Below are 57,671 nucleotides of genomic sequence, written 5' to 3'. Positions count from 1 at the left end.
TTGCGAGGAGAAATTAGCGAAATATAAAGTGCCGAAAAAAGCATGTTTCTTAGAGGAATTACCACGAAACGCTTCGAAAAAATTGTTAAGACGAGAGTTAAGACAATTAGTGGAGGAGATGTAGGTGGAAATAAAAAAAGCGACGCTACATATAACGGAAATGCCACTCGTAATCCCGTTTGCTGCAAGCTACGGGACGTATGAAAAGCGTGAAAGTATCGTCATTGAATTAGAAGATACGGACGGATACATTGGATTTGGCGAAGTCGTTGCGTTTTCTGAACCGTGGTACACGGAAGAAACAGTGAAGACAGCGCTACATGTACTTCAAGATTTTTTATTACCGGATTTATTAAAGGCGGAGATTTCTCATCCGAATGAAGTACCTGGTTTGTTCCAACATATAAAGAGAAACCGAATGGCAAAGGCCGGAATAGAGGGGGCTGTTTGGGATTTATATGCGAAGCGCCAAAAGAAATCGCTAGCGACAGTACTTGGCGGAACTAGTCATGAAATTGAAGTCGGCGTTGTAATTGGCCTTAATACGATTCCAGTTATGTTAAAACAAATCGAGAAGTATGCAGAAGAAGGATACGAGCGTTTTAAAGTGAAAATAAAGCCAGAGCATGATTACGAATTATTGAAAGAGATTCGAAAAGAGTTTCCGCATATCCCGCTAATGGCAGATGCAAATTCAGCATATACATTAGGGGATACGGAGAGGCTGAAACGACTAGATGAATTCCAATTAATGATGATTGAACAACCGTTAGCCGATTATGATTTTCTTGATCACGCGGAGTTGCAAAAGAAAATTGAAACGCCCATTTGTTTAGATGAAAGTATTCATAGTTTAGAAGATGCACGCGTTGCGATTACCCTTGGTAGCTGCCAAATTGTGAACATTAAACCAGGGCGAGTGGGCGGATTAACAGAATCGGTTCAAATCCATAATTATTGCATGGAGCATAACATATCAGTTTGGTGCGGCGGTATGGTAGAGATGGGGATTTCACGAGCGCAAAATGTTGCCCTTGCTTCACTGCCGAACTTTACGATTCCAGGTGATATATCTGCTTCTAGTAGGCACTGGGAGAGGGATATTATTTCGCCGGAAGTGATGCTTGAGAGCGGGAAAGTGATGGTGCCGCAAAGTGTTGAAGCTGAGTATGAAGTAGATCGCGGAAGGCTGGCGGAGATTACGAAGCAGCGGCTTGCTTTGGAGCGGTAAATTGAGTCTTTAAAATAGCGGGCGAATTTCGTCGTTAATTGTCGGTAAGTCGATATATTTCAATAATCGCTAATATAATTTGAGTTACGGTCGATATAATTTTATTTACTAAGGTTACTCCCGTGAGTAGCCTTTTCTTATTGTACAAATTGGATAGACTAGTTTACAATCGAGCGTATAAAGTGAAACTTTAATCAGTGGGGCATCCCCACTGATTATTAGTTGAACCAATCGGGCTTTTATGGGCAGTTGATCTTCCACCTAACTTCTTTGATTCACCCGAATTTTGAGGTGGGAGTCTTACTGCCCGCAAATAGCGGGGTAAAGGGGGAGTAAAATGAAGCGCATTTCAATTTTAATAGCGGATGATGAGGCAGAAATTGCTGATTTAATTGAGATACATTTAGAAAAAGAAGGGTACCACGTCGTGAAAGCAGCTGATGGAGAAGAGGCAATTCATGTTATTGAAACGCAGCCAATCGACTTAGTGGTTTTAGATATTATGATGCCGAAAATGGATGGGTATGAAGTGACGCGCCAAATTCGTGCGAAGCATCATATGCCAATCATTTTCTTAAGTGCGAAAACGTCTGATTTTGATAAGGTGACAGGTTTAGTATTAGGCGCAGATGATTATATGACGAAGCCTTTTACACCGATTGAATTAGTTGCACGTGTAAATGCACAATTACGCCGATTTCTTACGTTAAATCAGCCGAAAGTAGCGGAGAATAAATCAGCTTTAGAGGTAGGCGGAGTCGTTATTGATCCGGAGCGAAGAACGGTAAATGTGTACGGAGAACAAGTTGAATTAACACCGAAAGAGTTTGATATTTTATATTTATTAGCGAGCCATCCGAAGAAAGTGTACAATGTGGAAAATATTTTTCAGCAAGTATGGGCGGATGATTATTATGAAGGCGGAAATACAGTTATGGTACATATTCGTACATTGAGGAAAAAACTTGGAGAAGATAAAAGAAAGGACAAGTTAATAAAAACAGTGTGGGGAGTAGGGTATACTTTCAATGGCTAAAAAGATGAGAAGTTTTCGTTCGAAGATGGTTATGCTATTTGCGTTAAGTATGATATTTGCTGGTGGCGTAACGTATATCATTTATCAAGGGTTACGGATTTATTACAAATTAGTCGTTCGTTATGAGGATCCGTTAGCGCAAGTGCGGTTCATGATAAAACAAATTGGGGATGTTAATTTCTTTTTAATTCTTTTCATCCCGCTATCCATTATGTTTTTCTTCTTCCTTACTAAACCATACTTAAAATACTTTGATGAGATTTCAAGCGGGATTCATCATTTGGCGAACGGAGATTTTTCAAATGAAGTGCGCATTTCATCAAACGATGAGTTTGGAGATATCGCACATGAAATAAATGTTGCGAGTGAAAAGTTAAAAGAAGCGGTGGAAAGAGGAGATTTTGCTGAAAGTAGTAAAGATCAGCTCGTTGTGAATTTAGCTCATGATTTAAGAACACCGTTAACATCCGTGTTAGGATATTTAGATTTAATTCTTAAAGATGAAAATTTAACAAAAGAACAAATTAAACATTTCTCCACAATTGCATATACAAAATCGCAAAGACTGGAAAGTTTAATTGATGAGCTATTCGAAATTACACGTATGAATTATGGCATGCTAAAGCTGGATAAAAAGCCGATTGATATAAGTGAGTTGCTTATACAGCTAGAGGAGGAATTGTATCCGTTATTAGAAAAACATCATTTAGAAGCAAGATTGAATGTGGATCCTCATTTACCGATGCACGGTGATGGAAAATTGCTAGCTAGAGTATTTGAAAACTTGTTAACAAATGCCGTACGTTACGGATATGATGGGCAATTTGTTGATATGAATGGGTATGTTGATAATGGAGAAGTTGTCGTACAAATTATGAATTACGGAGATAGCATTCCGGAAGAAGATTTACCGTATCTTTTTGATATGTTTTATACAGGTGATAAAGCAAGGTCAGAGAACCGTGGCGGGACGGGACTTGGATTATTCATTGCTAAAAATATTGTCGAGCAGCATAACGGTACGATTTCTGCTGAAAGCAATGTAGTTAGAACGATATTTGAAGTACGATTGCCAAAAGACGAGAATGTAACAATTTAATAAAAATTTAAACTTTACCCCACTTTTTATTTTAATAGTTTTTTCTATTCTATACGTAAGTTACGTTAAGGAGGAAATAGAAATGAAAAAGTGGGTATTTATTTCTTTTTTTATAGCATGCACAGTATGTGTAGGCGTTTATATATCACCGTTATTTCAAAAGGAAATCGATGTTAAAATTGTCGGAAAAGATGAGCTAGTAAAGGCGGCAAACAACGAGAGGAAAGAGATTACGAAGGAACAAATTTATAAGGGCGATTTATTATTAGTTAACAGGGATTATCCAGTAAAAAAAGATATTATTAGGTCTGATATTATAAATGTAAATCATAATAGTGAATTAGTGAGAGGCTATGTAATATTTGATAGAAATCTTCGTTTATCAAAGGATGTTGTGAAAAAGTTTTTGAACGTTGTCGATGCGGCTGGAAAAGAAAGTGTTAACCATTTTTTGATTAGTAGTGGCTATAGAGATTTCCAAGAGCAAAAACAGTTATATGAAAAAATGGGATCTGATTATGCACTTCCAGCAGGATACAGTGAACATAATTTAGGATTATCACTGGACATTGGGTCTACTCAAAAGAAAATGGAGAAAGCGCCTGAAGGAAAATGGATTGAAGAGAACGTATGGAAGCATGGCTTTATATTACGTTATCCGAAAAATAAAAGTAACATTACTGGAATTCAATATGAGCCATGGCATATCCGTTATGTCGGCCTACCTCATAGCGCAATTATGCAAAAAAAGAATTTCACACTAGAGGAATATTTAGAGTTCTTAAAAGAGGAAAAAGAGATTTCAACTGAAGTAGAAGGTAAGAAATATACTGTTTCTTATTATAAAGTTTCTGGGAATATGAAAGTGAATGTTCCAGCAAATAAGCAGTATGCAATTTCCGGGAACAATATGGATGGGGTTATTGTGACGGTTCAGGAATAGAGAAAAAGGCTGTGCCATTTGGGACAGCCTTTTCTTATATAAGAAAGGAATTGACGTTTCTTGTCTGTAAATCGATATTCCTTGTCGAATCGTTGATATAAATTCCTATACTATTAGCATTTTGAAGGAGCATCTTTTGATTTACTTTTAAACATTATAACGTTATATTTACTTCTTCCTTTTTTTATGTTACGCTAAACGTGTGAAAGAGACATAAAATGAAACTTTAATGTAAGCGCATTCTTATGGCTTCTTATAGAAAAGGGTGGAAGTACAATGACAGAACGATTCGTACTACGTAATGTGAAACGTGTGAACGGGGAAGAGATTGACATTGTAATTGAAAATAATAAAATCGCACAGGTGACGAAAGCTGGTGTTGGTGAGGGTGGAAAGGTTCTTGATTACTCTGGTACTTACGTATCGAGTGGTTGGATTGATTTGCATGTTCACGCTTTTCCAGAGTTTGATCCGTATGGCGATGAGGTTGATGAAATTGGCGTTAAGCAAGGGGTAACGACAATTGTTGATGCGGGTAGTTGCGGTGCTGATCGCATTGCAGATTTAGTAAAAAGTAGAGAGCAGGCAAAAACGAATTTATTTGCCTTTTTAAATATTTCTCGCATCGGTTTGAAACGAATTGATGAATTATCCAATATGGAATGGATCGATAAAGAGAAAGTAATAGAAGCAGTAGAAAATTATAAAGATGTAATCGTTGGGTTAAAAGCGAGAATGAGTAAAAGTGTCGTTTGTGATAGTGGAATTGAACCGCTTCATATAGCGCGCTCTTTATCTCGCGAAACATCATTACCGATTATGGTACATATCGGTTCAGCGCCTCCTCACATTGAGGAAGTTGTACCTCTTTTAGAAAAAGATGATGTCATTACACATTACTTAAACGGGAAAGAAAATAATTTATTTGATGAAGAAGGTAAACCGTTACCTGTATTACTAGATGCAGTGAATCGCGGTGTGCATTTAGATGTTGGACATGGTAATGCTAGTTTTTCATTTAAAGTAGCAGAGGCCGCAAAGCGTCACGATATTGCTTTTAATACAATTAGTACAGATATTTACCGGAAGAATCGCGTGCACGGTCCCGTGTATAGTATGGCTCACGTTCTTTCGAAATTCCTTTACTTAGGTTATCCGCTAGAAGAAGTAATTGACGCGGTTACGAAAAATGCAGCAGAGTGGCTGAAAAAACCAGAGTTTGGCCGCATTCAAGAAGGAGATATTGCAAACTTAACTTTATTTACGGTGAAAGATGAGAAGGTTACGTTAATAGATTCAGAAGGGGATCAGCGCATTGCTGAAAGAAGAATTGATACGAAAGGGGTTGTAATTAATGGGTCATTCATTGAATGCTAAGTACGGATTAAAAAGAGTGATTAATGCGAGTGGTAGAATGAGTATTTTAGGTGTATCTGCTCCGACAGATACAGTTATGGATGCGATGAAACATGGGGGACAAAATTATGTGGAAATTGCTGATTTAGTAGATAAAGCAGGAGACCATATTGCAAGAATTCTAGATTCAGAGGCAGCGGTCGTTGTGAATTCAGCATCGAGCGGAATTGCGCTTTCTATTGCTGGTATCGTTACTGAAGGAAATCGCCGTAAAAGTGAAAGACTTCATCAAGAGGTAATCGCGAAAAACGAAGTGATCATGTTAAAAGGTCATAACGTTCAATACGGTGCTCCAGTTGAAACGATGATTTATTTAGGCGGAGGAAAACTTGTAGAAGTTGGCTACGCAAATGAAGGGAAAGCAGAGCATATTGAAGATGCAATTGGTGAAAATACAGCAGCGATTCTATATGTGAAATCGCATCATGCCGTGCAAAAAAATATGATTTCTGTTGAAGAAGCATGGGAAGTCGCGCAAAGAAATAACGTACCACTTATCGTGGATGCGGCAGCTGAAGAAGATATTCAAAAATATGTGAAGTATGCAGACCTTGCCATTTATAGTGGTTCAAAGGCAATTGAAGGGCCTACTTCTGGTATTGTTGGCGGGAAACGAAAATATATTGAGTGGCTGAAAGTGCAATTACATTGCATTGGAAGAAGCATGAAAGTTGGGAAAGAAACAACTTTTGGTTTACTTCAAGCACTTGATGAGTACGGAGTAAAAGAAGATAAGAGTGAGCAAGAAAAAGAGTTATTACAAGTACTTATGCCGCTAAAAGAATTAAACGGTGTAAATGTAACAATCGTTCAAGATGAAGCGGGAAGAGCAATCTTTAGAGCACGTATTCATATTAACGAAAAAGAGTTAAATAAATCGGCAAAAGACGTTGTGACAGCATTACGCGAAGGAGAAATTGCAATCTACACACGTGATTACGGAGTAAGACAAGGATTCTTTGATATCGATCCACGTCCACTTCAAGGTGATGACATACATGTGATTGAAGAAAAATTGAGAGAAATTGTAGGGGGAAATTAAAATGACAAACATTCAAAAACGTTTTTATAAAGGCCGCGTAGCATTAAATGTATTAGCAAACAATATAGAAAATGCGAAAGATATTTTTGAAGCAGCAGAAGGTTATGTAGTAGTAGGCGTATTATCAAAAGATTATCCAACAGTAGAAGAAGCTGTTACAGCGATGAAAGCATACGGAAAAGAAATTGATGACGCTGTATCAATTGGACTCGGAGCTGGAGATAATCGCCAAGCAGCAGTTGTAGCTGAAATTGCGAAGTATTATCCTGGTAGTCATATTAACCAAGTGTTCCCTTCAGTTGGAGCGACACGTGCAAATCTTGGCGGAAAAGATAGCTGGATTAATAGTTTAGTATCACCAACAGGAAAAGTAGGGTACGTAAATATTTCTACTGGTCCAATTAGTGCAGCAGGGGAAGAAAAAGCAATCGTTCCAATTAAAACAGCGATCGCACTTGTACGTGATATGGGCGGAAATTCATTGAAATACTTCCCAATGAAAGGTTTAGCTCATGAAGAAGAATATCGCGCAGTTGCGAAAGCTTGTGCGGAAGAAGGATTTGCATTAGAGCCAACAGGCGGAATTGATAAGGAAAACTTTGAAACAATTGTACGTATTGCGCTTGAAGCAAACGTAGAGCAAGTTATCCCGCACGTGTACTCTTCTATTATTGATAAAGAAACTGGCAATACGAAAACAGAAGATGTTCGTGAATTATTAGCAGTCGTGAAGAAGTTAGTTGATCAATATGCGTAAGAAAATTGCAGCGTTCGGCGAAGTAATGATGCGCCTGCAAGTACCAGGATATGAATTGTTGTCGCAAGCAAACACATTAAATTACTCATTTTCTGGTACAGGTGTGAACGTGGCAGCAGCACTTTCTCATCTAGGGCATGAAGGGCTTCTTATTTCAACTTTACCGGAAAATTCGGTTGGGGATGCGGCATTATCTTACATTCAAAAGTTAGGTGTGCAAACCTCGCTTGTTTCAAGAGGCGGCAAATATGTCGGTATGTACTTTTTAGAAAATGGATTTGGTACACGTGCAAGCCGCGTTACATATTCAAATCGATTAGAAAGTAGCTTCAATACGGCATGTGAAGAAATGTATCAATTTGAAGAAATCGCAAAGGAAATTGATATCGTTCATTTTTGCGGCATTACACTTGCGATGAATGATACGGTGCGCCATCATATGAAATCTTTGGCGAAAGCAGTGAAAGAAAACGGAGGAACTGTCGTCTTTGATTGCAACTATCGTCCATCTCTTTGGGGAGAAGACGGGTATGAGCAGGCGAAACCACATTATGAAGAAATGCTGGCTCTTGCTGATATCGTTATGATGAACGAAAAAGATGCGATGTTTGTTCTTGGAATGAAAACAGAAAAGACGGAGCGAGAGGCGCAACTTGTTAATCTTATTCCAAAGGCAGCTGAAACATATCATATCGCTACAATCGCTGGTACACATCGCTCTATTAATAGCGATAATACACACTCGCTTCGCGGATTTATATGTAAAGATGGTGCGTTCACTTTTGCAAAAACACTTACGTTTTCTGTATATGATAGAATAGGTGCTGGAGATGCTTATACGAGCGGGATTATTCATGGCGAGATAGAAGAGTTTGCACCAGAGAAAGCTGTTTCATTTGCGTCAGCAGCTGGAATGCTTGCACATACAATCGTCGGTGATACGCCAATGTCATCAGAGAAGGATATACTTCGGGCAATGACGACATCAGTAGGTGATGTAGAAAGGTAGTGGGTGTAACGGTGAACGTAACGAGAAAAAAAGGACCATTATATTTACAAATAAAAAATATTATTCGTGATCGAATATTGCATGGTGTATATGCGATTCATACAAATATTCCTTCCGAACCACAGTTAGAAGAAGAGTTCAAAGTGAGCAAAATTACAGTGCGAAATGCGATTAAAGAACTCGCTCAAGAAGGATATTTGGAAAAGAAAAGCGGTAAAGGAACGAAAGTCATCCGTAACACTTCTGCGACAAAGTTGTCAAAGGGAAAGAAATTTACTGAAGTGTTAGTGGAAGAAGGCTATAAAGTACAGAAGAAATTGCTAAAAGCAGAAATCGTTCAGAATGAAGAAGGAACAGTGCCATTTCAATTATTCGGTAAAGAGAGTTTTCGTATTGAACGTTTATATACGTTAAATGATGCACCGTATATTCATTATACGCACTATTTCTCAGCGAAAATGGCAAGTACAGATTTATCGGATTTTGATTTACAATCGCTTTACGATTTAGTCGAGGACCGAGGCATTCATTTAGAAAACTTCAGAGATGAATTCGCTGTTGGACTTGCGCCTAGTTTCGTTGCAGAAGCGTTAGGTGAAAAAGAGGGGACAGCGCTATTAAAACGTATGCGTTATTCTTACGATGAAGTTGGCGAAGTAATTGAATATAGCGAAGGCTACTACAATACAGAAATGCAGCATTATGTAGTGAATTATGACGTATAAAAAAGAGGGTATTTGCCCTCTTTTTTTATAAAGTAAGGGGAATGCGAGATGGATATATACTTATTAATCGTCACGTTACTTGCAATTGCGATTGTTATTTTAGGGGTATCATGGTGGAAATGGCATGCATTTATTAGTTTAACAGTTGCGAGTTTATTTTTAGCTATCATGTCTGGATTGAATTTAATGAAGATAGTGACTGCCTATGAATCTGGTGTTGGTAGTGTACTAGGGCATTTAGTTGGTATTTTAGCTCTCGGTACAATTTTAGGAAAAATGATGTCCGATTCAGGGGCCGGCATGCAAGTGGCAGATTTCTTTATTCGATTTTTCGGTGTGAAGAAACTACCGTGGGCTATGTTATTTGCAGGATTTGTTATAGGGATTCCAGTATTTTTTGAAGTGGGGATCGTCATTTTATTACCACTCGTTATTTCCATCCGAAAAACGACGAAGCAAAATATATTATTAATTGCGTTACCTGTCATTGCTGGATTATCTATTGTTCACGGGCTAGTGCCTCCGCATCCAGGTGCGATGACAGCAATCGGTATTTATAACGCGAACTTAGGAAAGGTACTTTTATATTCATTACTTATCGCGCTACCAGCAGCTATTATCGCAGGACCGATATTTGCAAAGTGGGTACATAAAAGGGTTATACCTGAAAATGAACCAGAGCTTATTCGAGTTACGACTGTCTCAACTGATTTACCGAGTCGTAAAGTTTCATTCTTTATTATTTTATTACCAGTTGTATTGATGATTTTATCAGTCGTTGCACCATATATTTCATTACCGAAAAAGATGACTGAATTTTTTGTATTTATAGGAAGCCCAGTAATTGCTTTACTTATTTCATGTTTCGCAGCATTTTATTTACTTGGGATAAGACAAGGAATTAATAAAAAGATGATTAAAAAATTAACGGATGAAAGTTTATTACCAGTCGGTTCCATTATTTTAATTATCGGTGCAGGCGGTGGATTTAAACAAATATTAATTGAAAGTGGCGTTGGAACAGCGATTGCGCAAATGGCAGAGCATATATCGTTATCACCAATTGTATTAGCTTTCATGGTAGCTGGATTAATTCGAATTGCAACAGGTTCAGCAACAGTAGCGTTAACGACAGCAGCGGGAATTGTTTCACCAGTTATTCAGCACATGTCTGGTGTGAATTTAGAATTGCTCGTTATAGCAACCGGTGCAGGTTCATTAATGTTTTCTCACGTAAATGATGCAGGGTTCTGGCTTGTAAAAGAATATTTAGGTTTGACAGTAAAAGAAACGTTTAAAACGTGGACGGTGCTGGAAACATTGTTATCATTTATTGCATTCGGTTTTGCTCTTTTGTTGAATATGTTTCTTTAAAGGATACCTGAATAGGTATCCTTTTTTAATAAAGTCCAATTCCTAAAACAAGCCCGTTTTTAGGTAAGCCAAGCTTCCTATTCGCCCTGAAAACATAATATAAATGGAATCCCCTCATTTAGAACAAGAGGAACTTGTTATGAATGATACTAAAGGAGGAATAGGGTAATGAGCGAAAAGTGTGAACACAGACATGATGATTGTAACCGCAGAAATGGTTGCGGCGGCGGTTTTGCGCTTCTAATCGTATTGTTTATTTTATTAATCATCATCGGTGCTAGCTGCTTCGGCGGTGGCGGTTCTTGTGGTTATGGTGGTTACGGCGGTTATGCTGGCGGCTACGGTGGATATTGCTGCTAATTAAAAACTATTGAAAATGGCCTTGTGCGTATTGCACAAGGCCATTTTATTCATATTTTTATGTGTTGTGATAATTTATTAATATATAGAGATCGGATTAAGAAGAAGAAAATGATCTCAATAATCCCGAATAAAGTGAGTACGATACATGTCTCTTTCAGTAATGAGAAAGAAAACATGCTTTGTAAAAACTTAATGGCGAATATTGTATGAATACCAGCAACAATATAAGGAACGAAAAATAATATTCCTAATTGAATCGTTGCAGAACGAAACATTTCTGATTCTGTTAAGCCAAGTTTTGTAATCGTAATATACTTTTGTCTTTCAGTTGTTAAGTCGTTATACATACGGAAATATAAAACGCTAGCCGCACCGATAAAGAAGATAAAGCCAAGAAATGCCCAAATAAAGAATTGAGCAACTGCATTCCCTTTACCGTAAATGAGTTCATCCGTAGCTGTATATATGAAGAAAGGAACTTGAGCGTTCTCTTCTGTATGCTTTTCGTAGAACTTACGTGCATCGCCACTAATAACACGTAACATATTTTTTGTTGGAACGATTGCATTTTCCCAGTTTTCTACGAAGTAGTTATAGATTACGGTTGTTTCAATATGAGGAATCATATTATCAAATACATAATCTTGTACGACAGCTAAATGTGGGAATGCAAAGGATGGTTCTATTCCTTTATTAATAAACCCTTTAATATGAAATTCTTTTTTATTAGATCCAAGTGTAATCGTATTATGCTTTGCAAATGGATTAGATACGAGATTGAGAAGTTCTGGTGAGTGGCGAGAAATAATATACACTTCTGTAGAATCAATTGTTATTTCCGGCCTTTTCAATTGTTTAGCAATTGCGTTATAATCACTCATCTTCATAAGCATAATGTCTTCTTTTAAAGCTGTATCTTTTACTACTGTAAACTTATATTTTCTGTACTGAAAATTACTATTTGTAAGCTCAGTTTCAATTGCAGTAATATGCTTTTGTTCAAGGGAATTGTCACCTTCTGATGTATAAGTGAAGGGGACGGGATATCGTTCTAGTACCGATGCTGTTGTATTGTTATTAGCAGCGAATAAACCAATAATAATCGTAAATGCTAGTGCAGATAGCATAGAAACGATAAAGAGTACATTAATATTACTACGAGTCCGGTTAGCTAAATCTGAAATCCATAACATATTTATTTGCTTCATATAAAACTTTCTCCGCTTTTTCAAAATAAAGATAAAGAGAAGAAATGTTTGTGAAAAGAATAAATATGTTCCTACCACTACGAGCGGTAAAATAGATAGCATAATTAAGAATACAGATCCATTTTGTGCATTTTTTTCTGTTATATAGCCTTGCGGATAACCAGCGATATAATAGCATAGTGCTAAACAAATTAAAGCAAATAATGAAATGAGTATAGACGGTCTTTTTTCGCTTTTTTCCTTTTTACTATTTTTAATTAATCGAGTTGTTTTACGAGTACGAATAAACATCGGTGTAAACGTAGATACGATGAGAAATAAAATAATAAAAGTTATTGTCGTTACGATAATAGCTTCTGTTGGCCAATATAAATAGAGGCCTTTTGCGTTTGTTAATTTAGAAGTAACGAGTAAGAAAAAGTTAGAAAAAACAAGACCGCCTTGAATACCAGCAAAAATAGCGAGCATTCCAATAATCATATTTTCAGTAAACAAAAGACGTTTTAATTGTTTTTGAGATATACCGAGAACAGTTAAAACGCCGAATTGCTGCTTCCGAACATTTAAAAATGTTCCGATTGAATATAAGAGAAAGAAGAACGAGAACAAAACGATAACAAACTGTGCCATGCCGGCTAAGTTCATCAGTGGATCTTGTTCCTGTAATTTATTCATAATTTGTAAGCGTGGATGATACGCGTATACAGTAAATGAAAAGAAAACCATAATAGAAAAAGCACTACTTACAAAATAAGCGAAATATGCTTTAGAATTACGCGAGACATTTTTAAATGCGAATTGCCAAAATGTCATCCACGTCTTCCTCCTAATAATGCTAAAACATCTAATATTTCTTGATAAAATTTCTCACGGTACAATCCGCGGTGTAGTTCATTGTAAAGCTCTCCATCTTTAATGAAAATAACACGGTTACAATAACTTGCTGCAAACGGATCGTGCGTAACCATTAAAATCGTTGCATCTTCTTCTTTATTTAATTTCGTAAATAGCTCCATTACGTCAATTGCCGCTTTTGAATCTAAGTTTCCTGTCGGTTCATCGGCAAGTAGAAGTGAAGGATGATGAATAACAGCACGTGCTACTGCAGTACGCTGTGCTTGTCCTCCAGAAACTTCAAAAATACGCTTGTCCAAAATATGATCAATTCCAAGCTTTTTTGAAATGTTATCAAGCTTTTCATCCATTTCTTTTAATGGAACATTATCTAATGTTAAAGGTAGTACGATATTTTCACCGATTGTTAGTGTATCTAGTAAGTTAAAGTTTTGGAAAACAAATCCTAACTCTTGTCTTCGGAAAATAGCTAACTTCTCTCTACGAAATGTGTGCGGTTTTTTTCCGTTAATCACGACATCACCAGAAGTCGGAGAATCGATTGTAGAGATAACGTTTAAAAATGTAGATTTCCCGCTACCAGATGGTCCCATAATGGCAACGAATTCCCCTTTATCCACGTGTAAATTTATATTTTTTAAAGCAGTATGAGGGACTTTTCCCTCATATACTTTTGAGACGTTTTTTATGTGTAATACTTCTTCCATAGTAATCACCTTTCTACTTTTTAAAACTTAATGTGTTGTGATAATTTTTGCATATAAAAGGAACGAATTAAAAGGAAAAATAAAATTTCAACCGTTCCAAAAATCATAAGTACGACTGTAATCTCAGCGAAGAACGAGAGATGTAAAACTTCTTGTAGCATCTTTGTCGCAAACATCGTATGAATCGATGCCATAATGTATGGAACAAAGAAAAGAATCGCAAGTTGAATTGTAGCAGATCGTTTCATCTCAGCTTCTGTTAAACCGATTTTTGTAATCGTTACATACTTTTCTTGTTCATTTGTTAAATCTGTATACATCCTGAAGTAAAGGACACTGCCAGCACCAATAAAGAAAATAACACCTAAGAAAGTACCAATTAAGAAGAACGAAGCGACATTTTGTTTTGTTGTGTATAGAGAATCGCTCGCTTCACTTGCATGGAAAGGCTTGTGCTCTGCTTGAATGTTGTTCCCGTCGGTATTAATTTTGTCTATGAATAACGAGCCGATGTTATTAGCTTTTTCCCAGTCCTTAACTTTAAAGCTATATACACTCATCTGTTTTGAAACGGAGGATAATGCTTCTACATTTTCATCAGATAGTATGAGCAATTGGTATATTAAGCGATTTGGGAATGGGTTATAACTTTTATATTCTTTCACTTGTAGTTGTAAATTGTTTTGAGTAAGTGTAAGAGTATTTTTCTTGTCTTTATTATGAAGCGTTCCAATAACTTGATCATCTAAGTCTTTCATAAGAATATAAGATTCATTCTTATTTACTGTGAGCGTTTCCCAATTTAAAGCCTTAGCAAGTACATTATAGTCACTTTGTTTAATTGCATAATAGAGCTGCGAATTTTCTTCCGCTGAAGATACTTCATATATATCCGTTTTAAATTGTTTATAAGTAAATTGCTCTTCGTTAAACTTTTGTTTTAACCAATTTAAATGTTCATCTGCTAACGTATTTTCAGTATGTGATAAATATGTAAAAGGAAAAGGATTTTCTCTTACTGTATCGAACTTCATAAATTTACCAAAACCATATAAGAATGTAATCATAGTAAAAGCAAGTGTTGATAGCATCGCTACAATAAAGAGCATGTTAATGTTTGTCCGAATGCGCGCTGCTAAATCAGAAATCCAAAGCATATTAATTCGCTTCATATAAAATGTTCTTCGCGTTTTTAATATACGAATGAGTAAAAAACTAATTTGTGAAAAGAAAAAGTATGTTCCAGCTGCAATAAGCGATGGGATGACAAATATACTAGAGACGGCATATAAAAGCCCAATGATGTCACCTAGCGACATAAAATACAGCGGATTTGCGGCTAACGTATATCCACATATTAAACACATCGCACCAAATAGAGAGATAAGAACGGATGCTTTTCTTTCTTTTTGTTTTGTTCCTTCTTTTAAAAGACGTACGGCTTTTCTCGTACGAATGAGCATCGGTGTAAAAGATGATACGAGAATGAAGAGCCCAAGAAAGATGATGATAGTTAAAACGATAGCACTTGTAGGCCCATATAAATATAAACCAGGTACGTGTGTAATTTTGGCGGTAACTAACAAAAAGAACTGCGAGAAGACAAGTCCAAGTTGAACGCCGAAAAAGATGGAAAGAACACCAATTAGCATGTTTTCTAGAAATACGAGTCTCTTTAATTGTTTTTGAGATATGCCAAGTACTGTTAAAATCCCAAATTGCTTTTTTCGTACTTTTAAGAAGGTACCGATTGAATATAGTAAAAAGAAAAACGAAAAGAATACAATGACAACTTCTGAAATTGTCATTAATATGTTCAGAGCAACATTCACGTCTGTCATATGCAATTTAGGATGAAATAAATAAACTGCAAATGAGAAAAAAATTGCGATGGAAAACGCACTGCTTACAAAATAGGCGAAATAAGCTCTGGCGTTCCGCGTCACATTTTTAAAGGCAAACTGCCAAAATGTCATTCACCTAAACCTCCTATTAGAATGAGCATGAAAAAGGAAGGATGAGATCCCACCTTCTCATGTGATAACTTTTTTAATATGTTAACCATTCGTATACTGTGATAATTTTTGCATATAAAGTGAACGAATGAAGAAGAAAAAGATAATTTCAACGAATCCAAAAATAATAAGAACGGCTGAAACTTCTTTGAACAAAGATAGACCAATTACATCTTGTAGCATTTTCGTTGCAAACATTGTATGAATGGATGCCATAATGTACGGAACGAAAAATAAAATACTAAGTTGAATGGTTGAAGATCGTTTCATCTCTGTATCTGTTACACCAATTTTAGAAATCGTTATATATTTCTCATGTTCGTTCGTTAAGTCTGTATACATTCTAAAGTAAAGAACGCTACCAGCGCCAATGAAGAAAATAACTCCTAAAAATGTCCCGATTAGGAAGAATGCCGCACTGCCTGATGTTATTTTGTATAACGATCCTGCTGATTCAAAGGAACGAATAAGAGGCCCTTCATACTGGAATTTATTTCGATCTTTTTGCACTTTTTCTATAAAATTATCAGCAATTTCATATGTCTGTTCCCAGTTTTGAATTTTGTAATTGTATGCTGATATATGTTTTACGGTGTTAGGTAAGTTATTTACGATAATATCAGGCAACACTATCGTTTGATATGAAAAGTCAGATGGGATTGCGTTTACATGCTCATAGCCTTTTACTCGTAATTTCGTATTTGTACTAGAGAGTGTAATGTAATCTCTTTTGTAGCTTTGCTCAAATTCATTGAATATGGTGATATAAGATGTCCCTGTTAGCACATATGCTTCGTTATCATCCATAAATAGTTGTTTCATTCGTAAAGAATCTGCAAGTTTGTTATAGTCACTTTGCTTAATTGCGTATACGTCATTATAAATAGCTATATCTTTATCTTCTTTTAGTGGTGTTTCATATATATCAGCTTTTATTTTTTGATAAGGGAAATGCTCTTTTTGTAATTGTTGCTCAAGCCAATTTAAATGCTCTGTAACAAAAGGGTTCGCATCATAAGAAAAATAAGAAATTGGGAAAGGAGAAGTTCTATTAACCTCTAGCTTAATAAATTTTCCGAATCCATATAGAAACGTAATCATTGTGAAAGCGATAGTAGATAGCATCGCTACAATAAAAAGCATATTAATATTCGTTCGAATACGGCTCGCTAAATCCGAAATCCAAAGCATATTAATCCGTTTCATATAAAACTTCCTTTTTTTCTTTAAAATATAAATAAGTAAGAAACTAATTTGTGAAAAGAAGAAATATGTTCCGACTGTAACAAGCGTTGGGATAACGAAAATACTTGAAACCATATATATAACACCGATTTGCGGGCTTACTGATACAAAATATTTAGGATTTCCAGCTAACGCATAACCACCAAATAAACAAATCGCACCAAATAATGAAACAAGTATGGATGGTTTTCTTTCTTTTTGTTTTCCACCATTTGTTTTTAAAAGGTGTACCGCTTTTTTTGTACGAATAAGCATTGGTGTGAATGCAGATACAGTGATAAAAAGACTAAGGAAAACAATAGTTGTTAAAATAAACGCTTTAGTAGGACCGTATAAATATATTCCTGGAATATGCGTAAGTTTGGCTGTTACTAATAAGAAAAATTGAGAAAAAACAACTCCAAACTGCATGCCGAAAAAGATAGATAAAACCCCGATTAACATATTCTCCATAAAAACAAGACGATGTAATTGTTTTCTCGATATTCCTAAAATGGTCAAAATACCAAATTGTTTTTTTCTAACTTTTAAAAAAGTACCAATGGAATATAGTAAAAAGAAGAAAGAGAAAAATACAATTACTACTTCTGAAAATATCATTAATCCTGAAATTTCAGAGGTCATGTCAAAGTTTTGTAATTTCGGATGGAATAAGTAAACAGCAAACGAAAAGAAAACAGCAATGGAAAAGGAACCACTTACAAAGTAAGCAAAATAAGCTCTTGAATTACGCGTTACATTTTTAAATGCAAATTGCCAAAATGTCATAAATTATACCTCCGGCTAGAAGATATAGAAGTAGTTGTATTGCAAAAAATGTATGAGAGTGAGTTCTCATACATTTCGCTTACATATGTTACGATCATGCTTCGGTCACCTTCTCCGTATGTTCTGCTTGATTATTTGCAGCGTTGTGGAAGATGATTTTAATCGTCGTTCCTTTACCAACTTCAGAATCTAGTTTGACAGAGTGACCTAAGTAATCACAAATTTTACTTACAATATAAAGTCCCATACCAGTAGATTCTCCGAATGCACGACCGTTTTTCCCAGTGTAAAACGGTTCAAATACTCTTCGAATATCTTCTTGTGGAATACCCACACCTTCATCACGAACTTCTAAAATAATATCTTTTCCGTTTCGGTAAGCAGATAAGAAAACTTTCTTTCCGCGTTCCCCAGAGTAACGAACAGCGTTTGTCATTAACTGATAGATGATAAATTTTAGCCATTTCGCATCAGAAGCAACTTTTAAATCCGAATGGACTTCTAAAACAGGGAAGACACCATTACGAATGAATAGTTCTTTTAATCCGTTAATATTTTTTGTTACTGTATCTTTTAATGAAATTGTCTCAACATGGAAATCTTCATGGAAGTTATTTAGCCTTGCCATATATAAAGCCATATCGAGTCCTTGATTTAATCGTTCTAATTCTTTTTTGAATTTCGGAATCAAATGCTCATCTTCCATTTCGAGCACCATAAGCTGCATAACGGATACAGGTGTCTTCATTTGATGTACCCAATGATTAATAAATAATTGATGTTCTTGTTGTTTTACTTCATACGATTGTAGTTCTTTTTGGAAGAGGCGGTACTGCGTACGCACGAGTTCATTGACACCGTGAGGCATCGGAGCAGTCGCTCTTTCAATAAACGCATCTTCCATCTTTTCTGGTTGCTCACTTAATCTATGGTACATTCTACGATTGCGAACGTAACGATAAGCGAGGAAACAAATAAATAAGTATAAACTTAAAACGACGAAGTAAAATTTATTGTTTTGAAATCCATCTACTGCATCATAAAGAACGAAGATGATACCGAAGTTTAATACGTACAGTAGGAAAAATGCAAAATGATCACGTAAAAATAGCTTCATGCTTATTCACTCCAAGTTGCGTTAAAACGATACCCAAGTCCACGTACTGTTTCAATAGAATTCTCAATACCAAGTTCATTAAACTTTTTACGAAGACGCGTAATGTTTACGTTTAATGTATTTTCCTCAACAAAACTTTCGTCATCCCAAAGCGCAGCTAATAAATCTTCACGGCTCGCTGTACGAGGGAATTTAGATAATAACATTTCTGCTAAAATTGCCTCTTTCTTCGTTAAAAGAACTTGTTCAGATCCAAAATGAATTTCTGGACGTTCAGGGAATAGTTTTAAACCTTCTACTTCAACGATACGTTCAGAAATATTTGGTGCATAATCACCGTAAATACGGCGTAATTGTCCTTTAATTTTCGCCATTACAACATCGTAGTGGAACGGCTTTGTAATGTAATCATCCGCACCGCTTTCAATCGCCATAATTTGTTCCATCTCACCTGCACGAGCTGAAATGAAAATAATAGGACAAGTAGATTCATGACGAATTTGGCGGCACCAGTAGAACCCATCGAATTTCGGTAAGTTTACATCAAGTAAAACAAGATGTGGTTTCACTGCGTTAAACGATTCCATAATATCATCGAAATTCTCTGCAACAACAGCTTCATAGCCGTATTTTTGAATGTGAGATTGTAGTAATGATGAAATATTTGGATCGTCTTCAACGATTAAAATTTTATACATATGTATATTCCTCCTCAAAAAAACAATTGTAGCTATAGTGTATCATGTGTTTCAAGTCTTTTCATTATGTTGAAAGATAAGCTAGTAAACAGTATAGGTTAAAAATGAGAAAAGTAAAAAGTATTATAGGAATAATTCAATATATTTTCCTTTTAAATATATGAATGGATAAAAGTATTATATTTTTTTATGAAATTTGGAACTTTATTTTGCTTACCGTCCAATATATAGTGAGAACATCGTTAAGGAGGGGGCACTACTTGGCAAGTAATGAAGATATACATACCTGGATAGAACGCTTATTAAAAGGTGATGAGGAGGCTTTTGAATTTATATTTAACTTAACAAGTCAGAGAATCTATGAAACCGTCTTTGCTATAGTTAAAAATCGGCATGATACAAATGAAATCGTAAATGAAATCTACTTTCAACTTTGGAAATCTATTTCAACATATGATCAATCTAGACCGTTTCTATTTTGGTTGAATGGAATTGTTTACAAACAGATTAGTCAATGGAGAAAACACATATGGAAGAGGATGCGCTTATTTGAAAAACAACAACTAAGTGATGATCCTGTTGTAGAAGTTCCAGAAAAAGTATTATTAAGAAAAGAAGCAGAAGAGCTGCTTTCCTTTTTAACCTGCGTACTCTTTAGATTTTATTCAATATAGAGTAATTGGCGTAGGGTACAAAATAAAAAGGGGCGTATAGATAATTGACAATTAACTAAAATCATTTTAACATTTAGATAAATATCTAAATGTCTAATTAATGAGGGGAAGAAAGACATTGAATCAAGCATTCAAAGCATTAGCAGATCCAACAAGGCGAAAAATTTTAGATTTATTAAAAGAAGGCGATCTAACCGCAGGTGAGATTGCTGAACATTTCAATATGACAAAACCAAGTATTTCACACCACTTAAGCGCACTTAAAAATGCTGAACTTATTCAAGATGAAAAGAAAGGGCAATTCGTTGTGTACTCTTTAAACACAACGGTCTTTCAAGATTTGTTGACTTGGGTGTTTACATTTACGAATAAGGGGGAAGAGGGGAAATGAAAAAACATCTTTTTGCAATCTTATTAATTGTTATAACTTGTTTAGCTTGGGCGTTTGCTTGGCCGCATTTGCCGGATACAATTGCAACGCATTGGAGCGGCGGTAAGGTAGATGGATATTCGTCTAAATTTTACGGAATGATTTCTATGGTCGGAATTATGATTGCATTATATATATTTCTAAATGTGATACCAAAGATTGATCCAAGGAAAGCAAATTACGAGAAATTTTCTAAAGCCTTTATGATGATGAATAATGGGGTACTATTGCTACTATTTGTAGGAAATATAGATATTATTACAAGTGGATTAGGATATAACTTATTCATTAGTCGGGTGCCTGAATTATTAGTTGGTGTTTTATTTTTAGTAATGGGTAATTATTTACCACAGTGTAAGCCAAACTTTTTTGTCGGGATGCGTAATCCATGGACGTTAAGTAATGAAGAAGTATGGCGGAAAACACATCGGTTTAGCGGAAAAGTATTTGTGGCGTTAGGAGTTATTATGATTATAAGTGTTTTCGCTCCGGCTTATTGGAGAACTTATATAATGCTTGGGATTATAGTAGTTGCTGTCATTATAACGAATTTATATTCTTACGTTTTGTATAAAAAAGAAATACAAATGTGAGTTATATTAGTCAAATTTTATATTTATAGTTTCTATGTGTTAAGAGATTTTAATACTCAGTGGGAATAATGAAAAGCTCACTGAGTAAATTTTTCGTTTTAAGGTCTGAAAATTCAATCGAAAAGGTGATTTGGAGGGATTTACATGCTAGAAATTATAAATTTTAGCAAGACATATAAAGACGGTAAGAAAGCAGTTGATCATTTGAATATTACTGTTAAAGCAGGGGATATCTTTGGATTTATTGGACATAACGGTGCGGGGAAAAGTACAACAATTAAGTCGTTAGTAGGAGTTATAGATTTTGAAGCGGGTGAAATTTTTGTTGATGGACATTCAGTAAAAAAGGATCCGATTGCATGTAAGAGAGTAATGGCGTATATTCCTGATAATCCAGATTTATATGAGCAATTAACAGGAATTCAATATTTGAACTTTGTTGCGGATGTGTTTAAAGTGCCTGCGAGGGATCGGGAAGAACAGATACAGAAGTATGGGGATGCTTTTGAGATTACACCGTACTTAGGGGATTTAATATCTTCTTATTCACACGGCATGAAACAAAAAGTAGCGATTATATCGGCGGTTTTACATAAACCGAAATTATTAGTTTTAGATGAACCTTTCGTTGGTCTTGATCCAAAGGCAGCAGTAGTATTGAAAGGTATTATGAAAGAGCTTTGTGAAAAAGGAAGTGCGATTTTCTTTTCTACGCACGTTTTAGATGTAGCTGAGAAGTTATGTAATAAAGTAGCGATGATTAATAGAGGGAAATTAGCACTTTCAGGAGAAGTAAATTCTTTAATAAAGGAAGGCTCATTGGAAGAGCTCTTTATGAAGGAGCTTGCTAATGAATACTAATAGTTTAGGTCTTTTGAAAATTCGGTTGATAACGCAGCTCGGTTTAAACACCTTTAAATACGAAAAAGATAAGAAAAAGAAGCAGAATAAGATTTTGCTGACAGCATCTATTGCTCTAGTTGGTGTCATGTTAATGTTATATTGCGGAGCTTCGGCATATGGGTTGGTAAAACTAGGAATGAGTGAAATTATTCCCGTCTATGCACTAGTTATTAGCAGTGTATTAACGTTGTTTTTCACTATATTTAAGGCAAATGGAGAAATTTTTGCTTTTAAGGATTACGATTTTTTAATGTCATTGCCGATTCGCGTAAGTACTGTTATTGCAAGTAGATTTTTGTATTTATACTTGCTGAATACAATCTTTTCAATCATAATCATGCTACCAATGGGAGTTGTGTATTGTATACATGAAAATCCATCAGTTTCTTTTTACTTTATGTGGTTCATCAGTATGTTTATCGCATCTTTAATCCCAACAACAATCGCAGCAATCTTTGGAGCTTCGATTACGGCAATCGCTTCTAAATTTAAAAATACGAATAAAATAACTACGATTTTAAGTTTTATAGTAATTATTACATTCGGTTCCTTTATGCTAAAAAACGGAAATGCTCAATATAGCCTTAATGATATGAACGGAATTGGTGCAATTGTTTCGGAGCAATTAACTAAAGTGTATCCATTAGCTAACATGTTTCAAAAAGCAATTGTTAATGCTGATATGGTAGCTTTCATCTTATTTGTGGGGATATCAGTGATTTGGTATTATCTTTTTGTAAAAATACTTTCGTTAAAATATAAGCAAATAAACACAGGGATCACCACTTATCATATGCTTTCAAATTATGAGATTAATAGCATGAAAAAAGAGAGTGTATTGGTCGCATTGTATAAAAAAGAGCTGACACGTTTCTTCTCTTCTACAGTGTATGTCATAAATAGTGGAATGGGAGTCGTGATGGCGCTAGCTTTCTCGCTAGCTATAGTTGTAGTAGGACCAAGCCAATTAATAGCGTATCCTGGAATTGAGCCCCTGTTGCAAAAGATTGCTCCATTTGCTATTGCAGCAGCGATTTCGATGACATGTACAACATGTGTGTCATTGTCTTTAGAAGGAAAAAATGTATGGATTATTAAATCATTGCCTATAGCGCCAAAGATGATTTATGATAGTAAAATTCTTATGAATCTTTCATTGAGTATACCTGCATCACTTATTAGTGCTGTATTACTGATAATCGGGTTAAAGCTAGATGTTTGGAGTTCTTTTTTCATCGTAATAACACCGATAATATATTCATTATTTTCAGCAGTATGGGGGATTTTCATTAATAATCGATTTGGTTATTATGATTGGGTATCAGAAACTCAAGTAGTAAAACAAAGTATAGGATCGTTTGTTGGTATGTTTGGTGGCTTAATTGTGGCGGTTATACCTGCCTTATTAATTGGTACTGCTACTATCTCGAACTACAGAGTATTTACTTTTGTAGTTATTATAGTGCTTACGATTATTACTATTTTCTTGTATAAGAACGAGTCGAGAAGAAGTATAAAATAAAGGAGCTACTTTTCCTTTAAAAAGGAAAAGTAGCTTCTTTATTTTGAAAAGGTTAGACTCTTATATTACTTTTTTAAAACAGGTACCCATATTTCACTTCTGAAATTCGGAGAGGATACGTCTTTACTTTCATTCCACAATATCTCCGGTCCTTCCGCTAGTTCATAGTTCGAAGAAGGGAACCATTCAGAATAAATACGTCCCCACACATTTTGTAATGCATCAGGAAATGGACCGACAGCTTCAAATATAGCCCATGTTGAAGCTGCGACTTCAAGTTGCGCGAATTGCTCTGGACAATCTTTCGTTGTGGCTACTCCAATATAGTGATCAAGTTCTCCTTTTTCCTCCATTCTCCCTTCAGAAAAATTAGTAGAGGCACTAATAATTCCAGTAGGTTCAATGTTTGAAAGGGACTTTAATGTTTGAATGGAGTCTGGGTTTAAACTCTTCCACATAGAAGCGATTTCTTCATTTACACCATTGAAAACGATTGGTACTCGTTTTGTAATACCTATAATTCGAAATGGCTCTTTTTCTTCAATTCGATAATTCATTTCATTTCCTCCTTGAATGGATAACTGGAAGGTCATTGGTGAATAAGCCTTCAAAGAATGGCTACTATTTCGGACCTCTGAAGGTGTTATACCGTGCAAGTTTTGAAATGCACGAGCGAATGAATCTGGTGAGTTGTAGCCATATTTTATAGCGACATCAATGACTTTTACATTGCTGTTTTTTAGTTCAAAGGCAGCGAGAGTAAGACGTCTACAGCGAATATAATCAGATAGTGATATGCCTGCTAAAAACGAAAACATTCTTTTAAAGTGATACTCAGAACAGAGAGCTAGCCTCGCAACTTCTTTAAAATCAATTTCATTCGTAAGGTTACCTTCAATATAGTGCATTGCAGCATTCATATTTTTAAGTGAATCCATATTATGACCTCCTCTGTACATAGAATAACAGGAACGAAATAACCCCATCCGACATTTCGTGCACAACTTTGTAGGTACATTTTTTACCTTACAAAATTGTAATGTTCCTGTAAGGAGAATGAATGGATGGTATGATATCCCAATGTTATAGTAGCAAAGTACTTTAATTCATTATGTTAACTTTTTGATGTCTTTACTTATGTGCCTTACATAACTGTCATGTTTGTGTAAGAAACATCGATAGTGGCAAGAGTAGAGAGTGTATATAGTTGAAAATAGAGAATAGAAGAAATGAGGGATGTCGAGATGAAAACAGTGTTAGAAGCAAAAAATATCGAAAAAGTGTATGACACGGGTGGTAATAAATTTGCAGCGTTAAAAGGTATTAACTTACAAGTAAAAGAAGGTGAATTTGTTGGAATTATGGGACCTTCTGGTTCTGGTAAGACGACTTTACTAAATGTTCTTTCTACAATTGATAATGCGACGAACGGTGAAATTTTAATTGATGGAAAAGATATTGTGAAGATGAATGATGATAAGTTAGCGTTATTCCGCCGCGATCATTTAGGTTTCATTTTCCAAGATTATAATTTATTAGATACGTTAACAGTGAAAGAGAATATCGCTTTACCACTTGCGTTATCAAAGGTGAAAGCGAGTGAGATTGATCGCCGCGTTCTTGAAATCTCAAAGAAATTCGGTATTGATCATATTTTAAGTCAGTTCCCATATCAAGTGTCGGGTGGACAGAAGCAACGTTGTGCAGCATCACGTGCAATCGTTACGAATCCAAGTATGATTTTCGGAGACGAGCCAACTGGAGCGCTTGATTCTAAATCTGCAACAGATTTACTTGAAAGTATGAAGTCATTAAATGAATATGATAACTCAACAATTTTAATGGTAACGCATGATGCATTTGCGGCGAGTTATTGTAAACGAGTTATTTTCATTAAAGATGGTGAACTATATAAAGAATTGCACCGCGGTGAATCAACGCGTAAACAGTTCTTCCAAAAAGTCGTTGACGTAATGTCTTCTATTTCTGGAGGTATGGCTGATGACCTTATCTAGCATTGCCCTCCGCAACATACAGCGGAACTTTAAAGACTACTTTGTATATTTTGCATCAATGATATTTAGTATTGTAATTTACTTTACATTTAAAGCACTACAATATAATTCACAAATGGAAAAAGCAGCAGAAGCTTCTAAAAAGATTAGTGGTGCATTTCAAGTTTCCAGTGTGATGCTTATCATTTTCGTAGCAGTGTTCATTATATATTCGAACGGATTCTTTACACGTAAACGTAAAAAAGAAGTTGGGCTATATTCTTTATTAGGTATTCGAAAAAGACAAATTGGTAAAATGCTCTTTTATGAAAATATGTTAATGGGATTACTGTCATTAGTAATCGGGATTGCAATCGGTAGTGTCCTTTCAAAATTATTCCTTGAGTTATTAGTAAATATGATGGGATTAAATTTAAACGTTCATTTTGAAGTACCAATGGCAGCAATTATTGATACAGCAATTATTTTCTTTGTGATTATTTTATATACATCACTCCAAGGATATCGTTTAATTTATCGCTTTAAGTTAATTGAACTTTTCCGCGCAGAACGTGAAGGAGAAGCAATGCCAAAAGGATCTGTTATTATGGCATTAATTTCAGTTGTCTTAATTGGTTCAGGTTATTTCTTAGCATTAATGTTCATGAAGGCCGTTAAATATGCAGACTTTATGGCAGTTGCACTTTATATTTTACTGGCGACAGTATTAGGTACGTACTTACTATTTATGTTCTTTACAGTATTCGTATTGAAACGTGCAAGAAATAATAAATCATCGTTTTATAACGGTATGAATATGGTAACGACGTCACAGCTACTATATCGTATTAAAGGAAATGCAAAGTCACTTGCGACAATTTCTATTTTAAGTGCGGTAACATTAACAGCGGTTGGTACGTCAGTTACGATGTATTACAACACATTTACACAATCAAAAGCAGCTATGCCATACAGTTATTCTTACGAGAAGAAAGATGCAGAGCTTGATAAGAAAGTAAATGCGATTTTTGCAGAAGAGAAGAAAGATCATCCGATCAAAGATCAAGTTGAAATTGAGACAGTTCCTGTAAAAGGGAAGTTTGAAGGAGAGAAAGTTGATTTCATTCTTAATATGAATTACACGATTTCAGAGAAATATCAATTTATGTCTCAATCTGAATTTAACAAGCTTGCTAAAAAAATTGAGGCAGAAACAGTGAATGTAACTGCTGGTGAAGCAATTATATATGATAGTTCGTATATTGAAGGGCATGAGTTTAGCCCTCAATATAAAGGGAATAAAGTAGTATTCCAAATTGGAAATGAAACGAAGAAATTAACGATTCAAGCCGCAAATGATAATGCAATTACAAACTTAGGTGAACTAGTTGTTGTCGTTTCCGATGAAATGTATGAACAAGCGAAACAAGCATTTGGAACACGTATTGTAAAAAATATTGATGTAAAAGATGAAAGAAACAGTAAAGTGTTAACGGAAAAATTAGCAAAAGTGATGCCAACTGGTGTATCAGAAATGGCACCACCATTTAGAGACTTCTATACTGGTTTCCATATGGGACTGGAAGCAACTGGACTAATGATGTTCATCGGACTATTCTTAGGTTTAGTCTTCCTATTAGCGACAGGATCAATCATTTACTTTAAGCAGCTTACAGAAGCAAGTGCTGACCGTGATCGTTACATTGTCCTTCATAAAGTCGGGGTTACAAAACAAGAAATGAAAAAAGCTATTGCAAAACAAGTAAGCTTTATCTTTGCAATTCCACTAGTAATCGGAATCCTGCATAGCTTGTTTGCATTAAAAGGTTTAGGGAACATACTACCATTTGAAATTATGATTCCGCTTCTAATTAGTATCGGAGTATACGGCGCTATTTATATTGGATATTACTTCTTAACAGTTCGTTCTTATTATAAGATCGTGAGTGCGAAGTAATAAAGGGACAGCTATCGTAATAGGGATAGCTGTTTTTTTATTCTTCATAAAATCTTAAGAAACTTCCTCAATTTTTATTAAGAAATGATAGTTATACTTAGAAACAAGTTAAAAACTATTGAACGAATGGGGAGAAGGTTACATGCAACTCATAACATTCTTACATGAATTTATTAAACATCCGAAACATACTGGTGCAATTGCGCCAAGTTCAAAAATATTAGCAAAGAAGATGGTAGATGTAATTGATTTTAATAGAGCGAAATGCATTGTAGAGTTAGGTCCTGGTACAGGAGTCTTTACGAAAGAAATTATGAAGAGAAAGAAGAAGGAAACAATATTTCTTCTTATTGAAATTAATGAAGTGTTTTGCAAAGAGCTAAAGAGAAAGTTTAAAGATGAGCAGAACGTCATAGTTGTACACGGTTCAGCTGAAAATATAAAGAAGTATATGGAAGAGTTCAATATAAAATGCATTGATTACATTTTATCAGGATTACCTTTCACTTCTTTACCAGAAGAAGTTTCAAAGCGCATTTTAAACAATGCGATGGAAGTGATACATGAGAATGGTGAATTCATTACATTTCAATATTCACTTGTGAAAAAAGGCTTTATAGAGCATTTCTTTCCTGAAATTACGCTAGAGAAAGTGTGGCTCAATTTCCCACCAGCGTATGTCTTTAGCTGTAAAAAAGAGCTAAGGAGAGCATATGCATAATGGAATTACATGAATTATTATCCTATATCGAGCAGTACGGTTATTGGGCATTATTTTTCTGTTTATGGTTAGGTATTATCGGTATGCCAATTCCAGATGAAATGATTGTTATGAGCGGTGGTTTCGTATCTTCAGTAGGGATATTAAGTGTTGTTCCTTCATTTGTATTAACATATTTAGGTGTTGTATCAGGGCTTTCTTTAGGATATATATTAGGGAAGGTATTTGGCACGAAGGTACTCCATAAATTAATGAAAAAGAAAAAAGCGAAGTATTTGATAAAATCACAAGAAATGGTTGATAAATACGGACAGTACGCGTTAGTTACAAGCTATTTCATACCAGTTGTAAGACATATCGTGCCGTATTTAGTTGGAATGAATAACATGCCATTTAAGACGTATGCTTTGTATTCTTATACGACAGGCTTTGTTTGGACACTCGTTTATTTCGTACTAGGTTCTTTATTTGGACAACATATTGAAAGAATTGTAGCAGTTGCGATAGAGTATGGTGTGTATTTTGGCGGGATTGTTTTTATAGTTACAGGTATTCTTTATTTATATAGACAAAAAAGAATCACATTGATGAGTAAATAGAAGTAAAGAAAGTTTCTTCCAGTATGAAGGATAAGATAGGATTATAAGTATAAAATTATCTTTATTTAATGGTAAAATATAGGTAAGTAGTTAAGAAAGGAAGAGCTTGCAGAGAATAAGGAAATATTCCCAATGTATTCGCACCTTGTAACTTTAGTTGGAGATGAAGAGGACGGTTATTATTCATGTGGAATGCAAGCATTTAATCTATCAGACGTTGTTTTAGACAGAGGAATAGATCCGGAAGTAGCTGTAGATTTATTAAATGATTTTAACCTACATAATATATTGGAAAAACCTAATTTGAAAGATGGAGATACAATTAGTTTCACAGAAGATGCTCCAGTGTATCTTTTATCTCATTATATAGATAATCGTTATGAACAAGAGGATCCATTTTATAATCCGTGTGGGGTATGGAAGTTAGAGAGTGCTTCGGCAAAGAAATCTATCTTTCAAAAATTGGGGAGTGTGCTAAAAGGGTGGAAAAATACATAAAAGAACAGAGGAGTATATGTGATAAATATAAAGCGGAGTATGTAGAATCTCCGAATGACTTGAAATTAGGAATAGCGCAAAATGTGAAAGATGGTATCGCTCCGATTAATGGGTTACGAATGCCTATAGAAAACGGAACGACAGGTTGGTACATTTGGGCTGGTGAAGAAATGGGGACAGAAGAAGATTTCTTTCTTCCTTTACACGTTCAACATATTGATGAATGGGCACCTGAAATAAAGAAGTATTTAGGGTTACCACCTGGTTGGAGATTTTTAATTGATGGAGATTACGAAGATGTGTGGTATGATCCGAATTTGTTTGATGAAGATTTAGAAGAGGATGCAGATGAATGGGAAGAAAATATGCTACAAGAGTATGGATGGTACATGCGTAGCATATTAGCAGAAGATATTGATGGCATCCATGCTAATTATCATACGCATGGTCTAAGAGATAACTTTAATCATCAAGATTTACAAATAGCATTAAATATGGATCCTGAAGTCGCGCATAGTGTTTTTTGTACCATAATAGAAGAAATAAAGAGCGGAAAAAAGTTTGAACAAGGGATTGAGTATACGAATATTATTAAAGGCTATCCCATTATTATGAAGTCTTTCGTAGAGATGGATCGAGAAGTTTTGAGGGTTTTATTACCTGATGAAAGAGGGATTCTTCCTACGAGGCCAAAGTGTAATGAATGTTATAAGACTCAATTGGATGATATTGAGGAGAGTTGATAAAACAAGAGCTTGAAACTATTCAAGCTCTTGTTTTATGACTATTTATATCCTAAAATATGCTCAATCTCATGCAAACTTAATTTACTTGCCTTAGCAATCGTTTCAAGTGGTATACCAAGATCATACATATTTTTAATCATTTGAATTTTCCCCTGTTGAATGCCTTTTTCAATGCCTTTTTCAATACCTTTTTCAATGCCTTTTTCAAGCCCTTTTTTAATTCCTTGTTCCATTCCTCTTTTTATTCCTTCTGTCTCTGCATGGGCGAATTTTGCTGCTTCATCCATTAAAACTTTCTCCCTTGCGTCATAGGCTTGTCGGAAAGAAGAATCCTGACTCATACGTTCCCATTTATTTATTGCTTTTTGTAAAATAGGGTCTTGGTTCATAGCAATATCCTCCAATAGTTTAGTTAAGTGCTCATCCTCATTTGCTGAAAGCAATAAAAGCCAACGAACAAATGGATCTTTCCACGGATTTACTTTTTCTTCATGCCATTGTTCAGTTAACTTTGGAATTTCTATAATGTGGATTTCTATGTCTTCACTCAGGATTTTTTGTTGTTGTGTATTCCATAATATGCTCGTTGTATGGAAGGCTGGGTGTTCCGAAAACATTACGAAGTTTAGTAAGTTTATGGTGATGGTTTTGTGAAGTGCACTGTAGGGCATCCCTTTTTGTAGTTGAGATGTGTATAGTCTTCCCCAATAATATAAACTGCGTTTAACCATATCGTGATTATTATTGAGTTGTATTTCTACAATAACTTTTGTTCCTGTGTTTAATGTCGCTGAAATGTCTAAAATAGATAACTTATCCTCTTCATATTCCCTGTGTAAATGTGGATCTTCTAGTTGTAGAGAAGCAATGGGCGACTCTAAAGACTCTTGTAACATAGCATTTAAAAATGCAATTAGAATATCTTCGCTACCATTCGTACCAAACAATTGTTTAAATGCAAAATCAATGCGTAAATTAACTAACTGTTGGTTGAACAAAGTTTGTCCTCTCCCTTACATGAAGGTGCTTCTTTCCTTCATTGTACATAAAAAGAACTAGAGTATGCAAACTAGTCATTCTACTATTTTTTAGTAATATTATTAGAAAATGAAAGGTAAGTATGTCTATGGTATACTCTAGTGAAATTGTAAATAAGGATGCTAATACGAACTGGGAAAATTGGGTGGAGTTTGATTGTGACTGAAAAAGATGGGAGAAAGAATAATAAATGAAAAGAAGAAGAAAATCTGGAGAAAAAGTACAAATGAGTCGTTTTACACTTGCTTTATGCTACCGAAGTGAAGCACCATATTATTATTACGAGGTAGCGCCCCATGAAAGAGAGGAACGCTTCTATTTAACGTCAGAACTTTGCGTAATGGATGATGAATATTACTTTATTAGAGGTTGTTTAGAGATTCCTATCATTGATTACCACGAAAATTTCATATGGACTGTGTGGGTATCACTTAGTAAAGAAAGTTATGATGAAGTATTAGAAAAGTGGGATGAGAGAGGCCCAGAAAATAGTGATCCTTATTTTGGTTGGTTATCTGTAGAAATACCATTTTATCCAGAAACATTAAATTTAAAAACAAATGTACATATAAGAGAAGTTGGAACGGCACCGTATATTGAATTAGAGCCAACCGAGCATTCTTTAGCGATCGAACAAAGAAATGGAATTACTTTAGAGAGAGTGAAAGAAATACAAGAAATGATTCAACAATATAACTAGATTAGAAGAGAAAAAACGAGTGCTAGCACTCGTTTTTTTTATTACACAACCGCAGGATTATAAATCATCGTAAAGTGTCCTTGCAATAATTCAATTTGACAAGGTGTATGAAGCGAGCTTTCTCCATCTGTATCAACTTCTTTTTCTTCCTCTGTTTCGATATGAATGGATTTCGCTTTTACGTGGAAGATGTCATTTTCATTTGAGTCTTCAAATAGTTTCTTTCCGATGTAATCTTTAAATGCTTGAATACCTGTTGATTTGACTACGAAAATATCAAGTGTTCCGTCATCACATTTTACGTTCGGAATAAAGGATGGAATACCACCAAGATATTCACCGTTTCCAACCATGACAAGAACAGCTTCGTCTTCATATACTTGTCCGTCATAAGTGATTTTAACTGGGAATGTTTCAGCATTTTTTACAGTTCGAATTGTGCTTAAATAGTAACCGATTTTACCAAGCTTTGCTTTTTCTTCTGCATCGATATTGTTTGATACTTCAGATACGAGTCCAATGCCCCAGAAGTTTAAAAAATGTTGTCCATTTGCTTTTGCAACATCAACTGGTTTTACGTGTTCTTTTGTGATAAGTTTTGCTGCTTCTGCAATGTTTTGCGGAACGCCTAGTGTGCGAGAGAAGTCATTGCAAGTTCCGCCTGGAATGATTGCAAGTGTAGGTCTAGTTTCAAGAGGTGCTAAGCCGTTTGTGCATTCAAATACTGTTCCGTCACCACCAAAGACGATAATTAAATCTACTTTACTAGCAAACTCTTGGCAATATTTTGTTGCATCACCTTGTTTTTTCGTATGAAGGATATGTAAGTCAGGAAAAGCTGCGGCAAGAGGTGGTACGATTTTCGTTAAATTTGTATGTAAGTCGCCTTGTCCAGCTTTTGGATTTACGATGAGGAGTACTTTTTCAAATTTTGTTTTTGTCATTTTTCATCTCTCCCTGTTTTTTTTGTAATGGAAAGTAAGGAGCTGTTCCGATGTATTTCAGAACAGCTTTTTCCTATTAATAAGGCGCTAAGGTTGTCAGTTATTGTCGGTAAGTCGATATATTTAAAAAATCGCCGATATAATTTGAGTTACGGTCGATATATTTAAAAAATCGCCGATATACATTTTATGTACTATCGATTTTTTAAGTTATACGATTATTCCGTTACAACTGAAGCAATGAATGGTAAGTTACGATATTTTTCTGCACAGTCGATACCGTATCCAACGATGAATTCGTCTGGAATTTGGAAGCCAACATATTCAGCTGTTAAGTCTACTTTACGACGTTCTGGCTTATCAAGTAATGTACAGAACTTGAGTGCCTTTGGTTTATGCATAAAGAAGTGGTCTTTTAGGAAATGAAGTGTTAAACCAGAATCGATAATGTCTTCTACGACAATGACGTTTTTTCCAGTAATGTTTACATCGATATCTTTTAATAGTTTAACTTTTCCAGTTGTTTCTGTTTGATTTCCGTAGCTAGATGCAGAAATAAAGTCGATTGTTACATCGTTTTTAATGTGACGAATTAAATCAGCAGCAAATACGAAAGATCCTTTTAATACAGCAATGACTACGATTTCTTCTCCTTCAAAGTCACTTTCGATTTGAAGTGCTAGTTCTTTTACTTTTTCTTGTAATTGTTCTTCAGAAATTAAAGTGTCTTTTATTTCAATATTCATTGGAGTCCTCCTACAGTGTAAAACTTGTGAACATTTCGACTGTAAAGGATAGAAAGAAAAAAGTCAAAGGAGATAGTAATTTTTTACAAAGATAACGACAAAATCATCTGATGATATGATATAATAAGCATATTAAGAAAACGCTTCCATAAAGGGTGAATATGATGAAGAAGAAACAGTACACAAGTGTAACATTTATAAAAGCATTACTTTTAACAATTGTTCTTGGCCTGTTGGCTTACGTAATTGATGTACCTGCGATTCGTATTTCATTAATTGGAATGACTTTAGTGTTAGGAGCAATTTCGCACGGTATGATGTCGCAGCTAAAAGAAGCTGGACTTGATGATATGAGAGATCATATAGATAAAAAGTAAGAAACCTTCATTATATAGAGTGAAGGTTTCTTTGTTTCTTACAAAAATGTAAGGTAGTTGTAAGGCAAATCGATAGTTGCATAAGAGCATTTTGGATAAACTATGGGTGTAAGGTAAAAGGCAAGCATATTTTAGGTAAATTAAGTTTTAGGCACTCTATATGTGAAAAAGGAGTAGGAGGGCATGGAGAAACGTTGGACGACCTTTTCTTTTTTAGCAACTAGCAACACCGTAATGCTAGCTGGCGAGATGGATTTTTTGCACTTGTTTGATCAAGAAGATGATCATTCTTCTTCTAAATTTACAATAAAATGGAATAAATGGAGCGAAAGTTGTAGGTTTGAAGAAGAGGCCCCTAACGAAGAGCAAAAGATTATTTTGACAAACCCTATTAAAGCGTGGGTTGTTCAACGTCGTAAGTGTAACGTCAAAAATCACTTAAAGAAAACTGAGCCGAGACAATTAGTTATCGCTCCGGCCTGTTCTACTTCTACATCACGCGAAAGTAATATGTAAATATTGAGACACACACCCGAAAAAACATCGTATATATTGCGATGTTTTTTTATTTCTCTACAATGAAATCTTTAAATGAAATATATTTCATCTGCATCTTAAATTTATATCTCTTGTTTATTCTAGTGATACATCCGATGCGAAGTGATGTAAAACGTATAAGAGGAGAGAAATAAAATGAAAAAGAAACTATTACCAATTTGTGCGATGGCACTTTTAACAGTAGGATATTCTTCAGTAGCAAGTGCTTCAACTGGAACATTGACAAAGGAAGAAGCAGCGCAAATACAGCAAGATATAGCAAAAAAAGAAGCAGCGATTCAGGCGCAGCAAAAAAATGATACAGAGAAAAAACAAGCGGCGCAAGCGCAAGAGAAGAATGAAGTAGCGAAAAAGCAAGCGGCACAAGTACAAGAAAAAGAAAAAAGTAATATGGCTAAAGAAGTAGTAGCGCCACAAGTGAAAGAAAAGGAAGCTATTGCAAAAAAAGAAGCTGGAGAGAAATTACCAAACACAGCATCTAATAATGTAGCAATGATGGGACTAAGCGCATGTCTTGTAGCACTAGGTACATTATTTGGTTTGAATCGTCGGAATAAAGTTAAGGCATAAATCAAATATTGTCCTATAAAGAATGGCATAATTTCATATATTAAAAATGGTAGGTTATTCCTACCATTTTTTGCATGGAGGGATGAAACATGAAGATACTCAATTATCTCGGTATCATATTGATGGCTATAGGGCTATTTATGGGAGCATATTACGCTGTCGAATGGTATAAAGGAAAAAGCTCTGCTCAACAATTAACAAAAAAAGAACTAAAGAGCCTTGAAAATATACAAGATAATGAACTTTCTTCCGAAACACCTGTAACTTCCCAAGTGCCTTCTTCTCAAACAGAACATAAAGAAGGAGAAAAGGTAGCGATGTTAAACATACCAAAAATAGGGAAGAAGTTTTCTATATATTGGGGAGCGGATGATACGACTTTGAAAAAAGGAGTGGGTATGTTCGTTAGTGATTTAACGACAACGCCATCTGGAGGTGGACATACTGTTTTGAGTGGACACCGGGATACTGTATTTACCGATTTAGGGGAGTTAAAAGAAAAAGATACGCTTGTTTTAGAGTATGATAATAAAATTTACACATATGAAATTCAAAAGACGTGGATTACCCACGCGGATGATCGTACTGTTATTATAAAAAAAGAAGAACCGGTATTAACACTGACGACTTGCTATCCATTTGATTATATAGGGGATGCACCAGATAGATATATTATCGAGGCGAAGTTAACGGCTAGTTATTCAAAATGAAGTGATAGTTTCTGAAAACGGAAGGGGATACATAAGTTATGTCAAAAAACATTTTAATTGTGGAAGATGAAGATATTTTGCGTGAAATATTAAAAGATTATTTTTTGAGTGAGCAATATGTAGTGTTTGAAGCAAGAGATGGAAAAGAAGCTTTAGTTATATTTGAGCAAGAAAAGGTGGATTTAGTTATTTTAGACATTATGTTGCCAGAACTCGATGGATGGTCTGTTTGCCGAAGGATTAGGAAGACGTCCGAGGTGCCTATTATTATGCTGACGGCGCGCGTAGATGAAGACGATACGTTACTTGGTTTTGAACTTGGAGCAGATGACTATGTGACGAAGCCGTATAGTCCGCCAATTTTATTAGCAAGAGCGAAACGATTATTAGAAAGTAGAAAAGCATCGAAGAAACCTTTAGAGAACGAAGATGATACGTTATCGATTCATGGCATCCATGTCCATTTTCCGTCGCGTACTGTTACTGTTGATGAGGCAGATGTTAGTTTAACGCATACGGAGTTTGAAATATTGGTGTATTTCATGAAAAATCAAGGAATCGTTTTAACGCGAGAGCAACTCATTTCAAGAATTTGGGGATATGAATTTGCTGGCGATGATCGAACGGTGAATAGCCATATTCGTAATTTAAGAAATAAATTAGGAGAGAAAGCAAAGTATATTACAACTGTAGTACGAACTGGTTATAAATTTGAGGGGAATGTATGAGAAAAGGAATTGTACTAAAATTATTTACCCTCACAACAGCATTATGCATGTTAATTTTAGTGACGATATTTATTGGACAAACGATATTTTTTAAACAATATTATGCGAATCGAAAAGTAGAAGATATTAAAGTGAACTTAAATTCCTTTGAGAAGAGTTATTTGAATTATGTAGGAAATGCAGAAGAAATTAAGCGACTGGAGCAAGACTTTTTAAGAGAAAATAATACGTGGATTACGACATTAGATCAGAATGGGAATTTAAAACATGCGGATGATTTTTATTTTGAGGTAACGATAGATCGTAGGCAACAAAAGAGCTTTGGACAACAAATATTCAAAATTCCTTTATACAATCTCATCAATATAGAGGAGATTGATAATAAATCATCAAATGCATTTTTAGGACAAGAAATTTATTTTTCTGGCGTGAAAAAAGATGATAATTATATTCCATTCTCTTTCACGTTAGGCAAGCAAAATTTAAGTGGATCTAATAAACCGTTAGAAAAAGCGTTTCAGGAGAAAATGAAATTAAATGAGGAGAAAAAGAGAGCAGCCGAAGAACAACTTGCTAAGGAAAAGAAACCAGCTGTCCAGAAAGAATCTGCTCAAGAATTAGATGCTTACATAGGTGGGCGTGTTACGAAAGTTCAGCTTCCTGATGTAACAGGTCCTATAAATCAAATTTATAAAAATAGCATCTTTTTAGATAACATAAAAGAATTTCAAACGGATTTATTATTAAAAGAGAGCAAGCATATACAATATGCAATACAAACAATGGACTATGAAAAGAATGATATAAAATATAAATTATTAATTAAGCTGATAAAAGAAAAAGGTGGATCAGTAACATATATTTATGCGATGGCTTCTTTACAGCCCGTAGATGAGGCTGTACAAATGGTGCAAGATTATTATATCTATATCATTGCATTTGTAGTCGTTCTTATTTTTTTAGCTTCGTTCTATTACTCAAAACAAATTGCAAAGCCATTATTGAAAATAAATGATACAACGAAGAAAATAGCGCATTTAGACTTCACAGAAAAAATACCGATTACTTCAAAAGATGAAATTGGGGATTTATCAAAAAATATTAATGTGCTATCAAATAAACTCCATTCGCATATTGGACAGTTAGAAGAAGATATTGAAAAGGAAAGAAAGTTAGAAAAGACGCGAAAAGAATTCATTTCTGGTGTTTCACATGAATTAAAAACACCGCTAAGTATTATGAAAAGCTGTATTTCTATTTTAAAAGACGGGGTAGCTGAACATAAAAAAGAGTATTATTTTCAGGCAATGGAGAGAGAAGTAGACAAAATGGATACGTTAATTTTGGATATGCTTGAGCTAGCTAAATTTGAATCTGGTACATATAAAATGAAAAAGGATTCGTTTTATATTGATACAGTAATTGAAGATATATGTGAACATCTATCTGTGGAAATAGAGAAAAAAGAACTTCATGTTCATATAAATATATGTTCATTTGAAGTGATTGCAAATCAAGGCCGGATTGAACAAGTCATCGTGAACTTTATTACGAATGCCATACGCTACACACCAAATAAAGAGGATATTATTATTTCTACAATAGATGAGAAGGATCGTATAAAAGTGTGTATTGAAAATAAAGGTACTCACATTGAAGAAGAACAATTAGATAAAATTTGGGATCGTTTTTATCGCGTGGATACAGCTCGTCAGCGTTCACAAGGTGGGACGGGGCTTGGGCTTGCCATTTCAAAGAACATTTTAGAACTACATGATGCTGAATATGGGGTAAAAAATACAGAAAATGGTGTGTTATTTTACTTCTATTTACCGAAAAAAGCGTAGATCATATTATCTACGTTTTTTTAATTTATTTTCATATTATCTTTACCTAATCTTTATTTTTAATCAGTATAATTTGTTTAGAATATGAGGTTATGTAAGGAGTCGATGAACCGTGCATAGCAATTGGCTAAGTATAATGGTATTTATTTTCTTTTGCGCATTTATTGTATTTTTAATTGATATTACGATATGAAAAAAGAGCGCTCATTAAGCGCCCTTTTTGTTTGCATTTATTTGATAAGCATTGATGCTTTTGAATAATCGTGGTGAAGTAAGGAATAAAAATATAAGTAAAACTGTACATAAAATAAAAGAACCGAGCATTGTACTGCCGTTTACGATTAATGAATATAACACAGCTGATTGACCTTTCGGTGCATATTGTCCCCAGAAAATAATGCCAGCAATAAAGTGGCAGAAATAGCGAGCAAAGCTACCGATAAATGTAGCAAGGATAATATAAGCAAGGACTTTCTTACCCTGGTTTTGTTTTGATGAAGGTTTGTCTTTACGGCTACCTAAATTTGATTGTTCTAAGCTATTTTCATTAGATGTTAAAAGTGCTTTTTGAATTGGACGATAGAATAAGCCAGCAAATCCAATAAAAGCAAAGGCAATGAAGTACTCAATGAATGCTTGAACAGGTGTTAAAATGTAAGCATCTCCCACCACAATTTGTAATAGTCCCCATACTAAACCGCCTAAGAAAGCTGATTTAAAGCCCCAGCGGTAAGCAATAATAAAAATAGGAATCATAGCAAATGAAATGGAACCGCCTGTTGGAAGTTTAATTGATAATGGTAAAATGTCGATGATCATGGCGAAGGCTGCAAGAATAGCAGATTCGATCATCGCTTGTAAATTGGTGTTACGCATGTTGTCTCCCCCTAAATCCAAGTTGTACAAAAAAGAATAGATATCATAGGAGGATACGAAATACGTAAATAACAAAGAGGTATGTATTTCGGACGTTTGCACAATCCCTGCGTTAGCATTAACTAACAGGTTCGAAGGGTCGGAACGAAGTGTTCCCTCTCAGCGGCATGGCTCCCCCTGTGATAACGAAATTCTTTATTTGTTATTGTTTATTGTAAGCGAAATGGATGAGAATGGCAAACGAATCTATTATGACAATAATTGAAATAAAATTGTAGAGAAATGTTAATAAATATGAAGTCAAAGGGTATAGTGCTCAAGAAATAGAGTGTGCTATAATTCTTTTGAAAATAATTATCATTCTCTTCGGAGGGGGAAGGTTATGAGCTTAGTAGATATTAAAATTGGTGAGAAAGTGTTAGTAAAAAGTATTCAGTCGTTAGATCAGTTACTAAAGAGAAGACTGGCTGCTTTTGGTCTTTCTGAAGGAAGCGAACTTCGCATGAAGCAAAAAGCGATGTTCAAAGGTCCTTGTACATTGGAGTGTCGTGGACAGTTAATTAGTATTCGTCATTGTGACGCGAAAATGATAAAGGTGGAATTAGCGTGAATAAGGTAGCTTTGCTAGGGAATCCGAATACAGGGAAAACATCATTATTTAATGCACTTACTGGTTCTTATGAGTATGTAGGAAACTGGAGCGGTGTAACAGTAGAAAAGAAGGTTGGTAAATTAAAAGATAAGCAAGGAACATTAATTGATTTACCAGGCGTCTATGATTTAAATCCAGTTTCACGTGATGAAGGTGTTGTAACAAACTTTCTATTAACAGAAGAATTTCAGCATATGTTAAATATTGTGGATTCTTCGCAGTTTGAACGAAATATGCATTTAACGTTGCAATTACTTGAATTTGGTAAGCCCGTTTCAATTGGCTTAAATATGATTGATGTGGCGAAGCAAAGAGGCATTGTAATTGATGTTAAACGATTATCAGAACTATTAGGTGTAACAGTCGTTCCTGTCGTTGCAAGAAGCGGAAAAGGTTGTGAAGAACTACTTGCGACGCTTAAAGAAAATGACAAAAATGCGAAAAAGCCATTCATTATTTCATATGGTGTACGAATGGATGAAGGAATTGGAGGAGTAATTTCTCTTTTAGAGAAAGCGAATTACGAACATCCGAGATGGTTAGCTCTTCAATTTTTAAGCAATAACGAAGTAGTAGAAAAAGAGATGAAAGCATTACCAATTTATAAGGAACTTGCAGCCATTCGATCTCGCTTAGAAGAAAAACTTGATTGTACGTTGGAAGAGCACATTTACAAAACTCGTGAAGCGTATATTGAAAAGTTAAAAACAAATGTTATGAAGCATGAGAAAGAAGGAAAAATTCCTTTTTCAGAAAAAATTGATAGATTAATTACACATAAAATTTTAGGACTTCCAATCTTTTTAGCAGTTATGTTTTTTATTTTTCAGGTTACGTTTACGTGGATTGGGACACCTTTATCGGATATGTTAGATGAGTTTTTTGGTGGCCAGCTTACGGATTGGGTGACAGCTGGACTTACAAGTGTCGGAGCTTCTGATTTTATTCAAGCACTCGTTACAGAAGGTATTATTGCCGGTGTTGGTGCGGTATTAGTATTCGTTCCACAAATCTTTGCACTATTCTTTTTCATTTCATTATTAGAAGACTCAGGATATATGGCGCGAATTGCAGTTGTTATGGATAGAATTATGGAGTTCTTCGGTTTAAATGGAAAAGCATTCATTCCGATGATTATCGGTTTTGGATGTAATGTTCCAGGTATTATGGCAGCGAGAACGATTGAACAAGAAAAAGAACGTTTACTTACAGTTCTTGTAACACCATTTATGTCTTGTTCGGCACGTTTACCTGTATACGCATTATTTGCGGGAGTATTCTTCCCTCATAGTCAGGCAACTGTTGTGTTTTCTTTATATGTTGCAGGTATTGTTCTTGCATTATTAGTTACAAAAATTATGTCTCTTACCATTTTAAAAGCGGAAAAGTCTATTTTCGTCATTGAACTACCTCCTTACCGCGTGCCACAAGCGAAAACGTTATGGCTAAGCACGTGGGAGAAAGGTAAGGGATTTGTTCGTAAAGCAGGTACATTCATCTTCGGTGGTTCTGTTGTCATTTGGTTATTAAACTACGCAGGTCCATCAGGATTTGGTGTGGATATGGGAGACAGTTACTTAGCGATGATTGGTGGATTTATCGCACCACTATTTGCACCGCTCGGCTTTGGAACGTGGCAAGCTGCAGCATCTCTTTTAACAGGATTTTTAGCGAAAGAAGTTGTCGTTTCTACAATGGCAATTATTTATGCGGTGAAAGAAGATGTGCTTGGAAATGTAATGGGAGCACATTATACTGCGTTATCAGCATATGCATTTATGTTCTTTATTTTATTATATGTTCCGTGTTTAGCGACAGTAGCTGTTATTAAACGTGAAACAGGATCAGCGAAATGGACGATTTTCTCAGTCGTTTATCCGCTCGTAGTTGCTTACGTATTAACGCTCATTATATACCAAGTCGGATCCTTACTCGGATTCTAGAAGGAGATGTATTGTGATGATGGTCAATATTATAATTGGAGCTATCATTTTTGGTTATGCAGCATACACGTTAGTTCATTTTGTAAAGAGAAGTAAAAAAGGAAAATGCGCGGCATGTTCTTTAAATAAGTCATGTCAGTCGCAAACTTGTAGTCCGGATATGGAGCAAATTGCTCATAATAAATAGAAAAAAGCTTTGCGAATTTCGCAAAGCTTTTTTATTACTTCTTAATTTTTACAAGTTGTGATGATTCTACACCATTCTTTCCAGGGAATTCTTTACTTGGGTCTTTATCAAATTTTAATACACCTACAGATTTTTCTTCACCTTTTACATTTCCGTATGTTGCATCATCAACAACCGCGAACATGTCGGCATATGCACGGCCACTACCGATAATTGTATTGCCTTCGTATTTTAATTTTGCCCCATCAAGTGTAGCATTTTCTACTTTTTCTTTTGCGAATAATACACCTTGTTCTGTTGTTACAGCTGGTAATTTATCAAGTGGCTTCGTGTCGTCTTTTGCATCCACTTTGCTAAGTAACTCTTTCTTCACAAGTTCTTCACCAGTTTTCTTATCCATGACAAGAACTTTTTTACCGTCTAATGTTGTCATTTTCATTTTATAGAAGTCTTTTTCTTTCACTTCTTTTTTATTTTTATCTGCAATTTGTGTTACTTGATCTTCTGTTCCGTACAGTACAAATCCGTTTGCTTTTTCTCCTAATAAAGAACAACCTGATAATGCTCCGAATGAAATTGCTGCTGCTAATCCGATTCCTACTAATTTTTTCATGATGATTTCTCCTTTTTAATGTTTTATAGTAAATACAATTTTTGTATTAGTTTTGAAATGATGAGAAGCTTGTTTGTTGCTTCTGGTATTAGTGTATAAGAAATATGGAAACGTAACTATCGAGTTAGCTTACAGTAATATTACACTTATGTAATTTAGTGAAATTGCAAAAAAGTAAGTTAATTTTAAAGGGAGATAATGAGAATATATTAGAAATACAATATTGCATCTAGAATGTCATATTATAATGGATGTATTTTGGAAATAACATGTAAGTACATCTTCATTTTGTTATAATAAACACATAGCTGTAAAAATTACTATTCTTTACTGTTAAGGAAGATTTTTATTTTTCCAAGTAGTGAATTTAAAATATGAGGTATATCATAGGAGGAATTTAGATGTCTGTATTTAAACGATTACGAGATTTAACAATGTCGAATGTGTATTCATTAATTGAAAAAGCGGAAGATCCAGTTAAGATGACGGATCAATATTTACGCGATATGCAAGCTGATGTACAAGAAGCTGAGAAAAGTGTAGCAGCTCAAATTGCGCTTGAGAAGAAATTCAAAATCTTATTTGAAGAGCAAGAAGCACTTGTGAAAAAACGTGAAGAACAAGCTCATATGGCTGTTCAAGCTAGTAACTTAGATCTTGCGCGCCGTGCACTAGAAGAAAAACAAAATGCAGAGCAAAAGATGAATGAGTATAAAGCAAGCTATGAGCAAAACAAAGCTGCTGCTGATAATCTGCGCCTGAAGCTAGAAGAAATGCGTAAGCAATTAAATGAACTGAAAAATAAACGTGAGACACTTGTAGCACGTGTAAATGCGGCGAAAGCACAAAAGAATATTAATCAGGCGATGTCTGGATTTGATTCAAACTCAGCAAAAGCTGGTTTAAGCCGTATGGAAGAGAAAGCTCTTCAATTAGAGGCTGAAGCAGAAGCAAGCGGTGAAGTGTACAAAAAAGAAAAATCATTAGATGATGAATTCGCAAGCTTAAATAAAAATTCTGCTGTTGACGATGAATTAGCTCGTATTATGAAGCAGTATGAGAAATAATATAGAATAGAGACAAATGAACCGACATGTCTAAACAAATTCATGTCGGTTTTCTATTATTTTTTAGAGGAGGTTTTGCAATGACATGGACAAATGTGTTAGCCATGCTTGTATGGACTGGAGCGAGTGCAGTACTTTTATTTGCAATTATGTGGGTTGATTCAATTTTTACAAAATACAATGATTTAAAAGAAATCAAAAATGGAAATACAGCTGTAACAACTCGTTTTATTATGAAATTATTTGCACAAGGGTACATTTTATCCCAATCGATAACGAAAGCAAATGATTTATGGCAAGCACTTCTTGCATCAGCAGTTTCTTTCGTTATTTTATTAGTGGTAGAAATGTTTATCGAATTCGTATTAAAGAAAATGTCTGGTCTTGATTTAGAAGAGGGTACGAAAGAAGGTAGCGTTGCACATGCGATGCTAGCCGGATCATTACATATTGTTGGTGCACTAATTTTAGGTGCGTGTTTATAAAGAGAAAAGGAGGGGTAGATCATGAGTTTATTTAAACGAATTAAAAATATAATGAAAAGCCCAGAGCCACCGAAGCCGGAAAAGAGTCTTTTAACGTTAGCTCCTGGCGATATGATTGAAGTTTCATTAGTTATGTATGAATTAATTGGGAAAACGAGTATGCATTCTCGTAAAGAAATTGTTTTGACACTGCAAGACGGGAAAGATATTCGTTATTTAAAAATTGAAGACCGTGAAAATACGTATTACAAATTATATACTCCAATTGATGGTCGCTTAGATTCAATTGATGAAATTCCGACGACAATTGAAATGGATGATACCGAGTACCATATGGAAGAACAATATAACGGACGTGTTGTTGTGATGGGAAAAACTCCATTCTCAGCTTCAGAAGAACAGTATATATGGGAATTCCAATCAGATAATCGGAAATTATTGCGTATTGAATGGCAAAATGGTCGCACAATGATGTATGAGGGAGAAGCAATCATTCCTGCTGATGTACAAATTATAAGAGCAACGTAAGGGGGCGTAATCATGTCAAACCGATTGTTTACCATGATTAAATCGTTTGTGATCCCTATACTTGCTATCGTTATATTACTTGTTGTTGCTGGTTATGCCTTATCAGGTTGTCAAGGCGGGCAGACAAAGTCGATTCAAGACCGTTATCCACTTGAATCTGTTGCCAAGGAAGGTAAACAAGAATCTTACGTGTATAGGGCCGCCAATCGGTCGGTTCCTGAAGTAGCGAAGGAACTCATTAACGAAAGAGAACCGAAGCAAGCATCTAAAGAAGACGAAAATCAAATGTTCCTCGTTTATTCTGATAAGATTTATAACCTGCAAAAGGATAAAGAGAAACCATCTGATACGTTAATTGAAATAAGTAATAAAGAATTTGTCCGTCAAAATTACCAACCGTCCTTCTTGCAAGGGTATATTATGGGAAGTATATTAAATGATATATTTGGTTCACGAAAATCATCGTACGGTGATTACCGCGGGTATAATGACAGACAAAATCATAAACCGGTTATTCCAGAGAGACCGCCTACGAAAGAAGAAAAGAAAACCCCTCCTCCAATTACGAAGGAAGGAAAAGGGTCTATCATTAAGCGAGGCGATCATGTAGATTCGAAACCTTCCGTAGGAGATACAGGAAGTATTACTAAAAAAGGAAGTAGTACGCCTCCGCCTCCTACTGGAAGCAAAGGGAAAATAACGAAAAATCCAGGTGGTTCAAGCGGATCAGATGTGAAGCCAAAATCATCTATTAAAACCCCGCCAAGGAATACATCTCCTCCGAAAACGAGGGTCGGTGGTTCAGGAAAGATTACGAAGAGAAGATAGTGTAGAGACCGAAAAGTGTGAGTTGCTTTTTGGTCTTTTTTCTTGTTATGGGAATTAATTCCTTATTATTAGTGCGATTTAGGCATAAGGGGGGAGAGTAAAAATATATCAGCGATTATTGAAATATATCGACTTACCGACAAAAACTGACAACGATAGCAACTTAATAATAAAAAGAGGGTGTGCCAAAATTTTGGCATACCCTCTTTTATATAACGATTAATGAATATCACGTTTCTTGAAATTACCGCCTTTTACTTCTGCTACATCATAAACTGTAATAAAAGCGTGTGGATCGATTTCATTAATAAGTTCTTTCATTTTACTTTCTTCTAAACGGTTAATTACACAAGAAATTTCTTTGAACTTCTCTCTTGAATAACCACCGTATACTTCGTTATATGTTGCACTTCGGCCTAAACGATCGCGAATTGTTTCTACCATTAATTCAGGCTCTTTTGTAATGATTTTAAATGCTTTTGAACCACTTAAACCAACTTCAACGATATGAATCACTTTCGAAGCGATAAAGTAAGCAATTGCCGAAAGGATAGCTCCTTGAAGGCCGAATACCGTTGATACGAAAATAAATACGAACATGTTTAAGAATAAAATAAGGTCACTCGTTCCAAATGGTAACTTACGAGAAAGCAATACAGCAAGCATATCGATTCCATCTAATGCCCCACCGTTACGTAATGCTAGTCCCATACCAAAACCGATGATAATACCACCAACAACTGTAACTAATAATGTATCACCTTCAATAATAGCTGGTATTCCGTGCATGACAACGGTACCTACTGCTAATGAAGCAATTCCGATAATAGAATAAATCGCAAAGCTTTTACCGATTTGCTTATACCCTAACCAAACGAAAGGAATGTTAATAACTGCGATTAGAGCTCCTAATGGCAATCCAAATAATCTTGAACTAACGATACTTAAACCAGTTACACCACCGTCTGATACGTTATTTGGAATTAATACCGCTTCTAATCCGTACGCTGTGATAAATGCCCCAATAATAATCATCAAAGCTTTTGAAGCAATTTTTAGCTTATTGGGCTTGTTTTTGATAATTTTCTCCATATAATTTCCTCGTTTCAAACTAGTTTCTTATTTGTTACGTTATTCACACCTAAATTTCATTTTAACATTTAATTTGAAAAAATTCTCCTTTAATGGATGTATGCAGGGAATATTATCACCATATTATCTTTAAAATATTTTTGAAATGAGTATAAGAAATCCCATCCTTTCAAAGGATGGGATACTATTAAGAAAATATAAAACTAAGTACTGATATGAATAAAGCGAAACCTAAAATAGTTCCACATATTTTCATATGACGCTTACGTCCCATTACGACAATTGCAACATATTCACGAATCATTGCGTTAGGCCAGTAATAAAATGCAGTTTTTGACCCGATTCCTTGGCTATTAAGACCAGCTTGTCTAGCGTATATACCAGCGCGGAAAAGGTGGAAATTATTCGTTGTAAAAATACTTTTATATTTACCTTCAGGTTTTAAAGAATCCATAATTTCTTTAGAGAACAACATATTTTGATATGTGTTTACAGAGCGATTTTCTTGTACTGTATGTTCAAGCGGAATTCCTTTTTCAACAGCATAATTTTGCATTGCTTCTGCTTCTGGAAGGCCTTCATCTGGACCTTGACCACCAGAGAAAATAATTGTTGGTGGTGTATTCACAGCGGCTTGTTTCCAATAGAAGTCGATAGCTTTATTAATGCGGCTTGCAAGTAATGGTGGTACTTTATCATTAATTAAGCCGCTACCAAGAACGATAATGAAATCTTGATTACGTCTTGGTCTGTTGAATTGGTATAAAAAATATGCGCTTAAGAAGTTAGATAAGTGTATAAAGAAATAGAAGCTTATAAGAGAAATAGCTGCAAAAATAGGCTCTAAATGCGATGAAACTAAACTTGCTGGGTTTATGATAGGGAGCATTATAAAGAATAAAATCCCTAAAGCAGCAATTAAAGTTAAAGAGTTTGTGAAACGCCTTCCTTCACGTTGCATTAAAATTTTTGCATTAAGAAAAAGTCCGAACATTAAAGCGACTATAGCAAAAGGTATCATTACAAGTAGTGCTAACATGGGGATGATAACGATAAAATGTAAATCGTTATTACCAGACTCAAATGAGGCTATAGCGCAAAATAATAGAAATGAACAGATAAAGGCATTAAATAAAAAGCCGTTTATTATTTTTCGCGGATCTTTTAAATACGAGATAAGAAAAATAATAAACAGTATAAGAGGAATAATTCCAAAATACATCATAAATATAGTACACCTCAACTTGTATAAGAATTTGACATACCTTTTATATTACATGATTTTATAATTGAAAATGAAAGAAAAAGGATTTTGAATTTTCTCAATAAAATATATAGATACATATGTTACAATATATTCAAAGCGATATATTAAAAGTAAAATGGTTGAAAAGGCACTCAGTAGAGTGCTTTTTCTTTTTGTATGCAATTGTGCATATTATATTTTTTTTCAAAGGCAGAGGATTACAATATAAGTTGTAGACAGACTTTATAAAGCAGAATTTAATACAAACATTTCCCTCTACTTTTTGTATCTAACAATCATATAACAATAAATAATTCTGTTTTATAGTGTCTGTTTTTGAAAGTTGTCTTTTTTGAAGGCACCTTTTTTTATTAGTATAGATAGTTTTCACTGTTAGCATAGTGTAAACTATCTATACTAAACATTAGCAATCTTCCGTATAAACATTATCAATTTACTATATATTCCAGTGGTGTTAATCTACATATGAAAGGCTTTCTTTTTCAAAATATTACCCCTAATAAAATTTTGAAGAAGTCAACTGTCTCCAAACTTGTCTTTATGCTTAAAGAAAAAGCACTCAAATTGAGTGCTTTTTCTTATTAAAACATGCTATTTTTCTAGGCGATTTTCATAAAATAAAAGTAAAGAAATGAAAGTGGGTGACAAAATGCCGGCAGTTGTGGAAGGTGTTATTATTGAAAATTGCAATGGAACAATTAATGTAGGTGACAAATATAACGTACAGCCGATTGAAAAGACGAAGGCTTATAATGGATCGGGATCATCAAATACAGGAATGAAAGTACAAACATTTAGCGGGATTAGTACAGCTGATGTATGGGATAATGATGCGAATGATCAGGGAATACAGTTTACTTTATAGTGTGATATGCAAAGTTGCATAAAATGATGAACTTGTCCTGTGCTACAATCTAGCTGTGAGCTGTTAATGATTCTTCTGTAGTATAGTTGTTAGATTAGAAATATAACATCTTATCGAAAATCATACGTAAAAAAAAGACACTTCAAATGAAGTGTCTTTTTTTTACCTTAGTGATACCCTTTAGCAGAGTCTTTATGAATTTTATTTTTAAAGATACTGTAGCTCCAAAGCTGATATCCAATAACGATTGGTACCATGACCATTGCAACGAAGAACATAATTTTTAAGTTTAATTGACTACCAGCTGCGTTGTATAACGTTGTACTGTATGCATCGTTAATACGAGATGGTAACATTCTTGGGAACATACCTGCAAAGCCAGTTGTCATAAACATTGCGATTGTTAGGCAAATGAATGTGAATGCAAGGCCAATTTTATGTTTGTACACCATAATAAGTGCGAGTACACTCATTAACATTGCAAGTACTGGAAGAATGAATAGTACCGGATATTCCGTAAAGTTTTGGAATAAGTTTGTCCGATTAGCAGTTGCTACATAGAAGATAGCTAAAATGATAGCAGCTGCCATTGAAAACGGTCTTGCGATTTTATAAGCACGATCAGATACTTCACCAGTCGTTTTAATCATGACCCAAAGGGCACCGGATACGACAAATATAGCAGTGAAGAAAAGACCACCTAATATACCGTAATGGTTTAATAAGCTAAGCAAATTTCCTTCATAGCCATTTTTTCCGATTTGTAGTCCATAATACAAGTTAGCGAATGTAACACCGAATAAGAAGGCGATTAGGAAACTGCCAATTGCAAATGCCCATTTACAAGTTTTTTGCCAAATTGGTGAATCATCTTTATGCATGAATTCTAGTCCAGCGGCACGAGCAAACAGTGCAAGTAATACTAAGAATAATGGTGTATATAAATAGCTAAACATATTAGCATATGTGACTGGGAAGGCAGCAAATGTTGCGCCACCAGCTGTAATCAACCATACTTCATTACCGCCCCAGAACGGGCCAATTGCTTCTTGTAATTGATTTCGTTCTTGTCGGTCTTTCGTAACGAAGGGAAAAATCATTCCGTTACCAAGTGCATACCCGTCAAGAATGAAGTAAACTGTCCAAATCACGCCCCATAAACCGAACCAGATGATTGCAAGCATATCATGAGACATGGGCTACACCTCCCTCAGTAGCAGGTTCTTCTAATGCTGCAGGTCCTTTTTTCGCGAACTTCAGCATTAAGTATACGTCTGCGATTAAAAGTAAAGTGTAGAACAAAATTAAACTAATTAATGAGAACCAAATTTGTGGAACTGATATAGGCGATACAGATTCCGCTGTACGCATTAGTTTATATACTGTCCATGGTTGACGACCTACTTCAGCGACAATCCATCCTGCATTAATCGCAATATAAGGAAGTAAGACAGACCATATTGTAATTTTTAAATAGCGTTTTGAGTTTTCTAGTTTTCCTTTTCGGTTTAAATAGAAGCCGTACCAAGTTAATGCCATAAAGAACATACCAAGTGCAACCATTAAGCGGAAGCTATAATACACGAGGTTAACATTTGGACGTTCATCTTTCGGAATATCTTTTAAACCGACAATTTCGCCATCAAATGAGTTTGTATAGAAGAAGCTTCCGAGTTTTGGAATCGTAAGGAATTCCAAGTTCTTTTCATTTTTCACATCAGGAATTTGAACAATTGAGAAGCCTTGTCCTTTTCCAGTTTCCCAAACTGCTTCCATCGCAGCTCCTTTTGCGGGTTGATATTTAGCTGCTGATACACCAGATTGATGTCCCATAAACGGTGTAATTGTTGCGGCGAATAAGCCTAACATTAAACCAAACTTAAATGATTTTTTGAAGAATTCTACTTCATTTTTACGTAATAAGTGATAGGCACTAATTGCCATAACGAAGAAAGAACCTACGATATAACAACCAACTACAGTATGAAAGAACATATTCCAAGCGTATGGATTCGTAACGAGTGCCCAGAAATCATTTAATTCAGCGCGACCGTTACGTACTACATAGCCAACAGGGTTTTGCATAAAACCATTTGCTGTAATAATCCAAAGGGCGGAAATATTTGTTCCAAGTGCAACCATCCACATACAGAAGGCACGAAACTTTGGTGAAATTTTGTCTTTACCGAATAACCATATTCCCATGAAAGTAGATTCTAAGAAGAAGGCAACAAGTGCTTCGATTGCGAGAGGTGATCCGAAAATATCTCCCATATATTTGGAGTACTCAGACCAGTTTGTTCCAAATTGGAATTCCATCGTAATCCCGGTTATAATCCCCATTACGAAGTTAATTGTAAATAATTTACCCCAGAAATTTGCCATTTTGCGGTATGTTGGATTCAATGTGCGGGCGTATTGAGTCTCCATACATGCTACCAAAATAACAAGTCCGATTGTCAAAGGTACAAATAAAAAGTGATAAAAAATAGTAATTGCAAATTGAAAACGACTCAGTAACAGAACGTCGGACATAATAAATATTCACTCCTTTTTTACATTATCTACAATCAGTTTATAGTGAAAATACGTTTAAAGTATGTGAGACTTGTTACAAAGCTGTGTGTATATTTTGAAAGAATTATGTCGATTATCTGAAAACATCTTATTTTTAATATAAAGCGATATCCTTTTTGAGTTTTTCATATTTTGGTACACTATATAAGTAATGTAAATGAGAGAAAAGAGGGTAACTAACTGTTACGATTTATTTAACCAATTATAACTAAAGTTAATTAAATATATCAGTAAGCCCTGCTAGTCAAGTGATTGGCTAGTAGTGAGGGTTAACTGCGGGCAATCCCTAAAGCTGATTGAACTACAACGTGGCTAGAAATAGCGAGCGTGAATGTTGCGAAAGCAGAAAAAATCAATCAGATGGTGCAAGGTTAAATCCTAAACACTAGAACAATGGGTCTTCCGCATCGAATCATCTAAGTCAAAATGGATAAGATGAACGTTCAACGACTATCTCGTGTAACTGACGAGAGTACATCACAAGCCTATGGTGATGGAAAAATCCTCTATCTCTAAAGAGATAAACATATAGTCTGCGCTCATGTGAAAACATGAGAAGTTCATAAGAGAACTGGCTAAGGAATTGCGCCCTTAGTTGAACGAGATACATTTAATTAAATCTATCAAACCTCATTGAATATATCGAACGTATGTGCTATGTTAGATTCAATGAGGTAAGAATAATAATGAAATTTTTACGAGTTAGTCAAGTATCAGAATTAACAGGTTTGCATCCGAGTAGTCTCAGGAGAATGCTGGTGGAACACGCTACTATTCAGAAGAACAAATCTTTCATTATCTGAAAGGTGAGTGCCTGAATAATCGCACAGTAAAGGAGTAGACTTCTGATGATATAGGCGAAGAAAGTTAGACTAATCCCAACGTCTGAACAAGAAAAAGTGCTTAGAAACCATGCTGGTGCTGCAAGATTTGCTTATAACTATTGTAAAAGAATGAGTGATAGATATTATAAGCTATTTGGAAAATCTGTTTCACAGTTAGCTTTACAGAAACGATTTACAAAGATCAAGAAGCGAAAGAGATATGAGTGGTTAAATGACATCAATGCACAAGTTCCCAAACAGGCTTCAAAAGATTTTGATACGGCGAGAAAAAATTCGTTCAAAAAGTACAAAAATGGTTCTCACACTTCTTATAAATCCAAAAAAGATTTAATCCAAGGATTTTATGCCAATTATGAAAGACTGATTATAGGAAAGAAAGTAGTTCATATTCAGTCTATTGGAGAAGTGAAAACAAGCCAACAACTACCAAGAAACAAAAAACCATCCAATCCAAGAGTTACCTTTGACGGTCGTCACTGGTGGATTAGTGTAGGGTTCCAAGAAGACTTTGAATCACAAGAACTAACCGATGAGTCGATTGGTGTGGATGTTGGTTTAAAAGAGCTGTTTGTAGCTTCTAATGGTACGAAAGAACGAAATATAAACAAAGATGCCAAGGTTAAAAAACTTTTGAAAAGGAAAAAGTCAGCGCAAAGAGATATGTCTAGGAGATTTAAAAAAGGTGTGAAAATTCAATCTACCGGATATGAAAAAGCGAAAGCTGAGCACCTGCGGTTATCTAGGAAAATTACGAATATCCGAAATAACCATATCCATCAAGCAACAGCTAAATTGGTGAAAACCAAACCAATGAGGATTGTTGTGGAAGACTTATCTATTTCTAACCTGTTAAAAAACAAAAAACTATCGAAAGCATTTTCATTTCAAAAATTACACTTCTTCTTTCAATGTTTATCATACAAGTGTGAGAAGTACGGCATTGAGTATGTAAAAGCTGATAAATGGTTCGCTTCAAGTAAGATTTGCTCATATTGCGGTGTAAAATACGACCATTCAGTTCAACCAGAAGGACAGTGGAGTTTAAAGATTCGTGAATGGTGTTGTGCTTCATGCAATAGCCATCACGATAGGGATGTAAATGCGTCGATAAATTTATCAAGATGGGTAAAATAAATGCTTGATAATAGGAGGTAACGATACTGCCTCGTGTGGAGTGTTATACCCCTCGTCCCTTTGGGGCTGCGAGAACACGATGAAGCACTAACTTGTGTAAATTTGATTGAATTGTATAGATTTAGTTAAGTTTATCGTATCGGTTCTTTACTATGAAGTCATTAGAAGAGATTTTACAATACAATGAAAAATTTGTTGAAGAGAAAAGATACGAAGAGTATGAAACGGGAAAATTCCCGAATAAAAAAATGGTAATTATCTCTTGTATGGATACTCGTCTTGTTGAATTATTACCAAAAGCAATGAATATGCGTAACGGTGATGTGAAAATTATTAAAGTAGCAGGAGCTGTTATCTCACATCCATTCGGAAGTATTATGCGTAGTATTTTAGTTGCTGTATATGAACTTGGTGCTGATGAAGTTTGTGTAGTTGGTCACCACGATTGCGGTATGGCAAAAATTCAGGCAAGCAGTACAATTGAGAAGATGAAAGAGCGCGGTATAACAAATGAGAAATTAGATACACTCCGTTATTCTGGAATCGATTTAGAAAGATTCCTACAAGGGTTCTCTAGTGTAGAAGAAAGTGTAGAACATAGTGTATCAATACTTCGCAACCATCCATTACTTCCAGAAGAAGTACCTGTTCACGGTCTTGTTATAGATCCTGATACAGGAAAATTAGATTTAGTTGTGAATGGTTACGACAATTAAGAATTTACTTTGTCATCCTTTTTATCTGGGACAGGATCAAATCCTCCCGGGTGGAAAGGGTGACATTTTAATATACGCTTACAAGTAAGCCAAAAACCTTTGAGTGCACCATGTTTTTGAAACGCCTCTAATCCGTAATGAGAACAAGTTGGATAAAAGCGGCATGTTGGTGGTGTCATCGGAGAAATGAACTTTTGATAAAAGCGTATAATCCCAATAAAAATCTGTTTCATAACGGTCTCCTTTTCAGCATATTCTTAAAGTATTATAGCACGACTGTACATAATACTTTACTAATGTGCATTTCCGTTATATCATATTGGATATAACGGAATTAAATTAAAAGCGGGAGAGATGTTGTATGCCATCAGTAGAAAGCTTTGAATTAGATCATACGATTGTAAAGGCACCTTATGTAAGACATTGCGGAGTTCACAATGTAGGTAGTGACGGTATTGTAAATAAATTTGATATTCGTTTCTGCCAACCGAATAAACAAGCAATGAAACCAGATGTTATTCATACGTTAGAGCATTTATTAGCATTTAATTTACGTAAATATATTGATCGTTATCCGCACTTTGATATTATCGATATTTCACCGATGGGCTGCCAAACAGGATATTATCTTGTAGTAAGCGGAACACCGACAGTACGAGAAATTATTGATTTATTAGAACTAACATTAAAAGATGCGGTTCAAATTACAGAAATTCCAGCTGCAAATGAAACACAATGTGGTCAAGCGAAGCTTCACGACTTAGAAGGAGCACAACGCTTAATGAACTTCTGGTTAAGCCAAGATAAAGATGAACTTGAGAAAGTGTTTGGATAAAGAAAAACTGCCTGTTAAAGGGCAGTTTTTTTATTTGTAAAAGAGAAAAGTACAGGTTTTATAGAAAAACAATGAGTTTCACTTATGAGCATTTTTAAGAAATGAAAGGCAGTAGGTGAATATATTAATGAGAGCTCCTGTTTGAAAAACAGGAGTTTTTTGTGTGAATGGAGTATTGACTTTAACGTATACGTCAAAGTTTATAGTGAAGATAAATAAGGCGTGAGGAGGAAACGATGGATAAGTATAGCATTGGTGAAATTTCAAAAGAAACGAATGTAACGACGAGAACACTTAGATATTATGAGGAAATTGGATTATTAAAACCGTCGTACGTTGCTGAGTCAGGATATCGTTACTATTCAAAAGATGATGTAATTACATTGCAACAAATAACAACGTTTAAAAAGCTTGGTTTTAAGCTTTCGGAAATAAAAAAAGTGTTAAAAGAGGAAAAGGGGAATTCAGAAGAAAGATGGAAAAGTGCAATTCAAAATGAAATTCAAACAATACAAGCGGAAGTAAAAAGATTAAAGGACTTAGAAAAACTATTATATACAGCATTTCATTCCATTGAATTAACAGGAGAGCTTAAAACAGAAGATTTAATGTTATTCATAAAATCAGTACAGGGAATTGAGCAGAGAGAAAATTTCCGACAAAAATATTTTACGGAGGAAGAACAGAAGGTTATAGAGGATTTACCAACACTTGAAGAAAACGATGAAAGAACAAAAGAATGGTTACAAGTATTAAGAGAAATTCGTCAGCGTATAAATGAACCAGTAGATTCACCGGAAATTCAAATGTTAGCGGAAAGGGTAGTGGCTTTTTCAATGCACGTATTTCATGAAGATGAACAATTAATAAATAAGTATTGGGATTTAATTAAACCTGAAGAGGGAGAGATTGCAAGAGTATACGGACTTGATTTAGAAACGATGAATTATATAGAAAAGATGATAGATTGTTATTTAAAAAAGGAGGAGGGTAAATGACTGGCGCGGGAAAAGAGAAGCTATATGGAATTAAGCATGCGCGGATGGAGAGGCAATATTTTTATAAGCATCTGGGGATTTTCATTTTTGCACAGCTTCTATTTATTTTTATAGTAGGGCTTGTACCAGTTCAAGAGTTGCCAAGCGGTTCCTATTTCCTTCATATGAAAGAGTGGATTTTAAATAAACAAATTGGATTTTATAAAAATGAAACGATTAATACGATTACAAGTGTCTGGACATCAGTGCTTATTATTCATTTTATATGGGCGATGTCTTACATTCTTTTTCCGAAAAAGAAGCGTAATTCTTCGAAACAAGAAACAAGAGAAGAGATAAAAGAAGAAGTGAAAAAGAAAAAGGAGATTAGCATAAATAGGGCGTGGATGTATTTAGTATTTGGGGGCTTAATTGAAATATATTGGGCGACAGGATTAAAAACAAATGCAATGAGTATTTTGACACTCATTGCAATTTTAGTGAGCTTTCAACTACTAATTGAAGCAACTAAAAAAATTCCAATTGGTACGGCATATGCAGTATTTACTGGGATTGGTACAGTTGGAACGATATTGGTAGATATTTTATATTTCAAAGAACCATTTTCGCTCATCAAAGTTTTCCTCGTTTGCTTATTGGCACTATTTATTATCGGATTGAAATTTAGTGGGAATAAGGAAGAGGTGAAATAAAGTGGCATGGATCTATTTAATTATAGCTGGGCTCTTTGAAATTGTCGGTGTAATTGGGATAAAGAAAGTAGCAAAAAATAATAGTTGGACGAATAATATTATTTTAATAGGTGGTTTTATTATTAGTTTTCAATTTTTAACGATGGCGCTTCAAGAAATTCAGTTATCGATCGCATATGCAGTTTGGACTGGAATCGGAACGCTCGGGGCAGCAGTTGTCGGTATTTTATTTTTTCAAGAACCTAAAAACGCTTTTCGGATTATTTGTATTGTTGGGATTATGGGGACGATTATTGGATTGAAAGTAGTGAGTTAAAGAAGAGCACACAAGCTCTTCTTTTTTATGGAAGTATGTCAGAAATCCCAACGAAGAAAGTGATTATCCCAACTATAAAACAAAAGATAGCTTTCGATTTTTGCTTTTGTTGTATTTCAGCAACTCCCGAAAGAATAAATGTGATGCTTAAAAGGATAAATACATAAGAGAAAAGAATAGAAATTCGTGTAAAAAGACTAAAAAAAGCAAGAATAAAAGCAATAGCAGATAGTAAGATTCGAAGGTTTGTTAGCATAGTATCCTCCAATTTATTAACTGTTTAAAAAATCCAAATTAGTGAGAGGTAATGGTCAGTAGGTGATTGGAAATTACATGTTATCTTTAGTGAAAGTAGTTCGATACTACAATGAAGAGCATAAGACTAGAAACGAAAAAATGCGAGATATCCATTGATTTTCTTCCGGATTTCAGTTCATTAATTCCTAGAAGAATAAAGAAACAACTGAGAGCAAATTGCATGTATGGGAGAAGTGTGAAGTTGTCGGTAGCAAGAGAATAAGTGCAAAGAGAGAGTGTGAGAAGCATGAAAAAATAGCGTAATCCAGTTAGCATTGTATACCTCCTTTAAAGAGACTATTTATCGAAATATTTCTGAGAAGCCAAGAAATAAAGCACCAGCTCCTGCTAACAGAGCAAGTATACTACCACCTTTTTGCTGTTTTAAGATTTCC

61 protein-coding genes, 2 pseudogenes and 1 riboswitch (2 of these 64 running past the window's edge) are annotated in these 57,671 nt (G+C 35.0%); of the genes and pseudogenes, 44 read left to right on the top strand and 19 right to left on the bottom strand.

Translation table 11 applies throughout. The features are described 5' to 3' along the window. From ACTFRH_RS26275 to ACTFRH_RS26220, 12 genes are all read left to right on the top strand, one after another. On the top strand, positions 1-124 hold the final stretch of the coding sequence (locus tag ACTFRH_RS26275; protein WP_440048831.1) for an o-succinylbenzoate--CoA ligase. 1,322 nt of this gene lie to the left of the window's left edge; 124 of the gene's 1,446 nt are visible here — the last part of the coding sequence; its start codon lies off the left edge, out of view; its stop codon occupies positions 122-124. Then, the gene (gene menC / locus ACTFRH_RS26270; protein ID WP_000403288.1) at positions 125-1,231 is read left to right on the top strand and encodes an o-succinylbenzoate synthase; all 1,107 of its coding nucleotides are present in this window, start codon (positions 125-127) and stop codon (positions 1,229-1,231) included. 337 nt (positions 1,232-1,568) lie between these two features. Further along, the gene (locus tag ACTFRH_RS26265) at positions 1,569-2,267 is read left to right on the top strand and encodes a response regulator transcription factor (protein ID WP_000822498.1); all 699 of its coding nucleotides are present in this window, start codon (positions 1,569-1,571) and stop codon (positions 2,265-2,267) included. Further along, a complete protein-coding gene (locus ACTFRH_RS26260; protein WP_001085277.1) occupies positions 2,260-3,366 on the top strand; it encodes a HAMP domain-containing sensor histidine kinase in 1,107 nt (368 codons plus the stop codon). The genes ACTFRH_RS26265 and ACTFRH_RS26260 overlap by 8 nt, the downstream gene beginning before the upstream one ends. Before the next feature lie 82 nt (positions 3,367-3,448). Next, positions 3,449-4,309 (top strand): M15 family metallopeptidase, encoded by an 861-nt coding sequence (locus ACTFRH_RS26255; protein WP_440048830.1) that lies wholly within the window; start codon positions 3,449-3,451, stop codon positions 4,307-4,309. Between the two features lie 276 nt (positions 4,310-4,585). Next, the gene (locus ACTFRH_RS26250; protein ID WP_000139978.1) at positions 4,586-5,686 is read left to right on the top strand and encodes an amidohydrolase/deacetylase family metallohydrolase; all 1,101 of its coding nucleotides are present in this window, start codon (positions 4,586-4,588) and stop codon (positions 5,684-5,686) included. After that, the gene (locus ACTFRH_RS26245) at positions 5,664-6,767 is read left to right on the top strand and encodes a DgaE family pyridoxal phosphate-dependent ammonia lyase (RefSeq protein ID WP_000510103.1); all 1,104 of its coding nucleotides are present in this window, start codon (positions 5,664-5,666) and stop codon (positions 6,765-6,767) included. Before ACTFRH_RS26250 ends, ACTFRH_RS26245 begins: the two co-directional genes overlap by 23 nt. Before the next feature lies 1 nt (position 6,768). Beyond that, positions 6,769-7,524, top strand: coding sequence for a 2-dehydro-3-deoxy-phosphogluconate aldolase (dagF, locus tag ACTFRH_RS26240; RefSeq protein ID WP_000181922.1), 756 nt, complete (start codon positions 6,769-6,771; stop codon positions 7,522-7,524). Further along, the gene (locus ACTFRH_RS26235) at positions 7,517-8,533 is read left to right on the top strand and encodes a sugar kinase (protein WP_440048829.1); all 1,017 of its coding nucleotides are present in this window, start codon (positions 7,517-7,519) and stop codon (positions 8,531-8,533) included. The genes dagF and ACTFRH_RS26235 overlap by 8 nt, the downstream gene beginning before the upstream one ends. Then, a complete protein-coding gene (locus ACTFRH_RS26230; RefSeq protein WP_000539272.1) occupies positions 8,533-9,258 on the top strand; it encodes a GntR family transcriptional regulator in 726 nt (241 codons plus the stop codon). The genes ACTFRH_RS26235 and ACTFRH_RS26230 overlap by 1 nt, the downstream gene beginning before the upstream one ends. A 48-nt stretch (positions 9,259-9,306) precedes the next feature. Continuing rightward, positions 9,307-10,632, top strand: coding sequence for a gluconate permease GntP (gene gntP / locus ACTFRH_RS26225; protein ID WP_000356139.1), 1,326 nt, complete (start codon positions 9,307-9,309; stop codon positions 10,630-10,632). A 168-nt stretch (positions 10,633-10,800) separates the two neighbouring features. Continuing rightward, positions 10,801-10,992 (top strand): YjcZ family sporulation protein, encoded by a 192-nt coding sequence (locus tag ACTFRH_RS26220; protein WP_001290406.1) that lies wholly within the window; start codon positions 10,801-10,803, stop codon positions 10,990-10,992. 50 nt (positions 10,993-11,042) lie between these two features. Here the strand turns inward: ACTFRH_RS26220 and ACTFRH_RS26215 are convergent, their stop codons facing one another. From ACTFRH_RS26215 to ACTFRH_RS26190, 6 genes are all read right to left on the bottom strand, one after another. Beyond that, the gene (locus ACTFRH_RS26215; protein WP_000144917.1) at positions 11,043-13,016 is read right to left on the bottom strand and encodes an FtsX-like permease family protein; all 1,974 of its coding nucleotides are present in this window, start codon (positions 13,014-13,016) and stop codon (positions 11,043-11,045) included. Continuing rightward, positions 13,013-13,765, bottom strand: coding sequence for an ABC transporter ATP-binding protein (locus ACTFRH_RS26210; protein WP_000393250.1), 753 nt, complete (start codon positions 13,763-13,765; stop codon positions 13,013-13,015). Before ACTFRH_RS26210 ends, ACTFRH_RS26215 begins: the two co-directional genes overlap by 4 nt. A gap of 20 nt (positions 13,766-13,785) precedes the next feature. Then, positions 13,786-15,741, bottom strand: a complete 1,956-nt coding sequence (locus tag ACTFRH_RS26205; RefSeq protein ID WP_000144979.1) for an ABC transporter permease — start codon at positions 15,739-15,741, stop codon at positions 13,786-13,788. 81 nt (positions 15,742-15,822) lie between these two features. Then, positions 15,823-17,793, bottom strand: a complete 1,971-nt coding sequence (locus ACTFRH_RS26200) for an FtsX-like permease family protein (protein ID WP_000145029.1) — start codon at positions 17,791-17,793, stop codon at positions 15,823-15,825. A 94-nt stretch (positions 17,794-17,887) separates the two neighbouring features. Further along, positions 17,888-18,910 (bottom strand): sensor histidine kinase, encoded by a 1,023-nt coding sequence (locus tag ACTFRH_RS26195; protein WP_000765341.1) that lies wholly within the window; start codon positions 18,908-18,910, stop codon positions 17,888-17,890. 2 nt (positions 18,911-18,912) lie between these two features. Next, positions 18,913-19,608, bottom strand: coding sequence for a response regulator transcription factor (locus ACTFRH_RS26190; protein WP_000276738.1), 696 nt, complete (start codon positions 19,606-19,608; stop codon positions 18,913-18,915). A gap of 260 nt (positions 19,609-19,868) precedes the next feature. Between ACTFRH_RS26190 and ACTFRH_RS26185 the strand changes: the two genes are divergently transcribed. The 5 genes from ACTFRH_RS26185 to ACTFRH_RS26165 all read left to right on the top strand — a co-directional run bounded on the left by ACTFRH_RS26185 (position 19,869) and on the right by ACTFRH_RS26165 (position 23,730). Next, complete coding sequence (locus tag ACTFRH_RS26185; protein WP_000157862.1) at positions 19,869-20,282, top strand: sigma factor; 414 nt, start codon at positions 19,869-19,871, stop codon at positions 20,280-20,282. Positions 20,283-20,400: 118 nt separating this feature from the next. Next, a complete protein-coding gene (locus ACTFRH_RS26180) occupies positions 20,401-20,673 on the top strand; it encodes an autorepressor SdpR family transcription factor (protein WP_001070531.1) in 273 nt (90 codons plus the stop codon). Beyond that, positions 20,670-21,305: an SdpI family protein gene (locus ACTFRH_RS26175; RefSeq protein WP_000716350.1), complete on the top strand. Its 636-nt coding sequence runs from the start codon at positions 20,670-20,672 to the stop codon at positions 21,303-21,305. The genes ACTFRH_RS26180 and ACTFRH_RS26175 overlap by 4 nt, the downstream gene beginning before the upstream one ends. A gap of 144 nt (positions 21,306-21,449) precedes the next feature. Beyond that, on the top strand, positions 21,450-22,166 hold the full coding sequence (locus ACTFRH_RS26170) for an ABC transporter ATP-binding protein (protein WP_000889754.1): 717 nt from the start codon (positions 21,450-21,452) through the stop codon (positions 22,164-22,166). Further along, a complete protein-coding gene (locus ACTFRH_RS26165) occupies positions 22,156-23,730 on the top strand; it encodes a hypothetical protein (RefSeq protein WP_001095682.1) in 1,575 nt (524 codons plus the stop codon). Before ACTFRH_RS26170 ends, ACTFRH_RS26165 begins: the two co-directional genes overlap by 11 nt. 65 nt (positions 23,731-23,795) lie before the next feature. Here the strand turns inward: ACTFRH_RS26165 and ACTFRH_RS26160 are convergent, their stop codons facing one another. Next, a complete protein-coding gene (locus ACTFRH_RS26160; RefSeq protein ID WP_000377679.1) occupies positions 23,796-24,668 on the bottom strand; it encodes an AraC family transcriptional regulator in 873 nt (290 codons plus the stop codon). A gap of 306 nt (positions 24,669-24,974) precedes the next feature. Between ACTFRH_RS26160 and ACTFRH_RS26155 the strand changes: the two genes are divergently transcribed. The 6 genes and pseudogenes from ACTFRH_RS26155 (at position 24,975) to ACTFRH_RS26130 (ending at position 30,242) form a co-directional block, all read left to right on the top strand. After that, on the top strand, positions 24,975-25,745 hold the full coding sequence (locus ACTFRH_RS26155; protein WP_000859656.1) for an ABC transporter ATP-binding protein: 771 nt from the start codon (positions 24,975-24,977) through the stop codon (positions 25,743-25,745). Next, positions 25,732-27,681 carry an ABC transporter permease gene (locus ACTFRH_RS26150; RefSeq protein ID WP_000176114.1) on the top strand — a complete coding sequence of 650 codons (1,950 nt, stop codon included), beginning with the start codon at positions 25,732-25,734 and terminating at the stop codon, positions 27,679-27,681. The genes ACTFRH_RS26155 and ACTFRH_RS26150 overlap by 14 nt, the downstream gene beginning before the upstream one ends. Before the next feature lie 142 nt (positions 27,682-27,823). Next, on the top strand, positions 27,824-28,402 hold the full coding sequence (locus ACTFRH_RS26145) for a class I SAM-dependent methyltransferase (protein WP_001176073.1): 579 nt from the start codon (positions 27,824-27,826) through the stop codon (positions 28,400-28,402). Continuing rightward, positions 28,402-29,001 carry a DedA family protein gene (locus ACTFRH_RS26140; protein WP_000418938.1) on the top strand — a complete coding sequence of 200 codons (600 nt, stop codon included), beginning with the start codon at positions 28,402-28,404 and terminating at the stop codon, positions 28,999-29,001. The genes ACTFRH_RS26145 and ACTFRH_RS26140 overlap by 1 nt, the downstream gene beginning before the upstream one ends. A gap of 99 nt (positions 29,002-29,100) precedes the next feature. Continuing rightward, a pseudogene (locus tag ACTFRH_RS26135) lies at positions 29,101-29,499 on the top strand (DUF4261 domain-containing protein); the annotation flags it as partial. After that, complete coding sequence (locus ACTFRH_RS26130; protein WP_000417364.1) at positions 29,484-30,242, top strand: DUF4262 domain-containing protein; 759 nt, start codon at positions 29,484-29,486, stop codon at positions 30,240-30,242. The pseudogene ACTFRH_RS26135 and the gene ACTFRH_RS26130, both read left to right, overlap by 16 nt. A gap of 41 nt (positions 30,243-30,283) precedes the next feature. On the opposite strand, the gene ACTFRH_RS26125 is transcribed toward ACTFRH_RS26130, so the two are convergent. Continuing rightward, entirely contained in the window at positions 30,284-31,243 is a 960-nt protein-coding gene (locus tag ACTFRH_RS26125) for an Rpn family recombination-promoting nuclease/putative transposase (RefSeq protein WP_000483127.1), read from the bottom strand. A gap of 230 nt (positions 31,244-31,473) precedes the next feature. Between ACTFRH_RS26125 and ACTFRH_RS26120 the strand changes: the two genes are divergently transcribed. After that, complete coding sequence (locus tag ACTFRH_RS26120; RefSeq protein WP_000830229.1) at positions 31,474-31,983, top strand: DUF2199 domain-containing protein; 510 nt, start codon at positions 31,474-31,476, stop codon at positions 31,981-31,983. A gap of 41 nt (positions 31,984-32,024) precedes the next feature. On the opposite strand, the gene ACTFRH_RS26115 is transcribed toward ACTFRH_RS26120, so the two are convergent. Beyond that, on the bottom strand, positions 32,025-32,927 hold the full coding sequence (locus ACTFRH_RS26115; protein WP_000167907.1) for a diacylglycerol/lipid kinase family protein: 903 nt from the start codon (positions 32,925-32,927) through the stop codon (positions 32,025-32,027). Positions 32,928-33,145: 218 nt separating this feature from the next. After that, positions 33,146-33,673 (bottom strand): hypoxanthine phosphoribosyltransferase, encoded by a 528-nt coding sequence (gene hpt / locus ACTFRH_RS26110; RefSeq protein WP_001019309.1) that lies wholly within the window; start codon positions 33,671-33,673, stop codon positions 33,146-33,148. Between the two features lie 161 nt (positions 33,674-33,834). Here hpt and ACTFRH_RS26105 point away from each other — a divergent pair, with 161 nt between their 5' ends. The 6 genes from ACTFRH_RS26105 to ACTFRH_RS26080 all read left to right on the top strand — a co-directional run bounded on the left by ACTFRH_RS26105 (position 33,835) and on the right by ACTFRH_RS26080 (position 38,463). After that, on the top strand, positions 33,835-34,050 hold the full coding sequence (locus ACTFRH_RS26105) for a hypothetical protein (RefSeq protein ID WP_002001286.1): 216 nt from the start codon (positions 33,835-33,837) through the stop codon (positions 34,048-34,050). 183 nt (positions 34,051-34,233) lie between these two features. Continuing rightward, positions 34,234-34,566, top strand: coding sequence for a hypothetical protein (locus tag ACTFRH_RS26100; RefSeq protein ID WP_000415589.1), 333 nt, complete (start codon positions 34,234-34,236; stop codon positions 34,564-34,566). Positions 34,567-34,743: 177 nt separating this feature from the next. Further along, entirely contained in the window at positions 34,744-35,178 is a 435-nt protein-coding gene (locus ACTFRH_RS26095) for an LPXTG cell wall anchor domain-containing protein (RefSeq protein ID WP_000728028.1), read from the top strand. An 89-nt stretch (positions 35,179-35,267) separates the two neighbouring features. Continuing rightward, positions 35,268-35,888 carry a class D sortase gene (locus tag ACTFRH_RS26090; protein WP_000698541.1) on the top strand — a complete coding sequence of 207 codons (621 nt, stop codon included), beginning with the start codon at positions 35,268-35,270 and terminating at the stop codon, positions 35,886-35,888. Between the two features lie 38 nt (positions 35,889-35,926). Next, on the top strand, positions 35,927-36,616 hold the full coding sequence (locus ACTFRH_RS26085; protein WP_000041843.1) for a response regulator transcription factor: 690 nt from the start codon (positions 35,927-35,929) through the stop codon (positions 36,614-36,616). Beyond that, entirely contained in the window at positions 36,613-38,463 is a 1,851-nt protein-coding gene (locus ACTFRH_RS26080) for a sensor histidine kinase (protein ID WP_001225369.1), read from the top strand. Before ACTFRH_RS26085 ends, ACTFRH_RS26080 begins: the two co-directional genes overlap by 4 nt. Before the next feature lie 207 nt (positions 38,464-38,670). Here the strand turns inward: ACTFRH_RS26080 and thiT are convergent, their stop codons facing one another. Then, entirely contained in the window at positions 38,671-39,339 is a 669-nt protein-coding gene (thiT, locus tag ACTFRH_RS26075; RefSeq protein ID WP_001246577.1) for an energy-coupled thiamine transporter ThiT, read from the bottom strand. 86 nt (positions 39,340-39,425) lie between these two features. Further along, a riboswitch (TPP riboswitch) is annotated at positions 39,426-39,527 on the bottom strand. Positions 39,528-39,721: 194 nt separating this feature from the next. Between thiT and ACTFRH_RS26070 the strand changes: the two genes are divergently transcribed. The 3 genes from ACTFRH_RS26070 to ACTFRH_RS26060 are packed head-to-tail and all read left to right on the top strand — an operon-like array spanning position 39,722 to position 42,121. Next, positions 39,722-39,949, top strand: coding sequence for a FeoA family protein (locus ACTFRH_RS26070; protein ID WP_000060514.1), 228 nt, complete (start codon positions 39,722-39,724; stop codon positions 39,947-39,949). Next, positions 39,946-41,934 carry a ferrous iron transport protein B gene (gene feoB / locus ACTFRH_RS26065; protein ID WP_001044824.1) on the top strand — a complete coding sequence of 663 codons (1,989 nt, stop codon included), beginning with the start codon at positions 39,946-39,948 and terminating at the stop codon, positions 41,932-41,934. Before ACTFRH_RS26070 ends, feoB begins: the two co-directional genes overlap by 4 nt. Before the next feature lie 16 nt (positions 41,935-41,950). Continuing rightward, entirely contained in the window at positions 41,951-42,121 is a 171-nt protein-coding gene (locus tag ACTFRH_RS26060) for a FeoB-associated Cys-rich membrane protein (protein ID WP_000989586.1), read from the top strand. A gap of 34 nt (positions 42,122-42,155) precedes the next feature. Here the strand turns inward: ACTFRH_RS26060 and ACTFRH_RS26055 are convergent, their stop codons facing one another. Further along, on the bottom strand, positions 42,156-42,734 hold the full coding sequence (locus ACTFRH_RS26055; RefSeq protein ID WP_000737480.1) for a lipoprotein BA_5634 family protein: 579 nt from the start codon (positions 42,732-42,734) through the stop codon (positions 42,156-42,158). Between the two features lie 401 nt (positions 42,735-43,135). Here ACTFRH_RS26055 and ACTFRH_RS26050 point away from each other — a divergent pair, with 401 nt between their 5' ends. From ACTFRH_RS26050 to ACTFRH_RS26035, 4 genes are all read left to right on the top strand, one after another. Beyond that, positions 43,136-43,801 (top strand): PspA/IM30 family protein, encoded by a 666-nt coding sequence (locus ACTFRH_RS26050; protein ID WP_000110286.1) that lies wholly within the window; start codon positions 43,136-43,138, stop codon positions 43,799-43,801. A gap of 80 nt (positions 43,802-43,881) precedes the next feature. Beyond that, a complete protein-coding gene (locus ACTFRH_RS26045) occupies positions 43,882-44,286 on the top strand; it encodes a DUF350 domain-containing protein (RefSeq protein ID WP_000220321.1) in 405 nt (134 codons plus the stop codon). Positions 44,287-44,307: 21 nt separating this feature from the next. Further along, positions 44,308-44,814 carry a DUF4178 domain-containing protein gene (locus tag ACTFRH_RS26040; protein WP_000051745.1) on the top strand — a complete coding sequence of 169 codons (507 nt, stop codon included), beginning with the start codon at positions 44,308-44,310 and terminating at the stop codon, positions 44,812-44,814. Positions 44,815-44,826: 12 nt separating this feature from the next. After that, positions 44,827-45,642, top strand: coding sequence for a DUF4247 domain-containing protein (locus tag ACTFRH_RS26035; protein WP_000071188.1), 816 nt, complete (start codon positions 44,827-44,829; stop codon positions 45,640-45,642). A gap of 219 nt (positions 45,643-45,861) precedes the next feature. On the opposite strand, the gene ACTFRH_RS26030 is transcribed toward ACTFRH_RS26035, so the two are convergent. Then, positions 45,862-46,734: a YitT family protein gene (locus tag ACTFRH_RS26030; RefSeq protein WP_000411244.1), complete on the bottom strand. Its 873-nt coding sequence runs from the start codon at positions 46,732-46,734 to the stop codon at positions 45,862-45,864. 187 nt (positions 46,735-46,921) lie between these two features. Next, the gene (locus tag ACTFRH_RS26025) at positions 46,922-47,956 is read right to left on the bottom strand and encodes a YdcF family protein (RefSeq protein WP_033690171.1); all 1,035 of its coding nucleotides are present in this window, start codon (positions 47,954-47,956) and stop codon (positions 46,922-46,924) included. Between the two features lie 676 nt (positions 47,957-48,632). Here ACTFRH_RS26025 and ACTFRH_RS26020 point away from each other — a divergent pair. Next, on the top strand, positions 48,633-48,866 hold the full coding sequence (locus ACTFRH_RS26020) for a spore germination protein (protein ID WP_002001299.1): 234 nt from the start codon (positions 48,633-48,635) through the stop codon (positions 48,864-48,866). A 167-nt stretch (positions 48,867-49,033) separates the two neighbouring features. Here the strand turns inward: ACTFRH_RS26020 and cydB are convergent, their stop codons facing one another. Together cydB and cydA are read right to left on the bottom strand one after the other, a co-directional pair. Continuing rightward, positions 49,034-50,062, bottom strand: a complete 1,029-nt coding sequence (gene cydB / locus ACTFRH_RS26015) for a cytochrome d ubiquinol oxidase subunit II (protein WP_000017660.1) — start codon at positions 50,060-50,062, stop codon at positions 49,034-49,036. Further along, positions 50,052-51,401, bottom strand: a complete 1,350-nt coding sequence (cydA, locus tag ACTFRH_RS26010; protein WP_001286196.1) for a cytochrome ubiquinol oxidase subunit I — start codon at positions 51,399-51,401, stop codon at positions 50,052-50,054. Before cydA ends, cydB begins: the two co-directional genes overlap by 11 nt. Before the next feature lie 899 nt (positions 51,402-52,300). On the opposite strand from cydA, the pseudogene ACTFRH_RS26005 reads away from it, so the two are divergent. Further along, positions 52,301-53,422, top strand: a pseudogene (locus ACTFRH_RS26005) (RNA-guided endonuclease InsQ/TnpB family protein); the annotation flags it as partial. A gap of 152 nt (positions 53,423-53,574) precedes the next feature. After that, positions 53,575-54,138: a beta-class carbonic anhydrase gene (locus tag ACTFRH_RS26000; protein WP_000838173.1), complete on the top strand. Its 564-nt coding sequence runs from the start codon at positions 53,575-53,577 to the stop codon at positions 54,136-54,138. Here the strand turns inward: ACTFRH_RS26000 and yidD are convergent. Continuing rightward, entirely contained in the window at positions 54,135-54,371 is a 237-nt protein-coding gene (gene yidD, locus ACTFRH_RS25995) for a membrane protein insertion efficiency factor YidD (protein WP_000809334.1), read from the bottom strand. The two genes, ACTFRH_RS26000 and yidD, sit on opposite strands and share 4 nt — an antisense overlap. A 128-nt stretch (positions 54,372-54,499) precedes the next feature. Here yidD and luxS point away from each other — a divergent pair, with 128 nt between their 5' ends. From luxS to ACTFRH_RS25975, 4 genes are all read left to right on the top strand, one after another. Further along, positions 54,500-54,973, top strand: coding sequence for an S-ribosylhomocysteine lyase LuxS (luxS, locus tag ACTFRH_RS25990; RefSeq protein WP_001141371.1), 474 nt, complete (start codon positions 54,500-54,502; stop codon positions 54,971-54,973). 236 nt (positions 54,974-55,209) lie between these two features. Further along, positions 55,210-55,971, top strand: coding sequence for a MerR family transcriptional regulator (locus tag ACTFRH_RS25985; RefSeq protein WP_000362242.1), 762 nt, complete (start codon positions 55,210-55,212; stop codon positions 55,969-55,971). Next, positions 55,968-56,663, top strand: coding sequence for a DMT family transporter (locus ACTFRH_RS25980; protein WP_000145224.1), 696 nt, complete (start codon positions 55,968-55,970; stop codon positions 56,661-56,663). Before ACTFRH_RS25985 ends, ACTFRH_RS25980 begins: the two co-directional genes overlap by 4 nt. Position 56,664: 1 nt before the next feature. Further along, positions 56,665-56,979, top strand: coding sequence for a DMT family transporter (locus tag ACTFRH_RS25975; protein WP_000312334.1), 315 nt, complete (start codon positions 56,665-56,667; stop codon positions 56,977-56,979). Between the two features lie 25 nt (positions 56,980-57,004). Here ACTFRH_RS25975 and ACTFRH_RS25970 read toward each other — a convergent pair whose 3' ends face one another. Continuing rightward, positions 57,005-57,235 (bottom strand): DUF3953 domain-containing protein, encoded by a 231-nt coding sequence (locus ACTFRH_RS25970; protein ID WP_000957185.1) that lies wholly within the window; start codon positions 57,233-57,235, stop codon positions 57,005-57,007. Between the two features lie 342 nt (positions 57,236-57,577). After that, on the bottom strand, positions 57,578-57,671 hold the end of the coding sequence (locus ACTFRH_RS25965; RefSeq protein WP_000912056.1) for a DUF3953 domain-containing protein. It continues 137 nt past the right edge of the window; the window shows 94 of its 231 coding nt (coding positions 138-231); its start codon lies off the right edge, out of view; it ends in the stop codon at positions 57,578-57,580.

Source organism: Bacillus cereus group sp. MYBK216-1, from assembly GCF_051916495.1.
Lineage (GTDB): Bacteria > Bacillota > Bacilli > Bacillales > Bacillaceae_G > Bacillus_A > Bacillus_A thuringiensis_K.
This window is presented reverse-complemented; position numbering and strand designations above follow the sequence as displayed.

Bases quoted from the DNA above. Each gene is read 5' to 3' on its own strand.
- ACTFRH_RS26265 (WP_000822498.1), top strand. From the start codon at position 1,569: ATGAAGCGCATTTCAATTTTAATAGCGGATGATGAGGCAGAAATTGCT.
- ACTFRH_RS26260 (WP_001085277.1), top strand. From the start codon at position 2,260: ATGGCTAAAAAGATGAGAAGTTTTCGTTCGAAGATGGTTATGCTATTT.
- ACTFRH_RS26255 (WP_440048830.1), top strand. From the start codon at position 3,449: ATGAAAAAGTGGGTATTTATTTCTTTTTTTATAGCATGCACAGTATGT.
- ACTFRH_RS26250 (WP_000139978.1), top strand. From the start codon at position 4,586: ATGACAGAACGATTCGTACTACGTAATGTGAAACGTGTGAACGGGGAA.
- ACTFRH_RS26245 (WP_000510103.1), top strand. From the start codon at position 5,664: ATGGGTCATTCATTGAATGCTAAGTACGGATTAAAAAGAGTGATTAAT.
- dagF (WP_000181922.1), top strand. From the start codon at position 6,769: ATGACAAACATTCAAAAACGTTTTTATAAAGGCCGCGTAGCATTAAAT.
- ACTFRH_RS26235 (WP_440048829.1), top strand. From the start codon at position 7,517: ATGCGTAAGAAAATTGCAGCGTTCGGCGAAGTAATGATGCGCCTGCAA.
- gntP (WP_000356139.1), top strand. From the start codon at position 9,307: ATGGATATATACTTATTAATCGTCACGTTACTTGCAATTGCGATTGTT.
- ACTFRH_RS26220 (WP_001290406.1), top strand. From the start codon at position 10,801: ATGAGCGAAAAGTGTGAACACAGACATGATGATTGTAACCGCAGAAAT.
- ACTFRH_RS26215 (WP_000144917.1), bottom strand. From the start codon at position 13,016: ATGACATTTTGGCAATTCGCATTTAAAAATGTCTCGCGTAATTCTAAA.
- ACTFRH_RS26210 (WP_000393250.1), bottom strand. From the start codon at position 13,765: ATGGAAGAAGTATTACACATAAAAAACGTCTCAAAAGTATATGAGGGA.
- ACTFRH_RS26205 (WP_000144979.1), bottom strand. From the start codon at position 15,741: ATGACATTTTGGCAGTTTGCCTTTAAAAATGTGACGCGGAACGCCAGA.
- ACTFRH_RS26200 (WP_000145029.1), bottom strand. From the start codon at position 17,793: ATGACATTTTGGCAATTTGCATTTAAAAATGTAACGCGTAATTCAAGA.
- ACTFRH_RS26195 (WP_000765341.1), bottom strand. From the start codon at position 18,910: ATGAAGCTATTTTTACGTGATCATTTTGCATTTTTCCTACTGTACGTA.
- ACTFRH_RS26190 (WP_000276738.1), bottom strand. From the start codon at position 19,608: ATGTATAAAATTTTAATCGTTGAAGACGATCCAAATATTTCATCATTA.
- ACTFRH_RS26175 (WP_000716350.1), top strand. From the start codon at position 20,670: ATGAAAAAACATCTTTTTGCAATCTTATTAATTGTTATAACTTGTTTA.
- ACTFRH_RS26170 (WP_000889754.1), top strand. From the start codon at position 21,450: ATGCTAGAAATTATAAATTTTAGCAAGACATATAAAGACGGTAAGAAA.
- ACTFRH_RS26165 (WP_001095682.1), top strand. From the start codon at position 22,156: ATGAATACTAATAGTTTAGGTCTTTTGAAAATTCGGTTGATAACGCAG.
- ACTFRH_RS26160 (WP_000377679.1), bottom strand. From the start codon at position 24,668: ATGGATTCACTTAAAAATATGAATGCTGCAATGCACTATATTGAAGGT.
- ACTFRH_RS26155 (WP_000859656.1), top strand. From the start codon at position 24,975: ATGAAAACAGTGTTAGAAGCAAAAAATATCGAAAAAGTGTATGACACG.
- ACTFRH_RS26150 (WP_000176114.1), top strand. From the start codon at position 25,732: ATGACCTTATCTAGCATTGCCCTCCGCAACATACAGCGGAACTTTAAA.
- ACTFRH_RS26145 (WP_001176073.1), top strand. From the start codon at position 27,824: ATGCAACTCATAACATTCTTACATGAATTTATTAAACATCCGAAACAT.
- ACTFRH_RS26140 (WP_000418938.1), top strand. From the start codon at position 28,402: ATGGAATTACATGAATTATTATCCTATATCGAGCAGTACGGTTATTGG.
- ACTFRH_RS26120 (WP_000830229.1), top strand. From the start codon at position 31,474: ATGAAAAGAAGAAGAAAATCTGGAGAAAAAGTACAAATGAGTCGTTTT.
- ACTFRH_RS26115 (WP_000167907.1), bottom strand. From the start codon at position 32,927: ATGACAAAAACAAAATTTGAAAAAGTACTCCTCATCGTAAATCCAAAA.
- hpt (WP_001019309.1), bottom strand. From the start codon at position 33,673: ATGAATATTGAAATAAAAGACACTTTAATTTCTGAAGAACAATTACAA.
- ACTFRH_RS26105 (WP_002001286.1), top strand. From the start codon at position 33,835: ATGATGAAGAAGAAACAGTACACAAGTGTAACATTTATAAAAGCATTA.
- ACTFRH_RS26100 (WP_000415589.1), top strand. From the start codon at position 34,234: ATGGAGAAACGTTGGACGACCTTTTCTTTTTTAGCAACTAGCAACACC.
- ACTFRH_RS26095 (WP_000728028.1), top strand. From the start codon at position 34,744: ATGAAAAAGAAACTATTACCAATTTGTGCGATGGCACTTTTAACAGTA.
- ACTFRH_RS26090 (WP_000698541.1), top strand. From the start codon at position 35,268: ATGAAGATACTCAATTATCTCGGTATCATATTGATGGCTATAGGGCTA.
- ACTFRH_RS26085 (WP_000041843.1), top strand. From the start codon at position 35,927: ATGTCAAAAAACATTTTAATTGTGGAAGATGAAGATATTTTGCGTGAA.
- ACTFRH_RS26080 (WP_001225369.1), top strand. From the start codon at position 36,613: ATGAGAAAAGGAATTGTACTAAAATTATTTACCCTCACAACAGCATTA.
- thiT (WP_001246577.1), bottom strand. From the start codon at position 39,339: ATGCGTAACACCAATTTACAAGCGATGATCGAATCTGCTATTCTTGCA.
- ACTFRH_RS26070 (WP_000060514.1), top strand. From the start codon at position 39,722: ATGAGCTTAGTAGATATTAAAATTGGTGAGAAAGTGTTAGTAAAAAGT.
- ACTFRH_RS26060 (WP_000989586.1), top strand. From the start codon at position 41,951: ATGATGGTCAATATTATAATTGGAGCTATCATTTTTGGTTATGCAGCA.
- ACTFRH_RS26055 (WP_000737480.1), bottom strand. From the start codon at position 42,734: ATGAAAAAATTAGTAGGAATCGGATTAGCAGCAGCAATTTCATTCGGA.
- ACTFRH_RS26050 (WP_000110286.1), top strand. From the start codon at position 43,136: ATGTCTGTATTTAAACGATTACGAGATTTAACAATGTCGAATGTGTAT.
- ACTFRH_RS26045 (WP_000220321.1), top strand. From the start codon at position 43,882: ATGACATGGACAAATGTGTTAGCCATGCTTGTATGGACTGGAGCGAGT.
- ACTFRH_RS26040 (WP_000051745.1), top strand. From the start codon at position 44,308: ATGAGTTTATTTAAACGAATTAAAAATATAATGAAAAGCCCAGAGCCA.
- ACTFRH_RS26035 (WP_000071188.1), top strand. From the start codon at position 44,827: ATGTCAAACCGATTGTTTACCATGATTAAATCGTTTGTGATCCCTATA.
- ACTFRH_RS26030 (WP_000411244.1), bottom strand. From the start codon at position 46,734: ATGGAGAAAATTATCAAAAACAAGCCCAATAAGCTAAAAATTGCTTCA.
- ACTFRH_RS26025 (WP_033690171.1), bottom strand. From the start codon at position 47,956: ATGTATTTTGGAATTATTCCTCTTATACTGTTTATTATTTTTCTTATC.
- ACTFRH_RS26020 (WP_002001299.1), top strand. From the start codon at position 48,633: ATGAAAGTGGGTGACAAAATGCCGGCAGTTGTGGAAGGTGTTATTATT.
- cydB (WP_000017660.1), bottom strand. From the start codon at position 50,062: ATGTCTCATGATATGCTTGCAATCATCTGGTTCGGTTTATGGGGCGTG.
- cydA (WP_001286196.1), bottom strand. From the start codon at position 51,401: ATGTCCGACGTTCTGTTACTGAGTCGTTTTCAATTTGCAATTACTATT.
- ACTFRH_RS26000 (WP_000838173.1), top strand. From the start codon at position 53,575: ATGAAGTCATTAGAAGAGATTTTACAATACAATGAAAAATTTGTTGAA.
- yidD (WP_000809334.1), bottom strand. From the start codon at position 54,371: ATGAAACAGATTTTTATTGGGATTATACGCTTTTATCAAAAGTTCATT.
- luxS (WP_001141371.1), top strand. From the start codon at position 54,500: ATGCCATCAGTAGAAAGCTTTGAATTAGATCATACGATTGTAAAGGCA.
- ACTFRH_RS25985 (WP_000362242.1), top strand. From the start codon at position 55,210: ATGGATAAGTATAGCATTGGTGAAATTTCAAAAGAAACGAATGTAACG.
- ACTFRH_RS25980 (WP_000145224.1), top strand. From the start codon at position 55,968: ATGACTGGCGCGGGAAAAGAGAAGCTATATGGAATTAAGCATGCGCGG.
- ACTFRH_RS25970 (WP_000957185.1), bottom strand. From the start codon at position 57,235: ATGCTAACAAACCTTCGAATCTTACTATCTGCTATTGCTTTTATTCTT.